General features: G+C 63.6%; 42 protein-coding genes, 4 tRNA genes, 6 rRNA genes and 4 pseudogenes (2 of these 56 cut by a window edge). 27 read left to right on the forward strand and 29 right to left on the reverse strand.

Going from position 1 to position 57,326, the window contains the following annotated elements:
• A protein-coding gene (locus WKW80_RS17590) for an LTA synthase family protein (protein WP_340364867.1) crosses the window boundary here: on the forward strand, positions 1-1,781 show its 3' portion. It extends 466 nt beyond the left edge of the window; only the last 1,781 of its 2,247 coding nucleotides appear in the window; its start codon lies beyond the left edge, outside the window; the stop codon is at positions 1,779-1,781.
• Between the two features lie 117 nt (positions 1,782-1,898).
• On the opposite strand, the gene WKW80_RS17595 is transcribed toward WKW80_RS17590, so the two are convergent.
• From WKW80_RS17595 to WKW80_RS17605, 3 genes are read right to left on the reverse strand one after another with little or no spacing between them, the layout of a single operon-like run.
• Entirely contained in the window at positions 1,899-3,053 is a 1,155-nt protein-coding gene (locus tag WKW80_RS17595) for a phospholipase A (protein WP_340364868.1), read from the reverse strand.
• On the reverse strand, positions 3,053-3,535 hold the full coding sequence (locus tag WKW80_RS17600) for a hypothetical protein (RefSeq protein WP_340364869.1): 483 nt from the start codon (positions 3,533-3,535) through the stop codon (positions 3,053-3,055). The genes WKW80_RS17595 and WKW80_RS17600 overlap by 1 nt, the downstream gene beginning before the upstream one ends.
• Entirely contained in the window at positions 3,532-5,607 is a 2,076-nt protein-coding gene (locus WKW80_RS17605) for an ATP-dependent helicase (RefSeq protein ID WP_340364870.1), read from the reverse strand. The genes WKW80_RS17600 and WKW80_RS17605 overlap by 4 nt, the downstream gene beginning before the upstream one ends.
• Before the next feature lie 135 nt (positions 5,608-5,742).
• Between WKW80_RS17605 and WKW80_RS17610 the strand changes: the two genes are divergently transcribed.
• Together WKW80_RS17610 and WKW80_RS17615 are read left to right on the forward strand one after the other, a co-directional pair.
• Entirely contained in the window at positions 5,743-5,964 is a 222-nt protein-coding gene (locus WKW80_RS17610; RefSeq protein WP_340364871.1) for a hypothetical protein, read from the forward strand.
• A gap of 42 nt (positions 5,965-6,006) precedes the next feature.
• On the forward strand, positions 6,007-6,981 hold the full coding sequence (locus tag WKW80_RS17615) for an AEC family transporter (RefSeq protein WP_340364872.1): 975 nt from the start codon (positions 6,007-6,009) through the stop codon (positions 6,979-6,981).
• Positions 6,982-6,999: 18 nt separating this feature from the next.
• On the opposite strand, the gene WKW80_RS17620 is transcribed toward WKW80_RS17615, so the two are convergent.
• Positions 7,000-7,719: a hypothetical protein gene (locus WKW80_RS17620; protein WP_340364873.1), complete on the reverse strand. Its 720-nt coding sequence runs from the start codon at positions 7,717-7,719 to the stop codon at positions 7,000-7,002.
• A gap of 199 nt (positions 7,720-7,918) precedes the next feature.
• Here WKW80_RS17620 and WKW80_RS17625 point away from each other — a divergent pair, with 199 nt between their 5' ends.
• Positions 7,919-8,122, forward strand: coding sequence for a hypothetical protein (locus WKW80_RS17625; RefSeq protein ID WP_340364874.1), 204 nt, complete (start codon positions 7,919-7,921; stop codon positions 8,120-8,122).
• Between the two features lie 271 nt (positions 8,123-8,393).
• On the opposite strand, the gene WKW80_RS17630 is transcribed toward WKW80_RS17625, so the two are convergent.
• The 6 genes from WKW80_RS17630 to WKW80_RS17655 form a co-directional block, all read right to left on the reverse strand.
• The gene (locus WKW80_RS17630) at positions 8,394-9,263 is read right to left on the reverse strand and encodes a hypothetical protein (protein ID WP_340364875.1); all 870 of its coding nucleotides are present in this window, start codon (positions 9,261-9,263) and stop codon (positions 8,394-8,396) included.
• A gap of 74 nt (positions 9,264-9,337) precedes the next feature.
• On the reverse strand, positions 9,338-11,527 hold the full coding sequence (gene priA / locus WKW80_RS17635; RefSeq protein ID WP_340364876.1) for a replication restart helicase PriA: 2,190 nt from the start codon (positions 11,525-11,527) through the stop codon (positions 9,338-9,340).
• Positions 11,528-11,904: 377 nt separating this feature from the next.
• Positions 11,905-13,011 carry a uroporphyrinogen decarboxylase gene (hemE, locus tag WKW80_RS17640; RefSeq protein WP_340364877.1) on the reverse strand — a complete coding sequence of 369 codons (1,107 nt, stop codon included), beginning with the start codon at positions 13,009-13,011 and terminating at the stop codon, positions 11,905-11,907.
• 88 nt (positions 13,012-13,099) lie between these two features.
• Positions 13,100-13,795 carry a redoxin domain-containing protein gene (locus WKW80_RS17645; RefSeq protein WP_340364878.1) on the reverse strand — a complete coding sequence of 232 codons (696 nt, stop codon included), beginning with the start codon at positions 13,793-13,795 and terminating at the stop codon, positions 13,100-13,102.
• Between the two features lie 124 nt (positions 13,796-13,919).
• Positions 13,920-16,157, reverse strand: a complete 2,238-nt coding sequence (locus WKW80_RS17650; RefSeq protein WP_340364879.1) for a protein-disulfide reductase DsbD family protein — start codon at positions 16,155-16,157, stop codon at positions 13,920-13,922.
• A 39-nt stretch (positions 16,158-16,196) separates the two neighbouring features.
• The gene (locus WKW80_RS17655; RefSeq protein ID WP_340364982.1) at positions 16,197-16,937 is read right to left on the reverse strand and encodes an alanyl-tRNA editing protein; all 741 of its coding nucleotides are present in this window, start codon (positions 16,935-16,937) and stop codon (positions 16,197-16,199) included.
• 125 nt (positions 16,938-17,062) lie between these two features.
• Between WKW80_RS17655 and WKW80_RS17660 the strand changes: the two genes are divergently transcribed.
• Positions 17,063-18,394 carry a PQQ-dependent sugar dehydrogenase gene (locus WKW80_RS17660; protein WP_340364880.1) on the forward strand — a complete coding sequence of 444 codons (1,332 nt, stop codon included), beginning with the start codon at positions 17,063-17,065 and terminating at the stop codon, positions 18,392-18,394.
• A gap of 30 nt (positions 18,395-18,424) precedes the next feature.
• Here the strand turns inward: WKW80_RS17660 and WKW80_RS17665 are convergent, their stop codons facing one another.
• The 3 genes and pseudogenes from WKW80_RS17665 to WKW80_RS17675 all read right to left on the reverse strand — a co-directional run.
• Entirely contained in the window at positions 18,425-18,826 is a 402-nt protein-coding gene (locus tag WKW80_RS17665; protein ID WP_340364983.1) for a c-type cytochrome, read from the reverse strand.
• A pseudogene (locus WKW80_RS17670) lies at positions 18,826-19,098 on the reverse strand (ferritin-like domain-containing protein); the annotation flags it as partial. The gene WKW80_RS17665 and the pseudogene WKW80_RS17670, both read right to left, overlap by 1 nt.
• Positions 19,099-19,111: 13 nt before the next feature.
• Positions 19,112-19,792: pseudogene (locus WKW80_RS17675) on the reverse strand (RNA polymerase sigma factor); the annotation flags it as partial.
• A 187-nt stretch (positions 19,793-19,979) separates the two neighbouring features.
• Between WKW80_RS17675 and WKW80_RS17680 the strand changes: the two are divergent.
• Positions 19,980-20,483, forward strand: coding sequence for an SET domain-containing protein (locus WKW80_RS17680; protein WP_340364881.1), 504 nt, complete (start codon positions 19,980-19,982; stop codon positions 20,481-20,483).
• Here WKW80_RS17680 and WKW80_RS17685 read toward each other — a convergent pair.
• Both WKW80_RS17685 and WKW80_RS17690 read right to left on the reverse strand, forming a co-directional pair.
• Positions 20,456-20,860: a VOC family protein gene (locus tag WKW80_RS17685; protein WP_340364882.1), complete on the reverse strand. Its 405-nt coding sequence runs from the start codon at positions 20,858-20,860 to the stop codon at positions 20,456-20,458. The two genes, WKW80_RS17680 and WKW80_RS17685, sit on opposite strands and share 28 nt — an antisense overlap.
• Positions 20,861-20,871: 11 nt before the next feature.
• Entirely contained in the window at positions 20,872-21,669 is a 798-nt protein-coding gene (locus WKW80_RS17690) for an SDR family oxidoreductase (protein ID WP_340364883.1), read from the reverse strand.
• Between the two features lie 84 nt (positions 21,670-21,753).
• Between WKW80_RS17690 and WKW80_RS17695 the strand changes: the two genes are divergently transcribed.
• The 7 genes from WKW80_RS17695 to WKW80_RS17725 all read left to right on the forward strand — a co-directional run bounded on the left by WKW80_RS17695 (position 21,754) and on the right by WKW80_RS17725 (position 26,654).
• Complete coding sequence (locus WKW80_RS17695; protein WP_340364884.1) at positions 21,754-22,581, forward strand: creatininase family protein; 828 nt, start codon at positions 21,754-21,756, stop codon at positions 22,579-22,581.
• A gap of 110 nt (positions 22,582-22,691) precedes the next feature.
• Positions 22,692-23,465, forward strand: coding sequence for a ProQ/FINO family protein (locus tag WKW80_RS17700; protein ID WP_340364885.1), 774 nt, complete (start codon positions 22,692-22,694; stop codon positions 23,463-23,465).
• 165 nt (positions 23,466-23,630) lie between these two features.
• Complete coding sequence (locus tag WKW80_RS17705; protein WP_340364886.1) at positions 23,631-23,882, forward strand: GlsB/YeaQ/YmgE family stress response membrane protein; 252 nt, start codon at positions 23,631-23,633, stop codon at positions 23,880-23,882.
• 9 nt (positions 23,883-23,891) lie between these two features.
• The gene (locus WKW80_RS17710) at positions 23,892-24,398 is read left to right on the forward strand and encodes a hypothetical protein (RefSeq protein ID WP_340364887.1); all 507 of its coding nucleotides are present in this window, start codon (positions 23,892-23,894) and stop codon (positions 24,396-24,398) included.
• Between the two features lie 22 nt (positions 24,399-24,420).
• A complete protein-coding gene (locus WKW80_RS17715) occupies positions 24,421-24,744 on the forward strand; it encodes a hypothetical protein (RefSeq protein ID WP_340364888.1) in 324 nt (107 codons plus the stop codon).
• 424 nt (positions 24,745-25,168) lie between these two features.
• Positions 25,169-26,332 (forward strand): ABC transporter substrate-binding protein, encoded by a 1,164-nt coding sequence (locus tag WKW80_RS17720; RefSeq protein ID WP_340364889.1) that lies wholly within the window; start codon positions 25,169-25,171, stop codon positions 26,330-26,332.
• A 28-nt stretch (positions 26,333-26,360) separates the two neighbouring features.
• The gene (locus WKW80_RS17725) at positions 26,361-26,654 is read left to right on the forward strand and encodes a DUF4124 domain-containing protein (protein ID WP_340364890.1); all 294 of its coding nucleotides are present in this window, start codon (positions 26,361-26,363) and stop codon (positions 26,652-26,654) included.
• A gap of 3 nt (positions 26,655-26,657) precedes the next feature.
• On the opposite strand, the gene WKW80_RS17730 is transcribed toward WKW80_RS17725, so the two are convergent.
• The 10 genes and pseudogenes from WKW80_RS17730 to WKW80_RS17775 all read right to left on the reverse strand — a co-directional run bounded on the left by WKW80_RS17730 (position 26,658) and on the right by WKW80_RS17775 (position 35,370).
• Entirely contained in the window at positions 26,658-28,040 is a 1,383-nt protein-coding gene (locus tag WKW80_RS17730; RefSeq protein ID WP_340364891.1) for an L-serine ammonia-lyase, read from the reverse strand.
• A 33-nt stretch (positions 28,041-28,073) separates the two neighbouring features.
• On the reverse strand, positions 28,074-28,748 hold the full coding sequence (locus tag WKW80_RS17735) for a histidine phosphatase family protein (protein ID WP_340364892.1): 675 nt from the start codon (positions 28,746-28,748) through the stop codon (positions 28,074-28,076).
• Positions 28,749-28,929: 181 nt separating this feature from the next.
• A pseudogene (locus WKW80_RS17740) lies at positions 28,930-29,561 on the reverse strand (LysE family translocator).
• A gap of 1 nt (position 29,562) precedes the next feature.
• Positions 29,563-30,255 carry a VOC family protein gene (locus WKW80_RS17745; protein WP_340364893.1) on the reverse strand — a complete coding sequence of 231 codons (693 nt, stop codon included), beginning with the start codon at positions 30,253-30,255 and terminating at the stop codon, positions 29,563-29,565.
• Between the two features lie 7 nt (positions 30,256-30,262).
• Positions 30,263-31,168: a PhzF family phenazine biosynthesis protein gene (locus tag WKW80_RS17750; protein ID WP_340364894.1), complete on the reverse strand. Its 906-nt coding sequence runs from the start codon at positions 31,166-31,168 to the stop codon at positions 30,263-30,265.
• Between the two features lie 7 nt (positions 31,169-31,175).
• Positions 31,176-31,823, reverse strand: coding sequence for a glutathione S-transferase N-terminal domain-containing protein (locus WKW80_RS17755; RefSeq protein WP_340364895.1), 648 nt, complete (start codon positions 31,821-31,823; stop codon positions 31,176-31,178).
• Positions 31,824-31,859: 36 nt separating this feature from the next.
• Positions 31,860-33,080: an aminotransferase-like domain-containing protein gene (locus tag WKW80_RS17760; RefSeq protein ID WP_340364896.1), complete on the reverse strand. Its 1,221-nt coding sequence runs from the start codon at positions 33,078-33,080 to the stop codon at positions 31,860-31,862.
• A 34-nt stretch (positions 33,081-33,114) separates the two neighbouring features.
• The gene (locus tag WKW80_RS17765) at positions 33,115-33,714 is read right to left on the reverse strand and encodes a LysE family translocator (RefSeq protein ID WP_340364897.1); all 600 of its coding nucleotides are present in this window, start codon (positions 33,712-33,714) and stop codon (positions 33,115-33,117) included.
• A gap of 124 nt (positions 33,715-33,838) precedes the next feature.
• Positions 33,839-34,774 carry a DMT family transporter gene (locus WKW80_RS17770; protein ID WP_340364898.1) on the reverse strand — a complete coding sequence of 312 codons (936 nt, stop codon included), beginning with the start codon at positions 34,772-34,774 and terminating at the stop codon, positions 33,839-33,841.
• On the reverse strand, positions 34,771-35,370 hold the full coding sequence (locus WKW80_RS17775) for a LysE family translocator (RefSeq protein WP_340364984.1): 600 nt from the start codon (positions 35,368-35,370) through the stop codon (positions 34,771-34,773). Before WKW80_RS17775 ends, WKW80_RS17770 begins: the two co-directional genes overlap by 4 nt.
• A 103-nt stretch (positions 35,371-35,473) precedes the next feature.
• Between WKW80_RS17775 and WKW80_RS17780 the strand changes: the two genes are divergently transcribed.
• On the forward strand, positions 35,474-36,877 hold the full coding sequence (locus WKW80_RS17780) for an aminotransferase-like domain-containing protein (RefSeq protein WP_340364899.1): 1,404 nt from the start codon (positions 35,474-35,476) through the stop codon (positions 36,875-36,877).
• A 91-nt stretch (positions 36,878-36,968) separates the two neighbouring features.
• On the opposite strand, the gene WKW80_RS17785 is transcribed toward WKW80_RS17780, so the two are convergent.
• Complete coding sequence (locus WKW80_RS17785) at positions 36,969-37,883, reverse strand: LysR family transcriptional regulator (RefSeq protein WP_340364900.1); 915 nt, start codon at positions 37,881-37,883, stop codon at positions 36,969-36,971.
• A 91-nt stretch (positions 37,884-37,974) separates the two neighbouring features.
• Here WKW80_RS17785 and WKW80_RS17790 point away from each other — a divergent pair, with 91 nt between their 5' ends.
• Genes WKW80_RS17790 through WKW80_RS17800 form a run of 3 tightly spaced genes read left to right on the forward strand, consistent with a single transcriptional unit; the run spans position 37,975 to position 40,716 of the window.
• Positions 37,975-39,354 carry an acyclic terpene utilization AtuA family protein gene (locus tag WKW80_RS17790; RefSeq protein ID WP_340364901.1) on the forward strand — a complete coding sequence of 460 codons (1,380 nt, stop codon included), beginning with the start codon at positions 37,975-37,977 and terminating at the stop codon, positions 39,352-39,354.
• Complete coding sequence (locus WKW80_RS17795; protein WP_340364902.1) at positions 39,351-39,707, forward strand: AtuA-related protein; 357 nt, start codon at positions 39,351-39,353, stop codon at positions 39,705-39,707. The genes WKW80_RS17790 and WKW80_RS17795 overlap by 4 nt, the downstream gene beginning before the upstream one ends.
• A 40-nt stretch (positions 39,708-39,747) precedes the next feature.
• Positions 39,748-40,716 (forward strand): Bug family tripartite tricarboxylate transporter substrate binding protein, encoded by a 969-nt coding sequence (locus WKW80_RS17800; protein ID WP_340364903.1) that lies wholly within the window; start codon positions 39,748-39,750, stop codon positions 40,714-40,716.
• Between the two features lie 15 nt (positions 40,717-40,731).
• Here WKW80_RS17800 and WKW80_RS17805 read toward each other — a convergent pair whose 3' ends face one another.
• Both WKW80_RS17805 and WKW80_RS17810 read right to left on the reverse strand, forming a co-directional pair.
• On the reverse strand, positions 40,732-42,459 hold the full coding sequence (locus WKW80_RS17805) for a phospholipase D family protein (protein ID WP_340364904.1): 1,728 nt from the start codon (positions 42,457-42,459) through the stop codon (positions 40,732-40,734).
• A 78-nt stretch (positions 42,460-42,537) separates the two neighbouring features.
• Positions 42,538-44,436 (reverse strand): ATP-binding cassette domain-containing protein, encoded by a 1,899-nt coding sequence (locus WKW80_RS17810; protein ID WP_340364905.1) that lies wholly within the window; start codon positions 44,434-44,436, stop codon positions 42,538-42,540.
• 713 nt (positions 44,437-45,149) lie between these two features.
• On the opposite strand from WKW80_RS17810, the gene WKW80_RS17815 reads away from it, so the two are divergent.
• From WKW80_RS17815 to rrf (WKW80_RS17860), 10 genes are all read left to right on the forward strand, one after another.
• Positions 45,150-46,684, forward strand: a 16S ribosomal RNA gene (locus WKW80_RS17815).
• 100 nt (positions 46,685-46,784) lie between these two features.
• Positions 46,785-46,861: transfer RNA gene (locus WKW80_RS17820), tRNA-Ile, on the forward strand.
• 13 nt (positions 46,862-46,874) lie between these two features.
• Positions 46,875-46,950 (forward strand) — tRNA-Ala (locus WKW80_RS17825).
• A 314-nt stretch (positions 46,951-47,264) separates the two neighbouring features.
• Positions 47,265-50,137: ribosomal RNA gene (locus WKW80_RS17830) — 23S ribosomal RNA — on the forward strand.
• Between the two features lie 146 nt (positions 50,138-50,283).
• Positions 50,284-50,396: ribosomal RNA gene (rrf, locus tag WKW80_RS17835) — 5S ribosomal RNA — on the forward strand.
• Positions 50,397-50,966: 570 nt separating this feature from the next.
• Positions 50,967-52,501, forward strand: a 16S ribosomal RNA gene (locus WKW80_RS17840).
• 100 nt (positions 52,502-52,601) lie between these two features.
• Positions 52,602-52,678, forward strand: a tRNA-Ile gene (locus WKW80_RS17845).
• A gap of 13 nt (positions 52,679-52,691) precedes the next feature.
• Positions 52,692-52,767, forward strand: a tRNA-Ala gene (locus WKW80_RS17850).
• A gap of 314 nt (positions 52,768-53,081) precedes the next feature.
• Positions 53,082-55,954, forward strand: a 23S ribosomal RNA gene (locus tag WKW80_RS17855).
• 146 nt (positions 55,955-56,100) lie between these two features.
• Positions 56,101-56,213, forward strand: a 5S ribosomal RNA gene (gene rrf / locus WKW80_RS17860).
• Together the 16S, 23S and 5S rRNA genes with 4 tRNA genes alongside form the textbook arrangement of a ribosomal RNA operon.
• A gap of 215 nt (positions 56,214-56,428) precedes the next feature.
• Here rrf (WKW80_RS17860) and WKW80_RS17865 read toward each other — a convergent pair.
• A pseudogene (locus WKW80_RS17865) lies at positions 56,429-57,326 on the reverse strand (IS3 family transposase) (it continues 669 nt past the right edge of the window).

Consider the following 57,326-nt stretch of genomic DNA (forward strand, 5'->3'; position numbering starts at 1 on the left):
TGTCGGTTGCGTGCATCGTGCTGGTCTTCGGCATCGTGATCCGCGCGACGCCGCGTGCGGCCCATGTGGCCATGGTGACGGTGCTGCAGGGCGTGGTGGTGCTGCTGTGCCTGCTGGTCGGCATCGACCTGGCCTACCAGTTCGGCACTGGGCAACCGGCGAGCACGCGGGTGCTGCTCTTTGCGCTGGAGAACGCGGAGGACATGGTGCCGATGGTGAAGTCCGAGGTCACCGGCTTCAGGCTGATGGGCCTGTTCGGCGGCGCCGTCCTCGCCTTGGTCTGGGCCTGGTACAAATACCCGGTCGTGCGTCGGCCCGAACGCATCGGACCAGGCAGCTATTCCGGCGGCGCCATCGCGATGCTGGGGTCACTGGCAATACTGCTGCCGGCGCCCCATCCGGGCTCCGCCGAAGTCACCCGCTTTTCCGAAGGGACGCTGGTGACGCTCGCCCGAACGGCCTTGCCGTCGGCGGCGCAGGACGGCGACGTGAACATCACCAGGGAGTTCAGGCGTGTCGGCCGGCCACCCTGGTTCAGCGCCGAGATGAAGCTCCAGGCCACCGACAAGACGCAACGCAGGAACGTCGTCATCGTGATGTTGGAGTCGATCCGCGCCAAGTCCAGCACGGTCAATGTGCCGACGCTGCCGACGATGCCGTTCCTCAAGAAGCTGGCCGAGGACGGGCTGATGGTGGAGGACATGAGCGCCGTTGCGCCGCGCACGGCCGCGGCATGGATTGCAATCCTGACGGGGCAGTACCCGCTGGCCAACCAGGACACCGCGCGCTGGGCCGTGCTGAACCAGAGGTTCCCGCACATCCGCTCCCTGCCCTCTGCGCTGCGCGAGGCGGGCTATGCCACGAGCTTCTTCACGCCGACGGAACTGGGCTTCCAGAGCGACCCGGAGGTCATCAAGTCGTTCAACTTCGAGTTCGTCCAGACCGAAGCCGAGTTGGCCAGGCCCGGCGAGGAATGGCCGACCTATTTCGGCATCGCGGACGAATCCATGCTGAAGCCCATCATGTCGTGGACCTCGACCCAGGTGCAGGCGAAGCGGCCGTTCTTCACGGCCGTCATGACGAACGTGGGCCACCACAGTTACCAGACGCCTTCAACCTGGAAGAAGATCCGCTTCGAAGGCGTGAGCGACCCCGTGCTGCAGTCCTACTACAACTGCCTGGCCTACATCGACAGCGTGCTGGAGCAGTTGGTGGAGGGCTACCGCCGGCTCGGCGTGCTCGACGACACGATCTTCGTGTTCGTGGGCGATCACGGCGTGATGTTCGACGAGCACAACGTCAAGCAGTCGTTCAACACGCTCTACGAAGAGGCGCTGCGCGTGCCTGCCGTGATCTATGCGCCTGGCCTGCCATTGCGCGGGATGCGGGTGAAGGGCGCGCGCCAGCAGATCGACATTCTTCCGACGATCACGGACCTGCTCGGCTACCGCATCGAGGGGGCGCAACTGCCGGGGCAATCGCTGCTCGGGCCGGTGGCCGCGGATCGCGAGCTATTCTTCACGAGCAGCATCGACTGGTCGGCACTGGCAATGCGCCGCGGCCCCCGCAAGTACATCCAGACGCTCGACGGACGGCAGCCAATCGAGATCTTCGATCTGGACCAGGACCCGGACGAACTGCGCCCGCTGGCGAACGTCGCCGAAGCCGAAATCGCGGGCGCGAAGGAGGACATGTTCGAATGGCGCGCACAGGCCGAGCTGTCGATGTTCGCGCGGCCCGACAGGGGCGCGGTGTCCACCGCGCCCTGGCTGCACAAGTAGGCCGCTGAACGCGACGGGAAGCCGGCACCGGGCGGGTGCGGTGCGCCTGGCATCACACCGGGGCCCACGTCGCGCCCCGTGCGGCGGCGTGGGTTGAATCCTCGAACGCGCACCCCGCTAGAAATCCACCAGGCTCAACCCCACGCTCAACACCGTCCGCTTGCGGTTGTAGTCCACGAGCGTGTCGCCATACCCATGGAACAGCTGCGTGTGAAAGCGCAGGTTGCTTTTCACCGGGTCGCCGATCACCTTGAACCATTCGAGCCGGATCGAGCCCTTGCCGTCGCTGCGCAAGTTGTTGCGCAGCGTGGCGGACACCGTGTTGTCGCGGTTGATTTGCCAAATGCCAGTGAGTTCGGCGCGGCCGATGTAATCCTCGATGTCGGGGTTGTCGTCGTTGGCCGCGCTCTCGTTGATGCGCTTCCAGATCCGGCCGGTCAGCTGGAAGCGGTCTTCCAGTTCGACGCCGGCCATCAGGTAGTAGCGGTTCCAGCTGCGCGACAGCGGCAGGCTCTGGCCGTTCGAGTTGTGCGCGAGGCCCAGCCCCGTGTAGCGCCAGCGCCAGCCGCCGGGCAGTGCCATGTCGGTGGGGTAGACATACATCATCTCCGGCTCATGGTCGGTGGTGCGGAACGGCCGGGAGATGGCGGCATTGAAGAGTTGCCAGGTCGACTGCTGCGAGTAGGCGAACCAGAGCGAGTCCTTCTTTTCCGGGTCGTTCCGGGTGAGCAGCCCTTCCGCCAGCTTGGTGCGCAGCGACAGCCCAATGCGCATCTCGTTGGACTGGTAGGCGATGGGCGTGCCGGTGTGGCCGGGGGACGGCGAGGTAGGCACCTTCGGCTTGCCGTCGGCCGCGGCAAAGGACACGTCGAGCGGACGGTAGCCGCGGAAGCTGAAGGTGCCGCAATCCGATCCCTTCTCGAGTTCCCAGAATCGCGACAGCGTCGAGTACTGGCGGTCGCGGCAGCCTTCTTCCGTGGCGACCGAGACGACCCGCGTGGCCGGGATGCCCGCGTCCACCGGCGGTGCCTGCGTGGTCTCCAGCACCGGCGGCGCGGGCGGCACCGCGGCGGCGGGCAAGGTCTGCTGCTGCGCCCAGCGGTCGAAGCACGCCAGGCGCGCCTCGTTGTTGGAAGCCAGCTTCTGGCATTGCTGCCAGGTGAGTTGCGATTCGGCCAGCGGGCTGGGCGGGCGCTCGGCCGGCTGCGCCAGGACCGAAGCGGCGCCCAGCGCCGCGAATAACGCGGGCAAGGCGAGGAGGGGTTTGATCATCAATTGTTCGTTGGCTTGGTGATGCCGCTCGCGGACGAGAGCTTGCGCAGCACGAAGTGCGCGCCACTCTCGTCGGAGGCTTTGCGCCATGTGCCTTCGAACACCTTGCCACAGGACGCGGACTGCACGCTGCCGGACCAGGTCGCGCTGATGGCATGGCCATCGTCCGACTGGTCGATGGTCAGCAGTCCTTCGTCATCGATGTCGCCCGCCAGTTGCGACGGGAGGCCGCCGCCTTCGCGCGCTACGGTGCCGCGCACGCCAGCGTATTCCGGGTGGCGCGCCATCTCGACGATGGCCACGCCGGGTTGGCCGTCGACGCGCAGTTCCCAGCGGCCGAACAGGGCTTCGAGCGGAAGCGATTGCGCGTCGGCCGGGCATGGATCGGCGCTGGCCGCCGGCGCAGCGCTGGGCTGCGCCCAGATGCCCGAGCTGCAAGCGAGCGCCACCGTCAGCAGCGCGGTCCATCGCAATGCCTTCATGGTGGAACGGCCGCCGCCGCGGCGGCCGTATCCGCTGCGCGCTTGGCGAATTCGGCGCGCAAGGCCTTGAGCTTCTCGCGCGGGTCTTCTTTCACTGTGGTCCTGTCGAGTGCCATCTCGGCGATGAAGCGGCTGGGGATCGCCTGCACCATCTCGCGGCCCTTCTTGCGCTTCTTGGTCCAACTCACGGCCAGGCTGCGCTGCGCGCGCGTGATGCCCACGTACATGAGGCGGCGTTCTTCCTGCAGGCGCGTCAGCGTGTCGTCGCTGATTTTTTCCTGCCGGCCGTCGTCGTCGTCGAGCTTGAACGGCAGCAGCCCCTCGGTCACGCCGATCAGCATCACGTGCGGCCATTCGAGGCCCTTGGACGCGTGCAGCGTGGACAGCGTGACCACGTTCTGGTCCTGCTGGCGCTCGCTGATGGTCGACAGCAGCGAGATGGTCTGCGCCACCTCGAGCAGGCTCTTGCGTTCGCTCACGACCGTCGCGCCGCTGGTGTCGTCGATAGTGCCGCCGGCGCGCTGCGTCATCCAGTCGACGAATTCCAGCACGTTGGTCCAGCGCGCGGCCGCGGCCTGCTCGCTGTCTTCGCCGTCGTAGAGATGCTTCTCGTAGTCGATCTCCTTCAGCCACGCCATCATGAACGCGTGCGCATCTTCCGCCCCGTAGGTCTGGCGCGCCTTGTACTCGAGCTCGTTGATGTAGCGCCCGAATTCGTGCAGCCCTTCGAGCGCGCGCTTGGACAGCACGCTCGGCAAGGATGAACTGAACAGCGCCTCGAACAGGCTGATCTTGTATTGCGTCGCGAACACGCCCAGGCTTTGCAGCGTCTGGTGGCCGATGCCGCGCTTGGGCGTGGTCACGGCGCGCAGGAAGGCCGGGTCGTCATCCTGGTTGACCCACAGACGGAACCAGCCGCACAGGTCCTTGATTTCCGCACGGTCGAAGAAACTCTGCCCGCCCGACACCTTGTACGGAATCTGGGCCTTGCGCAACGCCTGCTCGAACACGCGCGCCTGGTGATTGGCGCGGTAGAGGATCGCGAAGTCGCGAAACTCCTTGTGCGGCGAGTTCTCGCGCAGGCTCTGGATACGTGCCACCGCGCGCTCGGCCTCGTGCGCCTCGCTGTCGGCGTCGACCACCCGCACCGGCTCGCCTTCGCCGAGCTCGCTGAACAGCGTCTTCGGAAACAGTTTCGGATTGGGCCCGATCACGTTGTTGGCCGCGCGCAGGATGGCGCTGGTGCTGCGGTAGTTCTGCTCGAGCTTGATGACCTTGAGGTTCGGGAAGTCGACCGGCAGCTTCTTCAGGTTGTCGAGCGTCGCACCGCGCCAGCCGTAGATGGACTGGTCGTCGTCACCCACGGCGGTAAAGCGTCCGCGCTGGCCGACCAGGGCCTTCAGCACCTCGTACTGCGTGGCGTTGGTGTCCTGGTACTCGTCCACCAGCACGTGGCCCAACGCGGCCTGCCACTTGTCGCGAACCTCTTCGTGGTCGCGCAGCAGCTTCAGCGGCATGCCGATCAGGTCGTCGAAGTCCACGCTCTGATAGGCGACCAGGCGCTCCTCGTAGCGCGCCATGATCTTCGCGATGACGCGCTCGTTGTCGTCGGCGGCCTGCGCTTCGGCCTGCGCCGCGTTCAGGCCCATGCTCTTCCACTTGCTGATGGTCCATTGCCAGATGCGCGCGATGGCCGCATCGGTGGTGCCGCCGGCGTCCTTCAGGATCTTGGTGACGTCGTCGCTGTCGAGGATGCTGAATTGCGGCTTGAGGCCGAGCGCCTTGCCGTCCTCGCGCATCATGCGCACGCCCAGCGCGTGGAAGGTGCACACCACTACATGCTTCGCGTCGCGCCCGATCAACCCCTTGGCCCGCTCGCGCATTTCGGCGGCGGCCTTGTTGGTAAAGGTGATGGCGGCAATGCGTTTCGGCTCCATGCCGACCTGGATCAAGCGCGCGATCTTGTGCGTGATGACCCGCGTCTTGCCCGAGCCCGCACCCGCGAGCACGAGGCAGGGACCATTCAGGTAGTTGACGGCTTCCTGCTGGGCGAGGTTGAGACCGGAAGACATTCGGGGGGAGGGGGAAGCCAGACGGAAAGCGCGCAATGATACTGGCCCGGACTGCACGGGCCGGTTACATCTGGACGCTGGACGCTGGGCGCTGGGCGCTGACCGGGGCCTGGACTGGAGCTGGGGCATATTTAGTTGGCCAGCGTTTTCGCTGGAGCTTTAGCTGGGGCGCAGCAGCCGTTGTTGGAGCCGGAGCCGGAGCCCGAGCTGGAACTGGAGCAGGAGCAGGAGCAGGAGCAGGAGCAGGAGCAGGAGCAGGAGCAGGAGCAGGAGCAGGAGCAGGAGCCGAAGCCGAAGCCGAAGCCGAAGCCGAAGCCGAAGCCGAAGCCGAAGCCGAAGCCGGGCTGCGCCATCTGAACGCGGCCCATGTGCCGCCGGGCACCGGCGACAATCGCCGCCGTGTTCGACGTCTTCCTCGTCACTTTCCCCTTTTTCGCGCTGATCGCGGCTGGCTACGCGGCTGCTCGGCGCGGGGTGCTTCCACTGGAGGCCATTCCGGGGCTCAACATCTTCGTGCTGTATTTCGCGCTGCCGTGCATGCTGTATCGCTTCGGTGCGAGCACGCCGATCGCGGAACTGCTCGATGCGAGCGTCGCGCTGGCCTGGGGTTCATGTGCGTTGCTGGTGGTGGGCGCGGTCGTGATGGCGAGTCGCCGCCGCATCGGCTGGAACGATGCCGCTTTCGGCGCGCTGGTCGCGGCCTTTCCGAACACCGGCTTCATCGGCGTGCCCTTGCTGGGCGCGATCCTCGGCGCGTCGTCCGCGGGGCCGGTCATCATCGCGCTCATCTTCGACATGGTGGTCACGTCGTCACTGTGCATTGCCTTGTCGCGCCTGGACGGCACCAACGGCGCCGCTCGGGCCCTGCGCCAGGCGCTGCGCGGAATCCTCCTGAACCCGATGCCCTGGTCGATTCTGCTCGGCGCGCTGGCGTCGGCGTTGCGCTACCGGCCGCCGGGCCCGATCGACCGCACGGTGTCAATGCTGGCCGACGCCGCTTCGCCCGTGGCGCTGTTCACCATCGGCACGGTGCTGGCGCGCGGGGCGCTGCTGGCCCGAGGGCGGCGTCGCGCCGACGCGTTGCACGAGGTGCTGCCGGTGGTAGCGATCAAGCTGTTCGTGCACCCGCTGCTGATGATCGGCGTGGCACGGCTCGCCATGGCGGCCGGCTTGCCGCTCGGGAATTCAGCCATGGTCGCGCTGGTGCTCCTGGCCGCGTTGCCGAGCGCAAGCAATGTGTCGATGCTGGCGGAGCGATTCGGCGCCGACAACGGCCGCGTCGCACGCATCATCCTGTGGACCACGGTGGCGGCGTTCTTCACCTTCCCGGTGGTGGTCGGCTGGCTGCACCCGGCAGGCGCGGCGCCAAACTGAGCGGCGGCGGGCGCTTGCTTATTGCGTCAGCACGCCAAGCTTGTACGGGTCGGCATCCGACACCCGGTCGCAGCGCGACAGGTCGGTGCCCTGGTTGCCGTCGCAGTAGTAGGTGTTGTAGACCCGCCCGAAGAAGGTCGGCGTCGAGGTGAACAGCATGCCCTTGCCGGGGAGCCAGGCTTCCTTCGGCGCGGAGGCGGGGCCGGCGTCGGAGGCCGGGGCGTCGGCACTCGCACTGCTGGAGGCCGTCGAAACGGTGACCGCCTCGGCCGCGCCCGAGGCCGCGCTGGCAGTCGCAGGTGCCGCCGTGTGCCGCGCCTCATCGCCACGCCAGCCGCCGGCCAGCAATTCAGCGGGCGTCGGCCTGCGCGGCAGAGGGATCAGCAAGGCATTGACTTGCCCGCCGCGCCCGAAGCGGTGCTCCTTGCCGGCCAGGAAGGCATAGGCGCAGGCCGCCTGGCACTGGCCGCGCGCCTCGGTCAGCAGGCCCCGGTCGCGAATCACCTGCGCGTAGGCTTCTGCCACCTCGGCGCTGCCGCCGGTCGAGTTCTCGAACATCACCGTGCGCACGCGCGCATTGCTGGCGTGTCCGATGAAGGCCGGCAAGGCGCTGCCGTCAAGCATGCCCGACACGATCAGGCGACTGCCCTCGAGTTCGATCTCGGCCGCTGGAGCGGCAACGCCAACCGCCGCGAGAACCAAGGCCGGGACGATGTGTTTCGGCGATTTCAGGTGCATTTCCGACGAATTTTGAACCAATCAGACCCATCGATACTGACAGCTTGCTGAGCATCAGGCGGCAGTCAATCGATGTTTCAGAAAATTTCCTACACGCGTCGCCCCGACTTGCCGCGATAGTCCAACATCGTCCATTTGGCGAATGCCAAAGTATTCATGACGACTGTCAGAATGGCGTGAACGCACCTTGGAGAAAGATATGGCTACGCTCCTTCGCTGGTTTTTCTGCCTTGCCTGGGCCGCCGCCGCAGGCCTGCTCTGGCACGAAGGCATGCTGCGAGCGGGCTGGGCGTTGGCAATGGTCGTACCCGTCGTATTACTTTTGGCATGGCCATCATCGCGGCGCCGTCGTGGCGGCCTGCAATACGTGCAGATGGCCAAGGAACCGATCGCGGTTCAGTGAGTGAGACACCCTCGAAGCACCTGCGGCGCCTCCCCGTCAGGGGAGCGCACACGGCGACCCGGCAACGCCGGTTCCCCGCGGGTGAAATGAAACATCCCCGAAGCGCCTGCGGCGCCTCCCCCTTCAAGTCCCCTCAAGGGGGCGCACGCTGCGGCCCGGCAAAGCCGGTTCCGCGGGTGCCCATGAACAGACTGCGCCGTGCTCGTCCTGGCTTCATGCGTCGCGGGGTACGCTCCAGCGTGAGTGGAAAAACGACAGCAATAGCGGTTTTTCAGGAGCCGCCGCTCTTCATCCGCTGGTACTCGTTGCGCTTCATGGCCAGGTAGTCGGTTCGCTCGGTTTCGTGCAATTGGAGGGCATATCGCTCGGTGGCGTCGAACCAGGCACCCAGCCGCGCTTCGAGTTGCGCTGGTGCCGGCGCGTCGAGGAACGCGTCGATCGCAAGGTAGTAGCGCATCGTGTTGCGCTCCACGACACCCCGCACGCCGCCGATGTGCTTGGGCGCGCCCTTGTCGTCCTTGCCGGTAACGGTAAAGCCTTCCTTGTCGCTGCCGATCGTGCTGAGGTAGGCCTGCATGGCCAGGCGCGCGGCGGTGCCGTAGGCATACGAATAGGACAAGTGGATGAAGCTCTTGCCACTGTCGAGAGGCACGGCTTCGAGCACGATCTTGTAGTCCCGCGTCGACAGCGGACCCTCGGCCGCCGCCAGCCCCACATTCAAATAGTCGGCCGTCGCCACCACGGGTTGCCACACGAACTTGACGCGCTGCGCATCGGACAGCGGCTGGTCGAATTTGCGGCCCAGCGCGACCGACAGCGACGTGTCCGTCCCCGCTTTCGATGCAGCGCAATATTTGGTGTTCAGGTGCAGCATCAGCACGTCGCACCAACTCGGCGGCAGCTGCAACGACTGGCTCACCTCGGTGAACGGATGGTCGATCACGGCATAGATGTCGCCGGCGAGCCGGTTCGAGCTTTCCGACGACTCCAGCACCAGCGGCCGTTTGAACGGGTTGCTGGCGAGCTGTGCAGTGAGTGAATCATGTTTGCGCAGCAGCGACGCCGCATCCTGCGCGTGGGCGGCCCACGACATCACCGCAAGGCACAACAAGACGACCATCCGGCGGAATTGAGCAGGCATGGACTACATCATCGTCTTCTGCGCGCCCGGCGTCTGTAGGACAGGCATGGATCGCGCATCGGCCGCGGGCGTCCTCAGATCGCCTGAGGGTCCACGTCGATCAGCCAGCGGATCACGCCCTTGCCAACCGGCTCCCGGCGCAAGCCGTGCAGCAACGGCTGCCAGTCGGCGAGGAAGCGCTGCAGCGCGACCCTTGATCCGCTTTCGACCAGCATTTGCGCGCGCTCGACATCGGCCACGCGCTGTATCGAGAGCGGCACCGCGGGATAGCGCGCCACATGAGGGGCGTGGGGCAGCACGTCCGCGGCGGCGTTGGCTGCATTGAGGAAATCCTGTGCGACCTCCTGGAGGCGCGCATCGGCCCGTACCAGCGCCTGGAACGCGAAAGGCGGCATGCCGGCGGCACGGCGCTCGTCCAGTTGCTGCTTCGCAAAGGCAGGGTAGTCATGCTGCCTGAGCGCCTGGAAAAGCGGGTGCCGGCCGTGGTGCGTCTGGATCCACATCTCGGCCGTGCTGCCCTGCGCAGCAAGGTAGTTGGCGTCGCGTCCGGCGCGGCCTGCCGATTGCATCAACAGGCTGAACAGGCGCTCGGGCGCACGGAAGTCGCAGGAGAACAGTGCGCCGTCGGGGTTCACCGCCGCCACCAGCGTGACGCGGCGGAAGTCATGGCCCTTGGCAATCATTTGCGTGCCGACCAGCACATCCACTTCCCCGCTGTGCACCTCGGCCAACTTTCGTGCCAGCGCGCCTTGCTTGCGCGTGCTGTCGGCGTCGATGCGCGCGATGCGCACGGCGCTGCCATCGGGCCGTCGCACCGGCGCGAACAACTCGGCCAGATGCTCTTCCAGCCGCTCGGTGCCGCGGCCGACCGGTGCAATGTCGGGATTGCCGCAGGCCGGGCAGGCGCGCGGCACCCGCTCGGTGTAGCCGCAGTGGTGGCAGCGCAGCGTACGGTCGATCTTGTGGAACACGCGATAGGCGCTGCAGTGCGGGCATTCGCTCTTCCAGCCGCAATCGCCGCAGGCGAGGACCGGCGCGTAGCCGCGACGGTTCAGGAACACCATGCTCTGTTCGCCGCGTGCAATGCGTTGGCCGATGGCGTCGAGCAGCGCGGCCGACAGCACGGTTTTCGGCGGCTGCAGGTTCATGTCGACGCCGCGCACCGTGGGCAGCGCGCCGTCGCCGATACGGCCGGGCATCGCCAGCCGCACATAGCGGCCGCCGGTATCGTCGCCCTCGGCGGGGCGGCTGTGGTGCCAGCTTTCAAGCGACGGCGTGGCCGAACCCAGGATGACCTTGGCACCTTCGCGCTGGCCGCGCCACACGGCCAGGTCGCGCGCCGAATAGCGGGCGCCTTCCTGCTGCTTGTAGCTCGGGTCGTGTTCCTCGTCGACGACGATCAGCTTCAGCAAAGGCATCGAGGCGAACACCGCCATGCGCGTGCCGAGCACGATGCGCGCCTGTCCGCTGTGCGCCGCCAGCCAGCTTGCGAGGCGCTGGGGGTGGGTCATGCCGCTGTGCAGGGAGACCACGGCGCCGACGCCGAAGCGGGCCTCGAAGCGATCACGCACACGCGCCTCGAGTTGGGGCGTGAGGTTGATCTCGGGCACCATGACGAGCGCCTGCGCCTTGTCGTCGCGTGCCAGCAGGGCGGCCACTGCCCGCAGATAGACCTCGGTCTTGCCGCTGCCGGTGCTTCCGAAAAGCAGGAACGGACCGGTTTCGGCCTCGAAGCGCGCGAGCGCGGCGGATTGTTCGCCGCTGAGCGCGACCGCCTGGGCAGGGTCCGTCGCCGCTTCGTCCGGTGCAGGTACGGGCGTTGCGCGGCGTTTCAGCCGCCGTGCAAGCTGCTGGCTCGTGAGGTCGCGCAGCTGCGGCGGCAGCGCCGCCAGCGCGACTTCGCCGAGCGAGCGCTGGTAGTAGCGCGCTGCAAAGGCCACCAGGTCGCGCCAGCCGGAGTCCAGCGGCGGCAGAGCGTCGAGCACGCCGGCAACGGTCTTCAATTCGAGCGCGCTGTCATCGGCCGAACGCTCCGCGCAGGCCCAGACCACTCCCAGGACTTCGCGCCGCCCCAACGGTACCCGCACCAAAGCGCCGGGCGCCATCGGCACGGTGCTTGCGTAAGTCAAAAGGTCTCCCAGCGCACTGTGTGCTGGGGTCTGGACTGCAACTTCGAGGCGCCAACAAGGTTGCAAAGTGTTGCAACCATGCAAGCTTGGAGGAGGAGAAACCCCAGGGAGGGAATCTCTGGAGACTGTCGTCATGACGGTATGTCCAGCGCTGGGCGATTCTTAAAGAAGGTTGGAGCAAAACGAGTTAAGTCGTTGATTCTTCTGCGCTTTGCGCCGTGTCCAACGATTGTGTGGATAACTTTGTTGATATCCCCCCTCGACACTCTCCAAACCCACGTAAATCAAGGCTTTCACTGGAATGCCCGCAAAAAAAGCAAAACGCAATGTCTATACAAATCAACAACTTACGCGTGCTATCGCTTTGGTAGCAAGGTACTACACGGAGGCGACATTTCCGGGCCCCGCAAGACATCTTTTGTGCATAAGTCTCTCACCGTCGCCGAAAATGGCTTGACAAACGCAAATGTTCCGCACGAGTCATTTACATTGAGACACAAGAGCTGGTTGCGCTACCGTCTCGACGCACGCGATTGACCCTGAACCGCGGCCACCAGCGCCGCGACGTGGTCGGGCGGCGTGAACTGGCTGATGCCGTGGCCGAGATTGAAGATGTGTGTGGGCCCGGTGGTGGTGCGATCAGTGTGCGGCTTGCCGAAATCCTGCAGGACCTTTCTCACCGCTTCCTCGATTCGGGCTGGCGGCGCGAACAGCACGTTCGGGTCGATATTGCCCTGCAGCGCCTTCGCGCCGGCGCCGCCTTCGCCCACGATCGCGCGTGCGCGAGCCAGGTTCACGGTCCAGTCGAGGCCAAGCACTTCGCAATCGAGTCCGCGCATGGTGTCGAGCCACAGGCCACCGCCCTTGGTGAAGACGATGCGTGGTACCGGCTGGCCATCGGCACCGTCGCGCTTCAGTTGTGCGAGCACCCGGGCCGTGTAGGCGAGGCTGAATTCCTGGAATGCGCCGTCCGCCAGCACGCCGCCCCAACTGTCGAAAACCATCACGGCCTGCGCACCGGCGTCGATCTGCGCGTTGAGGTAGGCCGCCACCGCATCGGCGTTGACCGCGAGCAGCTTGTGCATGAGGTCGGGGCGGCTGTACATCAGTGTCTTGACCAGCCGGTAGTCGCTCGAGCCCGCGCCTTCGACCATGTAGCAGGCCAGCGTCCACGGGCTGCCGGAAAAGCCGATAAGGGGCACGCGGCCATCGAGTGCGCGGCGGATCGATGTGACGGCGTCGAACACGTACCTGAGCTTGTCCAGGTCTGGCGACGCGAGCGCCGCAATGGCGGCTTCGTCACGCACCGGACGTGCAAAGCGCGGGCCTTCGCCGGCTTCGAACGAGAGGCCGAGGCCCATCGCATCGGGCACCGTCAGGATGTCCGAGAAGAGGATCGCGGCGTCCAGCGGAAAGCGCTCCAGCGGCTGCAGCGTGACCTCGGTGGCGTAGTCGACATTGGTCGCCAGCCCCATGAAGCTGCCCGCCTTGGCGCGCGTAGCCAGGTATTCCGGAAGGTAGCGTCCGGCCTGGCGCATGAGCCAGACGGGGGTGTGGTCAGTGGCCTGACGCCAGCAGGCGCGCAGGAAGGTGTCGTTTTGCAGGGGGGCGAAAGGCATGGCCCCATTGTCGCTGCCGGGGCAAGGGTGCGAATTCAGGGCGCTTCGGTTCAGCCGGGACGACGCCGAGCGCGCGACACGAGGAAGCTCAGGTCTTGTACTTCACCGAGCACCCGTACGCCCGCGTCGCCGCAGCCGAAATCGGCTTTCCGCCATAGGCCTCGCCGAGCGCCTGGTTCACGTAGTTGGTCGCGCGCGAGATATCGTCCTGGCGCGACGACGCGATGCTGTCGATGCCGCCCGCATAGACGAGCACGCCGTTGGGGTCGATGATGAACAGGTGCGGCGTCGTGCGCGCGCCGTAGGCTTGGCCGATCACGCCGTCTTCGTCCATCAACACGGCGGTCGGGGCTGCGCCCTGGTTCTTCATCCAGCCATCGAGCGCGGCCGGTTTCAGGTAGTCGCTGGAGGCGCGCTCGGTGGAGTTGACGGCGAGCCAGACGGCGCCCTTGGCCGTCGCCGCCTTTTGCGTGGCCGGCATGTTGCCGCTGCCGTAATGCTTGCGAACGAACGGGCAGCCCGGGTTGGTCCATTCCAGCACCACGAACTTGCCGGCGAAATCCGAAAGCCGATGCTGTTTGCCGGTCGTGTCGACCGCGACGAAATCGGGGGCCAACTGGCCGACGGACGGGGCCGCGTGGGCGCCGGTGCCCATCAGGAACGTGGCGCCGAGCGCCACGGCTGCAGCCATGATGGCGCGGCGGGAAGCGCGGTCGAGGGCGGCGCGGGCTTGCCGGGCGGCGCGTACCGAGCGCGAGGAAATGGAGCTTGGAGGGGATGACATAGTCTGCAGGTCTCCCTATCAAAAATGAACACCGGCCGCAGCTTAGGACGTTTTTCTCATGTGAATGTGACAACCCGTAGCCGGTCGGGGTGATGGGCGAAGGTTGACGCCGCCGCCCAATCGGCTAGAGCGTCGCCAACGCCGCACGGACCTCGTCCTTGCCGAGGATTTCCGTCAGCACCAACGGGGGCTTGCCGGGCGCCTGAAGCACATACACAGGGACGCCATTGCGGCCCAGCGCGGCCAGCGCGGCGGTGATCGCCGGGTCGCGCCGCGTCCAGTCGGCGCGCAGCATCGCCACCTTGCGGGCGTCGAACTCCGCCAGCAAGCCGGCATCGGCAAGCGTGCTCTTGTTGTACTGGCAGGTGACACACCAGGCGGCCGTGAAATCGATGAACACCGGTTGCCCGCCGCCGTTCAATTCGTTGACGCGTTCACTCGACCACTTCTGCCAGCGGGCCGGCTCGCCTGACGCAGACGCGGCGGAAGCCAGCGTTGCCGGTTCGACGGGTTGCAGCACGTTGTGGCCGATCGCGCGTGTCAGCAGGGCGCTGATCGCGATCAAGAGCGTGAGGACGACAGTGCGCGTGCGACCTTTGAGCGTGACGGCCCACACCACGGCGGCGAGGCACACCAGCAGCGCGAGCAAGGCGCCGGCGCCGTCGATGCCGCTCTGCTGGCCGAGCACCCAGACCAGCCAGGCGACGGTCGCGAACATCGGGAAGGCGAGCAGGCGGCGCAGCGTCTGCATCCACGCGCCAGGCCTCGGCAGCAGCGTCGCGACCGCGGGCACGAAGGCGGCCAGCAAGTAAGGCAGCGCAAGGCCGAACCCCAGTGCCGCGAACAGCAGCAACGCTTGCGCGGCCGGCAACGCGATCGCCAGGCCGAGCGATGCGCCCATGAACGGTGCGCTGCAGGGCGATGCGATCACCACGGCGAGCACGCCCGAGAGAAAGTCGTTGGCCACCGGATGCTTCGCTTCGGCGGACCGGATGCGGGACGGCGCCATGGGGCCGAACTCGAACACGCCCGCGAGATTAAGTCCGATCACGGTGAACAGCGCGGCCAGCGCAGCCACCACCGCGGGCGACTGGAGCTGGAAGCCCCAGCCGAGTTGGGATCCGGCCGCGCGCAGGGCGAGCATCACCCCGCCCAGTGCCAGTACCGACACCAGGACGCCGGCTGTGTACGCGAGTCCGGCGGCGCGATGCGCACTGCGGTCGCCGGCCTGGCGGGCGAAGCCCAGCACCTTGATGGCCAGCACCGGGAATACGCAGGGCATGAGGTTCAGCAACAAGCCGCCGAGCAGCGCGCCAGCCAGCGCGATCCAGAAGTTGGCCGAAGCCGGCGCGACCGGCGCCACCGGGGCGGCCGGCGTTGCGGCGACGGCACCGGGCCCATTCGCGGTGTTGGCGTTCAAGGCGGCCTGCAGGGCCGGAGACACCTGGGCGCGCGATGCCTTGGCCGGCCAGGTGCCTGCCACGGGTGCCTCCGCGCGCCACGCGACCGGCTGGCCGGCCTGCCGGTCTGCCTCGGCCAGCGCCACGACCACGGGCATGTCGGCCGGGCTGGCGCTGCGCTGTTCGGCCAGAGGTACCGTCGCGGTCCAGGCGTCGCCTTGCCAGGCTTGCGTCCAATCCTTGCCGGACACGGCGGCGGTATGGATCACGTCCGTCGTCTCGGGGAAGAACTCCAGCGTCTTGCCGTGCGCCGCACGGGGCAGGCCTTCGATCCGGATCCTCAACGTGTTGCCGTCTACTTCAATGGTGCCGGGCTTGTCGAGCGCCACTGGCTCGGCTGCCTGCGCGGCATCGAACTCGGCCTTGTGCAGTGCGGTCGATCCCTGCACCGGCAGCGAGAGCGCGAACTCGCCCTCTTCGGGAATGCATTCCTTGCGGCAGACCAGCCAGGACGCTTTGAGCTTGATGTCGGCGCTGGCCACGCCGGTCAACGATGTCGGCGGCTTGAAATCCGGTGCGACGGCGACCGGCACCGGCAGCACCACGGTGCCTTCATAGCCATAGTTGGCCAGCGTGCCGACTGGAATCTTCTTCGGCACCGGCCAGGCGATGTCGCCTGCGGCCAGGCCGGCCGGCAACGTGAACGCCATCTCGGTCGGCAGCCCGGAATCGCCGGCGTTCTTCCAATAAGTGTGCCATTCGGGCTGGTGCGTGATCAGCAGCCCCACTCGGACCGCGGCGCCGGGCGCTACGCCCTGCGGCGCCAGCGCGACCAGTTCGGCGCGCACATGCGGGGTGGTGACCACGGAACTGACCTTGGGTGCCAGTTGGGCGGCGGCCGGCTGGGCGGCCACGAAAGACGCTGTCAGGAGCGCTGTGAGGGAGAGGCGGGAAAGGATCATGCGATCAATGGGAGCCGGGCGGGGCAGGCAAGTTCCTGTTCAGGCCCAGCCGAGCACCACGCGGCGGCTGTTGGCGCTTTTTTTCTCGATCCTGGTGACGACGACCGCGCCGATCTCGGCGGTGTTCGCAACGTGGGTGCCACCGCAAGGCTGGAAGTCGATCTGCTCGGCGCCGCCGATGCGGATGGTGCGCACCAGGCCGGTGCCGCGCGGCGGCTGCACGCTCATGCTCTTGACCAGCGCCGGGTTGGCGTCGAGCTCTTCATCGGTGATGGCGCCGACCACCAGCGGATGCGCCGCGCCAACCAGTCGGGCGAGACCGGCGGTCAGCGCATCCTTGTCGAGCGGGTCGGTCATGTGGAAGTCGAGGCGCGCATATTCGGGCGTGATCGAGCAGCCGTTCACCGGTTGCGTCACGAGGTGGCACAGCAGGTGCGTTGCCGTGTGGAAGCGCATGAGCTTGTGGCGGCGCGTCCAGTCGATGCGGGCGGTGAGCGCGTCGCCGGGCGTCAGTGCGGCGAGAAGGTCGGCCTGGCTGGGCTCGGGCACGTGGGCGATTTCGTCGGTCGGCTTGCCGTCGGCGTCCTTCGCCTTGCGCGTGTCCGCGATGGCAAGCGTGCGGCCATCGGCCAGGACAAGGGCGCCGCTGTCGCCGGCCTGCCCGCCACCGAGCGGATAGAACACGGTACGGTCCAGCACGATGCCGGATTCATCGATGCGCAGGATGCGCGCTTCGCACTCGCGCAGGTAGGCATCGGTGCGGAACAGGTCGTCGGTCATGCGCTCGATGGTAGCGGCGCTGCCGTATCGGGGTGTGACCACGCCGGAATGCGCCTGCGGCCGACAGCTTCATCGGGCTGGCGCACCCATAGTCGATCGGTCCACTGCTTTCCAGGAGACATTGCATGGTCCGAACCCGCTGCACCTTGCTCATTGCGGCATTGCTGCTGGCCGGCTGCGGCGAAACCGCCAGGCTTCCCTTCGAGGCTGGCGTCGGCTACAAGCCCGAATTGCCGCCGCCGAACAAGACGCTGTTTCCTACCGTCAACGTGGCCGCGGCCACCGGCTGGACCGACACCCAGGGTCCGGTCGCGGCGCAGCCCGGCTTCAAGGTCTCCGCGCTGGCGCGCAACCTCGACCATCCGCGCTGGGTCTACACGTTGCCCAACGGCGACGTACTCGTGGCCGAGAGCAACAAGCCGCCCAAGCCCGAAGGCGTGCGCGACGGCGGCAATGGCATCATGGCCCGCGTCAGGGACCAGGCGCAGGCCGTGCTGATGAAGCGCGCGGGCGCCGAGGTGCCGAGCGCCAATCGCATCACCTTGCTGCGCGATGCCGACGGCGATGGCGTCGCGGAAGTGCGCACGGTGTTCCTGCAGGGCCTGACATCGCCCTTCGGCATCACCCTGGTCGGCCATGAGTTGTTCATCGCCAATGCCGATGCGCTGGTGAAGGTGCCCTATGCCGATGGCCAGACAACCGCGAGCGCCGCACCGGTGAAGGTGACCGACCTGCCGGCCGGGATCAACCATCACTGGACCAAGAATGTCGTGGCCAATGCCGATGGCAGCAAGTTGTACGTGAGCGTCGGCTCCAACAGCAACATCGGCGAAAACGGCCTGCCGGCCGAAGAGGGCCGCGCCGCGATCTGGGAAGTCGACACGAAGACAGGCGAGAAGCGCCTGTTCGCCGGCGGCCTGCGCAACCCGACCGCCATGGCGCTGGAGCCCGAGACCCAAGCGTTGTGGACCGTGGTCAACGAACGCGACGAGATCGGCAGCGACCTGGTGCCCGACTACCTCACCTCAGTGAAGCAGGGCGCCTTCTACGGCTGGCCGTGGAGCTACTGGGGCGGCAACGTCGACGAGCGGGTCCAGCCGCAGCAGCCCGATTTGGTGGCGAAGGCTATCGCGCCGGACTTCGCGTTGGGCACCCACGTCGCGCCGCTCGGCGTGGCGTTCTCCGACAGGCGCATGCCGCCCGAATTCGCCAATGGCGCTTTCGTCGGCGAGCACGGCTCGTGGAATCGCAGGCCGAAGTCGGGCTACAAGGTGGTGTTCGTGCCCTTCATCGGCGGGCGGCCGAGCGGCGCGCCGAAGGATTTCCTGACCGGATTTCTCGACGGGGATGAAAAGGCGCAGGGCCGGCCGGTCGGCGTTGCGCTCGACAAGTCGGGCGCGCTGCTGGTGGCCGACGATGTGGGCAACGCGGTGTGGCGCGTGTCCAAGGGGAAGTAGCAGCCGCGCCCGTCGCGGGGCGCGTGCCGGTCATTTTTTCGGCTGGACGGGGGCCGCGGCGCATTCGGTCGTCATGCCTGCCTGCTTCAGGTAGGCAATCAGGTCGGCCCGGTCGGCCGGGTCGGGCACGCCGTCATAGGTCATTGCCGTGCCGGGGATCACGGCGAGCGGCTTGGCCAGGAAACGGTCGAGTGTCCTGTCGTTCCAGGTGATGCCCGACGCCTTCATGGCTGGCGAGTACGGGAAGCCCGGTACGCTGCCGGCGAGGCGGCCGAACAGTCCGCAGTGGTGTGGCCCGACGCGATCGACGGCCAGCGCGTGGCACGCCACGCAGCGCGCATAGACCTGTTCGCCGTGCACCGAATCGGGTGCGCCTGCGCGCACCGCTGCCGCCAGCGCCAGGAGGGCGCCGGCCGCCACCGCCGCCTTGATCACGACATGAACGCCGCAGGCACCGGTGCCTCGCCGAGGGCTTGCCGCAGCACTGCCCAGTGCATCGCCTCGTCGCCGAGGATGCTGGCCGCGGCTTTCGACAGGTCCCGGTTGGCGAATAGGGGCACTGCGCCGAGATACGCGCTCACCGCGCCCTGTTCGAGCTTGGCCGCGAACCGCAGAACGTCCGCCTGCGACTTCAACTGGTTGGCCGGAAAGTCGTAGTTCGCTTTGGCCGCGACCGGCTTGCCGCCGAGTGCGCGGACTCGCCTTCTCATCCGCGAGTCTTGCCAGCACGCCGGCAACGATGCGGTCGCAGCGCGCGCCGTCGAACGCGAATGCATCGCCGAGTGCCACATCGACGTCACGCGACAGACCTTCGCGCAATAGGCTGCGTGCGCGGAAGAAGCGCGTGCGCACCGTGGGTTCTGCCAGGTTCAGCGCGATCGCGACTTCGCCGAAGCTCATCTCTTCCACCGCGCGCAGCATGAAGACGGTGCGGTACGCATCGGGCAGGCGGTCGATGCGCGTCTCGATCAGGCGGCGCATCTCCTCGCGCATGGCGAGTTGTTCGGGGCGCTCGTCGATGTTGTCTTCCATCCACGGCTCCTCGTCTTGCCCGCCGGTTTCGAAGGTCGCATCCAGCGGGATCACCTGTGCGGCGCTGCGGCGCAGGCGGCTCAGCGCCTCGTTGATCACTATGCGCACCAGCCAGGTGGAAAGGCGCGCGTCTTCACGGAAACTTGCGAGTGCCCGCCAGGCTTTGAGGTACGCGTCCTGCAATGCATCTTCCGTGTCGGCATCGCTCTTGAGGATGCTGCGTGCGGTGCGAAACAGCAGCTGGTTGTGGCGCCGCATGATCGCTTCGAAGGCATGGCCGTCGCCCTGGGCGGCGCGTTGCGCGAGGTCGGCGTCGGTGGCCTGGTCTGCCGGGAGCTGCGGCGCTGTGCGTTGTTCGTGGTGCATGTTGGTGTTCTTTCACACGTTGGACGTTGGCGCATTGCAGGGCGTTTCAACTTTCGTCGACAGGACGAAAAGCGGGAGCGCTTGCGCGGCATGCCGAGGCGGGCCAAAGGGTAGGGCGACTCGGTCCGACAAGATGGCAGGCGAGGCCATTTGTGCGCGAAACTTGCGTGTTCCGCGAACCATGCCCATGTCCAAGTACGCCCCTTCCGCCACTCCCTGCATCCGTGTCTCACCCAGCGGGGTGCATGGCCTCGGTGCTTTCGCGACCCGGTCCTTGCCGGCCTTTGCGCTGCTCGGTCTCTACGAGGGTCGGCGCTACACGCCCGCGCAAGTGGCGGCGAAGCAATGGAACGACCAACTTACCTACCTGTTCACTCTCTCCAACGAGGAGACCATCGACGGTGCCAAGGGCGGCAACGCCACGCGGCACCTGAACCACTCGTGTGAACCGAACTGCGAGGCGGTGGAGGAATACGACGACGCGGGCAAGCTGGTCCTCAAGTTCCAGACGTTGCGAGCGGTCGAGGCGGGCGATGAGTTGTTCATCGACTATTGCCTGACCGCCGACGATGGCTCGGGCCCGGAAGACTATCCATGCCGATGCGGCGCAACAAATTGCCGCGGCACGATGCTGGCGCCTGTCGAGGCACCGGAAGAAGCCGATCAGGAGCCTTCGGCCTCCGGCGCGTGACACGCCACGCAGAACTTGTTGCCGTCCGGATCGCGGAAGTACGCACCGTAATAGTTCGCGTGATAGCGCGGACGCAGGCCGGGCGGCCCCTCGCAGGTGCCTCCGTGGTCAAGCGCTGCCCTGTGCGCGGCGCGCACGGTGAGGCGGTCCGGTGCCGCAAAGGCCACCATCTGCCCGTTGCCCGGGTCGTGCGGCCGGCCGTCGTAGGGCTTGCAGATCACGAAGAAGGGGCGCGCGTTGCCGGCGCTGTGCCAGCCGGCCCAGGGCTTGTCGCGCTCGCAGAAGCGCAACGCCACGCCGAGGCTGTCCATGACGGCGCTGTGGAAGGCCAGCGCGCGATCGAAATCGCCCACGCTGACGAAGACGTGCGAGAACACCTTCGGGATCCTCAGATCATGGGCGTCATTGCGCCATCCATCGCGAGGATCGCGCCCGTGATGTAGCTGGCTCTCGGCGAAGCAAGGAACACGACCGCGTTCGCGATTTCCTCGGGCGTGGCGATGCGGCCCAGCGGGAGCTGCGCGGTGGCGCGCTTCAGTGCCTCGTCGGTGCCGATACCCTGCAGCCTGGCATCGGCCCGCAGGCCTTCCTGCAGCCGCGCGGTCAGCGTGAGCCCGGGGTTCACGGCATTCACCCGCACGCCCTTGGCCGCATAGGCCGCGGCCATGCCTGCGCTCACCAGCATCAATGCTGCATTCGCCGCGCCACCGGCCATGTGAATCGGGCTCGCGACCTTGCCGCCCGCGCCGATCACGTTGACGATCGCGCCGCCGCCGCGCTGGCCCATGCGCTTGATGGCGGGGTCGAGCATGTGGATGTAGGTGAAGTACTTGGCGTCCATGGCGTCGTGCCAGGCGGCAGCGTCCAGGTCATCCGGCGCGGTGCGTTTGGCGGCGCCGGCCGAGTTGACCAGCACGTCGACCGGGCCGAAGTTCAACTCGGCCGCATCGAGTGCCGCAACGGCGCTCGCCGCCTGTCGCAGGTCGGCCGCATGCAATGCGACGTGGCCGCCGGCGTCGGTGAATTGCCCGACCAGTTCGCGCTCGCCGCGCTGCAGGTTGGCCAGTTCGCGCGACACCAGGCTTACGCGCGCGCCTTCGCGCAGGAAGCCCAGCGCACAGGCCAGCCCGATGCCCTTGCTGCCGCCGGTGACGAGAACGTGTCGGTCGGTGAGTTGGAGGTCCATAAGCGTATTCAATCACCGCTCCGAGTTCGCCGCACGAAAGATTCACCGGGCGCCCGCGCCCGAAGCGCTGGGTAAGATCGTTGCATGAAGGACGCCACCGCACCCCACCGTTTCTGGGCCGAGTTGACGACACGCGACTTCGCGTCGCTCGATCCCACTCGCACGGTGGCGGTGTTGCCGCTCGGGGCGACGGAGCAGCACGGGCCGCATCTGCCCCTGGGTGTCGATACCTGCCTGGTCGACGGCATCGTCGATGCCGCGCTGCCCTTCCTGCCGGCCGATCTCCCCGTCCTGTTCCTGCCGACGCAGGCGATCGGGCTGAGCCCGGAGCACGCGCGCTTCGCCGGCACGCTCACGCTGTCCGCCGAGACGCTGATTCGCCTGTGGAAGGACATCGGCGCGGGCGTCGCACGCGCCGGAATCCGAAAGCTGGTGCTGTTCAATGCCCACGGCGGGCATGTCGGCGCGATGGACATCGTGGCGCGCGAACTGCGTGAGGCACACGACCTCATCGTCTACAGCGTGAGCTGGTTCAACTTGCCGCTGGGCGAAGCCAACGACCAGTTCAGCGCGCAGGAGCATCGCTTCGGCGTGCACGCGGGCGAGATCGAAACCTCGATGATGCTGGCGCTGCGGGCCCCGCTGGTGCGCTCCGACGCCATGCAAGACTTCAAGTCCACGTCGCAGCAGCGCGCCGCCGAGTACGCCATCCTCGGCAACGGCAGGAGCGCCAAGCTCGGCTGGGCGATGCAGGACTACAACCCGCAGGGCGCAGCCGGCAATGCGGCCGCAGCCACTGCGGACAAGGGGCGCAAGGTGGTCGAAGCGGCGGCGCAGCAATTGGCATTGCTGCTTGCCGAAGTGGCCGCGTTGCCGCTGTCTGCATTGGCCGACGGACCGGCTGCGGGTTAGCCAGGGTTGGCGGCGCCTGCCACTGCCTGGCATCGCTTGCCACCCTCGTCGTTCCCGATATCGGCCTGCTCGGCGCGCCGCCCATCACGACCGGCGACAATCGGGGCCGCATGACGACCGATACCGCCCCCGCACCCCAAGCGCCCCGCGCGCCCAAGAAACGCAAGCCGCGCCCGCAAGACCGCGCGCAGAACGCGCAAGGCCCCAAATCGCAGCCGCAAGGAAAGCAGCCGCAGCCGCAGCCGCAAGGAAAGCAGCCGCAGCCGCAAGGCAGACAAGCGCCGGCGCCTCAAGGCCAGCAGCGCACAGCGCGCAAGCCGCATCCCACCCTCGAGATCCTGTTCGGGCTGTACCCGGACTTCTTCGGCGCGCGCTTCCTGCCGCTACAGCGCGGCGTCTTCCAGGCACTGCTCGAAAAGCACCCGGATGTGCTGAAGAAGGACGAGCTCAAGGTGGCGCTCGCACTGCACACCCGTTCGACGAAGTACCTCGAACGCGTTGCGGCCGGCGACAAGCGCCATGGCCTCGACGGCCAGCCGGTGGAAGACGTGGCGCCCGAGCACGTGCACCACGCCATCCTCGAGGTGTTCAAGCGCCGCCAGGCACGCACCGGCGACGACCTGCGCCCGCAAACCCGCAAGCGGATCGTCGAGGCTTTCGAGAAGTCGGGCCTTTCGCGCGAGGACTACCTGGCCCTGGTGCGGAGCCAGGATCCGGCCGTCAATGAACTCACCGACGAGGCCTTTGCCGAACTTTCCGCGCAGACCGCCAGACGCGAGGCATTGCAGCGCGCCTTTGCCGCGAGCGGCAAGACAGTTGCGGAATTTGCCGAAATGTACGGACTCGACCCGCGCGAAGTCGGCCGCATGCTGCCGAAGTCGTAGGTTTCAAGTTCCGCCGGCCGCGTGTGCGATGCGGGAGGGCCGCTTGTTGCAACCGGGCCCGTCTGAGCGACCGGGTCCGCAAGTCAGCTGCGATCGCTATCATGGTCCGCCCGGCCCTGCCGGTGATCGCACCTGTCGCATCTATCCTCAACCGAAGGGAATACCATGCTGAGCTTGATCTGGACCATTCTGATTGGTTTCGTTGCAGGCCTGATCGCACGAGCGCTCAAGCCCGGCGATGACTCCGGTGGTTTCATCTTCACCACCATCATCGGTATCGCCGGTGCGCTGATCGCTACCTACATTGGCCAGGCCATGGGCTGGTACACGGCGGGGCAAGGGGCGGGTTTCATTGCCTCAGTCGTTGGCGCCATCGTGCTGCTGTTCGTCTGGGGCCTCATCAAGCGCAAGAGCTAGGAGGCGAACATGGGACTTCTGGACATCCTTCAGCAAGTGGTCGCTGGCGCAGGTGGCGGCGGCAACCCCGAAGCGCATTTCGACCAGGTCACGCAGCACGCAACGCCAGACCAACTCGGCGCCGGCCTCGCGGCGGCGATGCGTTCCGACCAGACGCCGCCGTTCGGCAACATGGTCGGCCAGATCTTCGGCAACTCGTCGCCGACGCAGCAGGCCGGCGTGCTGAATCAGATTCTTGCCACGCTCGGCCCGGCCGCGGCGTCGGCGATTGCCGGCGGCGCGCTCGGACGCATGCTGGCGCCGGGACAGACCCAGCTCACGCCTGACCAGGCTTCGCAACTTTCGCCTGCGCAGGTCACTGAAATCGCGGCCCATGCCGAGCAGGCGCGGCCGGGGGTGGTCGACCAGGTGAGCCAGTTCTACGCCCAGCATTCGGGCCTCATCAAGCTGCTTGGCAGCGCGGCGTTGATGGTCACGCTGGCGAAGATGAAAGAACACGCCACCGACAAGGGCTGAGCGCCGCGGCGCAGCTTGACTTGTGGGCCGGCCCCGCTACCACGTCTATGCCGTCGAGCTGGACGACCAAGTCTGGAACAGTGCGCGCTTCCGGCGCGCCAACCCGGATTACCAGCTCGGCAAGCCCTTTGTCTATGTCGGCATGACGGGGCTCGACCCCGATATCCGCTTCGACAAGCACAAGGCCGGCATCCAGGCGAACGTATTTGTGCGCGACCACGGACTTCGCCTGCTGCCTGCGCTGTATGAACGCTACAACCCGATGAAGCGCGACGATGCAGCACTGATGGAAGTGGAGCTCGGCATCCGGCTTCGATCCCTGGGCTACGGCGTGTGGCAGGCTTGAAGCGGGCTTCCAGTCCGTGCGCACGGCCGAGCTTCCTGCCGTCCTGATTTTTCCTCCGTCACGACACTCGCCCGCCACTGCCTGATTCCGGCCCTTCGACGTACGCGCTGCATTCGAAGACGTCCGGGCGTTCCCGACTTCAATTTGAACCCCCGGCCGATTCGCTGATCCGCTGATCCGCCTGATCCGCCTGATCCGTGATCCGCGATCCGCGATCCGCGACCCGTGACCCGTGACCCGCGACCCGCGACCCGCGACCCGCGACCCGCGACCCGCGACCCGCGACCCGCGATCCGCGATCCGGACGCCCGAAGCGTGCTGAACTGCACGGTTGCCACAATTGATTTTTTCCGGCACTCCTCGTTGCTTACTGGCCGAAAGGCCTATGATGACTTTTGTAAATATTTGTTGCAAAGGTCGCAAAATGTCGTTCCAAGCTTCCCGCAGACGATTCAACCAGGCCGTGGGCGCCTGGGCGCTGCTGGGGCTGGCGGGCCCGTTGCAAGCGCAAATCGCCGTGAAGCGCGGCGCGCCCGCCGGCAAACTGGTCGTCGGGCAATCCATCCCGATGACGGGCGCCGCCAGCGAAATCGGTATGGCCTTTGCCGGGGGCGCCAAGCTCTTCGTGAGCGGCTACAACGACCGCGTGGGCCCCGGCGGCGTCACGCTCGAACTACGGCAGTTGGACGATGGCTACAGCGCAGACAAGGCCCGAGCCAACGCCAACCGGTTGCTTGCCGAGGGAGCGGAAGTGCTCTTCGGCTTTGTCGGCACCGCCAGCGCGGAGGCAGGCGCGTCGGTCGCCCAGCAGCAGGGCGCCCCTTTCTTCGCACCGTTTGCGGCCGCTGATGCCCTGCGCGACAAGGCGCACGCCAATGTCTTCCACGTCCGACCGAGCTTGGCCGACGAGGCTTACGCGATGCTGCGGCAGTGCGACACGCTGGGGCAGAAACGCATCGCCGTGGTGGTCGACGACGACGCCATGGGCCGTGCCGCGCTGCAAGCGGTGCAGGACGCGGCGACCGAACTCAAGCTGCCGCCGCCGGTCGCCGTGGCCAGGGTCGCACCGGGCGGCGACCAGGTTTCGGAGGCTGTTGCCACCGTGATGAAGGCACATCCGCAAGCAGTCGTGCAGGCATCGTTGTCCCAGACCACCGCCGCCTTCGTGCGCGAGATGCGCAAGGCCGGCTACGGCAGCGCGCTGCTGACCTTCTCGGTCGTCGGCATCGACCCGCTCTACACCGAACTCGGCAAGGAAATTCGCGGCGTGATCATTTCGCAAGTGGTGCCGTCGCCGCGGGGCAACAGCCGCACGCCGGTGGTCAAGGAATATCTCGCCGCGCTGGCCGATTCCGACCAAACCGCATCGTACGAAGGCCTCGAAGGATTCATTGCCGCCAAGTCGCTGGCCGAGGCCGTGCACCGCGCCGGCCCCGCGCCCGCGCGAGCCAGCCTGCTGAAGGCCATGGCGGGCATGAACGACTACGACGTGGGCGGGTTTCGCGTCAATCTGAGACCGCCGCTGCGCGACGCGACCCGTGCGGTCGATCTCGTCTACATCACGGCCGAAGGCCGCGTCTTGCGTTGAAAACACACTCTCGATGAGGGCTCAGGTCATGAAGCTGTATTCCGCCTCTCTGGTGGCCGTGATGGCCGCGCTCGCCGCCGCTCCCGCGATGGCCCTGGTGCATCGCTGCACCGATGCCGATGGCAAGGTGTCCTTTTCGGACACCGTCTGCAATGGCGCGCGGGCCGAGAAATCGTTTGGTGCGGTCCCTTCCGCGCGCGGCTGGAAGGAAGAAAGCTACCGGCCGGCCGCCTCGGGCACCCGGCAGGAGGTGACCCCGGTCTCGACACAGGCGAGCCCGCCCGCGGCCCGCGTCCGGGCCATCAAGACCGCTCCGCAGTAGGTCTCAACACTCCACGACGTTCACCGCGAGGCCACCGAGCGAGGTCTCCTTGTAGGTGGACTTCATGTCCTCGCCGGTCTGCTTCATGGTCTGGATCACCGCGTCCAGCGACACGTAGTGGCTGCCGTCGCCGCGCAGCGCCATCCGCGCCGCGTTGATGGCCTTGACTGCGCCCATCGCGTTGCGTTCGACGCAGGGGATCTGCACCATTCCACCCACCGGATCGCAGGTCAGGCCGAGGTTGTGCTCCATGCCGATCTCGGCCGCGTTCTCGACCTGCGCGGGCGTGCCGCCAAGCACCGCGGCCAGTGCGCCGGCCGCCATCGAACAGGCCACGCCGACTTCGCCCTGACAGCCGACCTCGGCACCCGAGATGGACGCGTTGGCCTTGTAGAGCATGCCGATCGCGGCAGCGGTGAGCAGGAAGTCGACGATGCCGTCGTCGCTGGCCGTGGGCACGAAGCGCGTGTAGTAATGCATCACCGCCGGGACCACGCCGGCCGCGCCATTGGTCGGCGCCGTGACCACCCGGCCGCCGGCCGCGTTCTCCTCGTTCACCGCCATTGCATATGCGTTGACCCAATCCATCGCGGCCAGCGGATCGGCAGCGCCCTGTTGCGCGGTGAGTTCGCGCTGCAGGTCCGGTGCGCGGCGACGCATGCGCAGCGGACCGGGCAGCGGCGATGCCGCAATCGGGTTGTCGATGCCGAAACCACGTTGCACGCATTGCTGCATCACGGTCCAGATCCGCAGCAGCCCGGCGCGCACATCGGCCTCGGGGCGCCAGGCGCATTCGTTGGCCATCATGAGTTTCGCGATCGAGAGCTCGCTGGCACCGGCCTGCGCCATGAGTTCGCTGCCGGTGCCGAAGGGCCAGGGCCAGTGGAGCGCGACTTCGGGCACGGCATCCGGATGCGCGCCGCCCTCCACCACGAAGCCGCCGCCAACGGAGAAATAGCAGCGCTGCGCCAGGGTAGAGCCGTCCGCCGCAGACGCCGTGAAGCGCATCGCATTCGGATGCTCGGGCATTGTTTCGTTGCCGAGGAACGGGATATCGCGCACGCGGTCGAATGCGATCGCGTGACGGCCCAGCAGCAAGAGCTGGCCGGACCGGCGCAATGCCAGCAGGCGAGGCTGCACGCTGGCCGGGTCGACGCTGTCGGGCGTGTCGCCGAACAGGCCGAGGATCACGCCCTGGTCTGTCGCGTGGCCTGCGCCGGTGGCGCCGAGCGAGCCGAACAACTCGCAGCGCACGTGCGCCGTGCCGGCCAGCAACCCGTCGCGCTCCAGGCCGCTCGCGAACTGCTGCGCGGCCCGCATCGGGCCGACGGTATGAGAGCTCGACGGGCCGATCCCGATCTTGAAGATGTCGAAGGCGGAGAGCATCGGCCGATCATGCGCCGATTCATGCCGTTCACCTCAGGAGTATGTGATCCAGTTTTCGTACGCGGGGCCGTCGAGGTGCGGCAGCGTGTTGTAGGTCACGAGCATATGGCGTTTGGGCGTGAACGCGAACTCGGTGATCGAGGTGTTGCGGATGCGCAGGTTGAGCTCGATCGTGGTCTCGGCGCTGGTTCCCAGCACGTGGCCGACGGCCGTCGAGATCGGCCCGCCGCTTGACACCACCAGCACCTTCGCGCCGTGGTGCTTGTCGCGTACATGGTCCAGCGCGGTGGTCACGCCGGCGAGGAAGTCGACGTAGTTCGGCATGCCGAGCGGCTCGGTTCGGCCTTGCATCCATGCGCTCAGGCCATCACGCAGCAGGCGGAAGTGCTTGCGGTACAACTCGGGCGTATCGGCCTTCGGCAACGCTTCGGGGTGGACGGTCGCGACGATGGCCTCGCTGTCGTACTCGTTCAGGCCGGGCCAGGGCAGCACGTCCTGGTCAGTCAGGCCCAGCCCCTTGGCAATGCCCTCCCAGGTTTGCCGATGGCGCTTCAGCGTCCCCGTGATGACGGCGTCGAATTGGAGGCCGCGTTCGCGCCAGTATTCGCCGAGCCGCACCGACTGCCTGTGCCCCAACTCACTGAGGTTGTCGTAGTCGGCAGCGCCGAAAGAAGCTTGTCCATGGCGCACGAGGTAAAGGGTTCCCATGGGTACGATTCTGGCAAAGGCCAGCCCGGGCGCTTGTCCCGGCTGCGACGGGTCGCCGGGGCGGCTTTGGCTTCCGATGAAAAAGGCGCCTGCGGGAGGGGCCGCGAAGTCCGGCAGATTCTTGGCCGGGAGGTTCCAGGGAGGTCGACGAAACCGGCTCCGTCAGGCGGCGCGAGTGAAGTTATCTGCGCTGCGTGGTTGCGACGCGCAACGCCAGCGCGGCCAGCACGCTGCCCATCACATAGCGCTGCGCGCGCAGCCAGCCGGAGCTTTGCGACAGCACCGCGGTAATGGCCGCGGCGAAGACGATCATCAGGCTGTTGACCAGGCCGCTGCCGAGGATTTGCACCGCGCCGAGCTGTGCGCTCTGCCAGAGTACCGGGCCGCGCTCCGGATGAATGAACTGCGGAAAGAATGACAGATAGAACATCGCCACTTTCGGATTCAGCAGGTTGGTAACGAAGCCCATGCGAAACAGCTTGCCCGGAGCATCGGCTGGCAGGGAACGCGGCTCGAACGGCGCCGAGCCCCGGGCTTGACGGCCTGCCAGGCCAGCCAGAGCAGGTAGGCAGCACCGGCGTATCGAATCGCATCGAAAGCCAGCGGCACCGCCAGCAACACCGCCGTGAGTCCGAGCGCTGCGGCCACCAGGTGCACCAGAAACGCCAGCAGCACGCCGCCCAGCGAAATCAGCCCTGCACGCCGCCCCTGCACCAGCGTGCGCGAGACGCAATAGATCATGTTCGGCCCCGGCGTGAGTGCGAGCAGCAGCGAGGCCAGTGCGAACCAGGCGAGTTCGTGGAGGGCGAGCATGTCAGTGTCCTTTCGATTCGAGCGTGACGACGCCGCGCGGCGTGTTCAAAGTGGCGATGAGGTTGGGCGGGCCCTGCTTCAGGTCCATCGCGTCGAAGCCGATGGCATCGAGTGCGCTGCGCAGGCTGTCGACGCGTGGGTGGACGGCGGCGAGCCCGATGAGTTCAAGGCCCGACGCCGGCATCGTGTCGACCGGATGCACCGATCCCCATTGAATCAGCGTCGGCAACGCGCCATAGAACAGGCGCTGGCCATCGTCTCGCACGCTGATGCGCCAATCGAGCCTGCCGGCGGCCGTCTCGCGGGAGGCTTCGATCAAGTGTCCGCGATCGATGTGCGGGGCCATGCGCTCCAGCGCGTGCACCGCCGAGGCGGCATTCGACACCCGCGCGACGAGGTGAACCAGCTGCGGGCCGCTTCGCGCCAGCGCAAGCTGCAGCATGGCGTCGTCGAGATCGAACCAGCGCCTCAGCTTGCCCGCGCGCGTCGGGCGCCGGTCCGGATCGATCGCGATGATCTCGAGGTAGGCCAACGGAAATCCCAACGACGCAACGTTGAGCAGCAGGTTGTGCGTGCCCATCAGCGGATGCTTGCCGCCCGCGCCCGGCAGGACGCCCAGCGTTGCCTCGCACCACTGCCTGCCCTCGTCGAGGGTGCGCGCGGCGATGACGAGGTGGTCGAGCAGCGCGTTCATGAATCGACTAGAGCGAAACGGAACCTTCGATGCACACCACCGAATCGCCACCGATCCAGATCCGGCCTTCGGCATCGCGCGCCACGCTCAATCGCCCGTCGCGGCCGAGGCACTGGCCCTGGCCGACGCGGTAACGCTCGGGCATTCGCCCCTCGGCGATAAGCCACTGGGCCAGGCCCGCGTTGAAGCTGCCGGTGACCGGGTCTTCCTCGATGCCGGCAGGCGCCGCGAATGCGCGGACCTCGAGGTCGACCGTGCCTTGCGCGCTGCCGCCGAAGGCCCTGGCTTCGCGGTTCGATCGCGCAATCAGCGATGACGAAGCTGGCGGCTGCGAAATGGCCGCGACGCCCACCTTCGCGCCCAGTTCCTTCAGCGCGCGATGGTCCGGCGTGAGCGCCAGGACGGTGTCGACATCGTCCAGCAGCAGGCCGAGCCAGTTCGGCCCGTTGTCCAGTTGTTGCGCGGCCAGGATCTGCGGCGCCTTCAGGCCCATCGCTTGCGCGACCTTGGCCAGCATCGACGGACTCGGCGCGCTGCGTTTCAACGGCGGCGCGGCAAAGGCCAGGCGCTCGCCGTCGCGGCGGATCGTTACCAGTCCCGACGCGCACTCCTGAATGATGAATTCCGGCGATTTCGGCTGGCCGCCGGCCTTGAGCCAGGCGTGGCAGGTGCCGAGCGTCGGATGGCCGGCAAACGGCAGCTCGCCGCCGGGCGTGAAGATGCGGATGCGGTAGTCGGCCGTGGGCTCGGTCGGTGGCAGCAGGAAGGTGGTCTCCGACAGGTTGGTCCATTGCGCAAAGCGCTGGAGTTCCGAATCGTCGAGCTCGCTGCCGTCGAGCACCACGGCCACCGGGTTGCCGCGGTACGGCACGGCCGTGAAGACGTCGACTTGCTGGAAGGGGCGGGTTTTCATGCGGGCCTCACTCCAGTGCCAGGTCGAGCACGCCGCGCGCGCCGGAGCGCGCCTTCAATTCCCCGAACCAGCGCTCGACGTTCGGCCAGGCCGGCCGTGTGTATTCGCTCGGGGGCAGGCCGAACCAGCGGTGCGCTTCGCAGCCCAGCGGAATGTCGGCCATGGTGAATCTCTCGCCGAGCATGAAGCGCCGCGAGGCCAGGTGCGCATCGATGATCGCGAACAGCCGCTCGGTGGCGTGGACCGATGGCGCGATCACGTCCAGGTTGCGGTCGGCCGGCGCCGTGCGCACCCATTGCACGAAGGCCGGCGCGCTGGCGCGGTTGACCGTGGTCTGCTGCCAGTCCATCCAGCGCTCGGCATCGAAGCGTTCGGGGAGCGGCTCCGGGTACAGATTGCCGGGCGAATACTTGGCGCACAGGTAACGCACGATCACGTTCGACTCCCACAGCTTCACGTGCAGGGCGTCGTCGCCATCGCCGTCGTCGATGGCCGGCACCAGCGCATTCGGATTGAGCGTGCGGTACTCGGGCGTCTGCACCACGCCGTACTTGCCGCCGGCTTCGGTGCGCTGGAAGTCCAGCCCCAGCTCCTGCGCGCACCAGACCACCTTGCGCACGTTGATCGAAGTGATGCGGCCCCAGATGTTGAGCATGCTGTCGTTTCTTTCGGGTTCGAACGCCGCGGCGCGTCAGGTGGGGGCGAGCGCGGGTTCGCCGCGCTGCTCGGCAAGCACTTCGCGCACCGTTGCGGCCAGCGCGGCAATGGCCGTGTCGATCTCGTCGACATTCGCCGTCACGAACGACAGCCGCATGGTGCGCGAGTCGCCCGGGCCGGCGTAGAACGGCGCACCCGGCACGAAGGCCACGTTACGCTCGACCGCGCGCGGCAGCAACTTCACCGTGTCGATGCCCTCTGGCATGCGCGCCCACAGGAACATGCCGCCCACAGGCACCTTGAATTGCACGTCCAGCCCCTTCATCTCGCGACGCAATGCAGCGACCATTGCGTCGCGCTGGCGCTTGTAGAGCGCGCGGATCGTCGGCACGTGGAGGGCAAGGAAGTTGTCCTTCATCACTGCCGACACCATGCGCTGCGTGAAGATCGGCGTGTGAAGGTCGACCGCCTGCTTGGCCTGCAGCAGCTTGGGATAGACCGCCTTCGGCGCGACCATGAAGCCGAGCCGCAAGCCCGGCGCCAGCACCTTCGAGAACGAGCCGAGGTAGATCACGCCGTCGGGATTGCGCGCGGCCAGCGGCAGCGGCGGGGCTTCGTCGAACCAGAGTTCGCCGTAGGGGTTGTCTTCGACGATCGGCAGGCCAGCTTTCGCGGCCGCTTCGGCCACGGCCTGGCGGCGCGCCTCGGTCATGGTGCGGCCGGTCGGGTTCTGGAAGTTGGGCAACAGGTAGACGAAGCGCGCGGCGTCCCCCGCCGTGCCGCGTGCCTTGGCCACGAGGTCGTCCACGATCACGCCCTCGTCATCGCTCGCCACGCTCTCCGGCACCGGTTCCATCGGCGCAAAGGCCTGCAGCGCGCCGAGATAGGTCGGCGTCTCGACCAGCACGCGGCTGCCCGGGTCGAGGAGTACCTTGGCCACCAGGTCCAGTCCCTGCTGCGAGCCGGTGGTGATCAACACCTGCGCCGGATCGACATTCCACGGAAGCATGTCCGCCACCGCCTGGCGCAGCGGGCCGTAGCCTTCGCTGGCGGCGTATTGCAGCGCGGCCTGGCCATCGTTGTGCAGCACGTCGGCGCAGGCATCGGCGAAGGCCTGGATCGGGAAGGTCTTGGGCGAGGGCAGGCCGCCGGCCAGGCTGATGATGCCGGGGCGCTCGGTGACCTTGAGGATCTCGCGCAGCACGGAGGGGTTCATCTTCTCGGCGCGGGTGGCCAGTTTCCAGGTGGTGGTCATGTCGTTCTCTCCGTTCGGTGTAGATAGGCAGGAATCAGTGTGTGAGCAAAGGATAGAGCGATGCGACCAGCGCCAGCGCCGCGGCGCCGTTGAACAGTCGCAGGTAAAGCGGATCGCGCAGCAAGTTGCGCATGCGGCTGCCAAACGCGGCCCAGGCGCCGACGCAAGGTACGTTGATCACGGTGAACAGCGCGGCGATCAACGCAACCTGCGCACCCGATCGCTCGGCTGGCAGGAAGTTGCTGATCGCGCTTACCGCCATCACCCAAGCCTTCGGATTTACCCATTGGAACGCAGCCGCGGAAAAAAATCTCATCGGTTGAACCACTTCGTCAGTTCGGTCTGCCATCGGCCCCGAGCGCGCCAGCTTCCACGCCAGCCACAGCAGGTAGGCCGCGCCGGCCCAGCGCATGGCTTCGAACAAGGAGGGATAGCGCTCGAACACCGCGTGGAGCCCGAATCCGGTGGCGGCCACCATCACGCCGAAGCCGAGGCTGATGCCCAGCAAGTGCGGCACCGACCGGCGCAGCCCGAAATTGACGCCCGACGCCAGGATCATCGTGTTGTTCGGTCCCGGCGTGATCGACGTGACGCAGGCGAAGAGGGTGAAGGCAAGGAGCAGTTCGACGGTCATCGGGCTATCTCCGTTCTGCGCATTGCGGCGCGAGCGCCTTCGGCTGGTCGGGCGGTGTTCATTGGACAACCTTCGTGCTTCGCACCGCGGTGCGCGCTTGCTTGGGGGCGGACCGCTCCGGCGCTCACAAGGACGCTCCAGCCGTGGCGGGACGTGCAATCGCACGGGGTTGGGATAGCTTCTTGCCGATGACCACCGTTCCCACCACGGCCGCTGCAAAGGCCAGCGTCACGAGATCGAGCGGTTCGCCCAGCAGGGGAACCGCGGCAAGGATCGAGAGAAAGGGCTGCAGCAATTGCGTCTGGCTCACCCGCAGCGCGCCGCCGAGCGCCAGCCCCCGATACCAGGCAAAGAATCCCACCCACATCGAGAACACGCCGACATAGACGAAGCCCGCCCAGGACGATGTCGCCACCGGTTGTTGCGGCCATAGCGCCAGCGTCGCGGGCAAGCTGACCGGCAGCGCCATCACGCAGACCCAGCAGATCACGCGCTCCGCCCCCAGCGACGGCGTGACCTGTGCCCCATAGACATAACCCAGGGACGCCGCGATGACCGCGCCGACCAGCAGCAAGTCTGCCCATTCGAACCCGAAACCATTGCCATGCTGGCTCGCGCGCAGCATTGAAAACGCCACCACGAGCAAGCTTCCCATGATTGCGCACACCCAGAACCCAAAGCGCGCACGCTGATGCAGCACCCACGCGGCGATGGCTGCGGTCGCCAGCGGCAACAGCGCCGTGATCACGGCCGCGTGACTCGCGGTGACCACGCGCAGTGCGTAGCCGAGCAGCAGCGGAAAGCCGAGGCAATTGCCGAGCGTCGCCATCCCCAGCGGCTTCCATTGATGGCGTTGCGGCACTGGCGACCGGGTCGCCAGCAGGAAGACCAGCGACAAGACCCCCGCCAACGCCGCGCGGCCGACGGTCACGAACAGGGGAGAGAGTTGCGGCGCGGCAGCGGTGCCCGTGGCCAACCGCGTCATCGGCAGCGTCACCGCGAAGAACGACACGCCCAGCACGCCGAGCCACATCCCCAGGGTTTCGTCCTTGATTTTCATGTTTCGAACATCCAGAAAGCCGTCAACACCAGCACCGCCGCCATCGCGCGGTTGAACCACAGCAGGCGGGTGCCATGTGCCAGCCACTGCCGCAGCAGCGCGCCGACCAGGGCATAGGCGAAATTGCTGGCGAAGGCATACATCAGCATGACCGGCGCCACGATCGCAAAACGATGCAGCGCATCGGGCCGCCCGGCAATCCATCCGGCCACCAGCGTGAGCGCCAGCAGCCAGGCCTTGATGTTCAGGAATTGCAGCATCACGCCTTGGCCGAAGCCGACGTCGAGCAGCGCGCCTTCGGCTTTGCGCAGCGTGCCGCTGTTGCTCATCTTGAAGGCCAGCCACAGCAAGTAGGCAATGCCCAGTCCCTTGATGGCGAGTCGGAGCATTGGAGCGGCCGTGACCATCGCACCGATGCCGGCAGCGCACAGCGCAAGCAACAGCGTCCAGCCGACTGGCACTGCCACGATGAAGCGCATCGCGCGCGCTAGTCCGCCATTGGCCGCGAGGGCGGTGGAGAGGGTGGTGTTCGGCCCAGGCGAAAAACTCATCGCCGTGGCCAACACCAGCAGCGCTGTGAATTCTTGCCAGTTCATGGCACAGACTCTAAACTGTTGACCATTACAGTACCGATACAGATGGTCGGACATGAGTCGGGTCTGTATTGGTTCGTCCATGGACACAGATCAGAAACCGCGCATGCTGACCAGAACTTCCACGCAGTCGCTGACCGAGCAACTGGCCGGCCGCTTTGCCGAACGCATCCGCACGCGCCTGCTGGCGCCCGGCGCACGGTTGCCGTCGGTGCGTGAATGCGCGCGGCAACAGGGCGTGAGCCCGCACACGGTCGTTGCAGCCTACGACCAGTTGCTTGCGCAAGGCCTGGTCGAAGCGCGACGCCAGCGCGGTTTCTATGTGCGCGATTCGGCGGCAGCGCAGGAGAGCCGCGCGCCGCGTGCGGTCGTCGCCGACGCCGGCGCGCCGCCGCTGCCGGCCGATGCCAGTTCGCTGATCCGCGGCATGTTCCACCGGCAGAGCGACAAGCCGCAACCCGCCATGGGCGTGTTTCCGCCAGATTGGATGGAGTCGACCTTCATGCCGACCTCGCTGCGCCGCCTGACCAGTACACGTGCACTGCAAGACTTGTCGCTGCAATACGGCGAACCGCTCGGCGACACGGCACTGCGCCGCAGCCTGTCGCAGAAGCTGGTGAGCATCAACGTGCCGGCCGCGCCCGACCAGATCATCACGACGATCGGCGCCACGCATGCGCTGGACATCGTGAGTCGCACATTGCTGCGCGCCGGCGACCCGGTGATGGTCGAGGAGCCGGGCTGGGCCATCGAGTTCGCGCGGCTCGAATCCCTGGGCATGCGCATCCTCCCCGTGCCGCGTCGCGCTGACGGCCCCGACCTGGACGTCATGGCGAAGTACTGCGAGGCGCACGCACCGAAACTGTTCGTGAGCGTGAGCGTGCTGCACAACCCGACGGGCTACAGCCTTTCGCCAGGCAGCGCGCACCGGGTCCTGCAACTGGCGAACAAGCACGACTTCCACATCGTCGAGGACGACACGTACAGCCACCTGGCACCCGAGCACGCGACACGGCTGTGCGCGCTCGACGGCTTGCAGCGCACGATCTACGTGAGCGGCTTCGCCAAGATCCTCGCGCCGAACTGGCGCATCGGATTCCTGGCGGCGCCGCCCGGGTTGCTGGGAGGCCTGCTCGAAACCAAGCTGCTCGCAACTTTGACCACACCCGCGCTGTTCGAGCGCGCATTGGCCTGGTGCATCGACCAGGGACAACTGCGCCGCCACGCCGACCGCATTCGTGCGCGCCTCGACGGCGCGCGCGCCCGCACGGTGAAGCTTGCGCTCTCGCATGGCTGCACTTTCGTTTCCGAACCGGCGGGACTGTTCGGCTGGGTCGACACGGGTGTGGACACGGATGCGCTCACGCAGCGCATGCTGGACGAGGGCTACCTGCTGGCGCCTGGCTCGCTGTTCCATGCGCGGCGGCCGCCAAGCACGTTGATGCGGATCAACTTTGCGACGGCGCAAGACGCGGAATTCTGGAAGGTGTTTGCGCGCGTGCGGGGCTGACCTGGGTCGCGTGCCTCGTGGCAAAGCAGCGTCCGGCGCGCGGTACGGACCACCCGACCTTGCTGCGCCGACCCCTTCGGCGCCCTTGCATTCACTCGAACCGCAACGACCCCATCCGCTCCACGATCAGGTCATGCAGCGTCTGCGCGGCCACCGACAGGCTGCCCTCGCGCCGCTGCACCAGATAGATCGTCCGCGTCAGCCCCGGCACCGGCAATGGCCGCGTTGTCAAAGTCTCGCGCTTGAAATGAAACAACGTCAATGCCGGCACCACGCTGATGCCAACGCCCGCCTCGACCAGCCCCATCACGGTTGCCAGATGCTCCACTTCGAATACCGCATTGAGCCGCAGCGGGTGCAGCGCGGCGTCGAGTGACTGCCGCACGCTGCTGTTGCGCGCCATCTGGATGAAGGGCCAGGGTGCCAGTTGCCTTGCCGTGAGCTTGGGCACCTTGGCGAGGGGATGATCTTTGGGGCACACCAGGTGAAAGCCGTCGCTGCACAGCTTGCGCCCCCGCAAGTCGCTCGCCGACGCGGCATCCGCGCCGGTGGCGGCAAGTGCGAAGTCCGCCTGTCGACTCCGCACCTGTGCAATGCACGCGTCCGACAACGCATCGTGCAGTTCCACCGCGATGCCGGGCCACGTCTTCATGAACTCGGCGAGGATGCCCGGCAGCCAACCGGCCGCAAGCGACGGCAGCGCGGCCACGCTCACGCGACCCTTGCGTCGCTCCACGTGGTCGGCCAGATCGCTGATTGCCCCTTGCATGTCGTCGAGCAGGCGCCGCGCCGATGCCTCGAACAAGCGGCCTTCGGGTGTCAGTTGCACGCTGCGCGTATCGCGGTCGAACAGTCGGGCATCGAGCGTGTCTTCCAGCGTGCGTATCAATGCGCTGAACGCGGGCTGCGACAGGTGGCATGTCTGCGCCGCGCGCGTGAAATTGCGTTGCTCGGCCAGTGCGGCGAACGCGCGCAGCTGTCGGGTCGAAAGATCGGGGGCGGCCATCGATTTGATATTTGGATGAATCGATCTGAATTTTCGATTTTACGGATGGCGAGTGTCCATCTAAATTCGACCTCATGCGAGACACCACAGCATGACCTCTCCCTCCACTCCCCCCTTGTTGATCGGCTGTGCAGCCGGCTTCTCCGGCGACCGGACCGACGCGGCCGGCCCGGTGGTCGACACGCTGATCGCGCGGCTCGCGGCAGGCCCCGCCGGACAGCGCGCGTTCCTCGTCTTCGAGACCCTGGCCGAGCGCACTCTCGCGCTCGCGCAGCTGCGTCGTCGTACCGATCCGGATTCCGGCTACGAGCCCTTGCTTGACGCGATGCTGCGTCCGGTGCTCGCGCGTTGCCTGGCGAGCGGCATCCGTATCGTCAGCAACTTCGGCGCCGCCAACCCGCGCGCCGCGGCCATGCATATCGCGCGGATGGCACGTGAACTCGGAGCGCCCGGGCCGCGAATTGCCGTGGTCGAGGGCGATGACCTCTCGGCCCTCGAACAACGTGCCTTGCTGCGCGAGCAACTCGGCGACCGGATCGACGGGCTGCGCATCGTCAGCGCCAACGCCTACATCGGCGCAGAGCCGATCGCCGCGGCGCTCGATGCGGGCGCGCAGATCGTGGTGTGCGGCCGTGTGGCCGACCCGTCGCTGACTGTCGGCCCCGCGATGTCACACTTCGGCTGGCGCGCAGACGCTTGGGACAAGCTGGGTCGCGCCACGATGGCTGGCCACTTGCTCGAATGCGGCGCGCAGGTCTGCGGCGGCTACTTTGCAGATCCCGGTTTCAAGGACGTGCCGGGCCTGGAAAACGTGGGCTTCCCCATCGCAGAGATCGACGCCGATGGGCGCTGCACCATCGGCAAGTCCGAAGGCACGGGCGGACTGGTGAGCGAGGCGAGCGTCAAGGAGCAACTGCTCTACGAAGTGCACGACCCGCAGGCCTATCTGACGCCGGATGTCATCGCCGACATCGGCGAGGCCGAAGTTCGCGCCATCGGCGTCGATCGAGTCGCGCTTTCCGGTGTGCGCGGCCATTCGCGGCCGTCGCACTACAAGGTCAACGTCTGCCATGAAGGCGGATGGCTGGCAGAAGGCGAGATCTCCTACGCCGGCCCGCGTGCCGAAGCGCGCGCGCGATTGGCCGCGGACGTGCTGCGCAGCCGCCTGTGCGGCTTGTCATTACGCGTCGACCTGATCGGCGCCATCAGCATCCTGGCCGACGACACTGGCCGCGCCCTGGCCGCCACGCCCGACAGCGGTGCGCGCGACGTGCGCCTGCGCGTGGCAGCCACGCACGGCGATCGCGCGGAGGCCGAGCGGCTCGGCCGCGAAGTCATGTCCCTTTACACCTGCGGCCCCGCCGGCGGCGGCGGCGTGCGTACCACGCTCACCGCGCGGCTCAACACGATCTCGTGCCTGGTGCCGCGTGAGTCGGTGCCGGTGCGCTTCGAAATGGTGGAGTCATCATGAAGACAGTGCCTCTCTTCAGGGCTGCGCACGGCCGCACCGGCGACAAGGGCGACCGCTCCAACATCAGCGTGATCGCCTGGCACGCCGACCTGTTCCCCCTGCTGCTCGAACAGGTCACGCCCGAGGCCGTCGCCGCGCAATTCCGCCATCGCGCGCCCAGCCGGGTCCAGCGCTTCGTCGTTCCAAGCCTGCATGCGATGAACTTCGTGCTCGATGCCGTGCTCGATGGCGGCGTCAACGATGCGCTGAACCTCGACGCGCATGGCAAGTCGCTGTCATTCCTCTTGCTCGACCTGCCGATCCACGTGCCCGCTGAGCTGCAACACCTGCTGGCTGGCCCGGCCGAAGCCTGATTTCCCGATCCCAATTTTCAAACCATCCGGAGACGACACCATGACCCGCTTCCACGCCATTGCCTTCGCCGCCGCTGCCATCGCGCTGGCGCCGGCCCTGGCCCAGGCCGACGGCTTCCCTGACAAGAACATCACCTTCGTCGTGCCCTTCGCGGCCGGCACCGCCACGGACCAGATCGCGCGCGCCATCGGCAATGGCGTTGCGGCGGAGACGAAGCAGGCCGTGATCATTGACAACAAGGCTGGCGCGAACGGTTTCATCGCCGCCCAGAACGTGGCCAAGGCCACGCCGGACGGCTACACGGTGCTCATCACCACCAACACCACGCACGCGGCCAACGAGCACCTGTTCAAGAAGCTGCCCTACGACCCGGTCAAGGACTTCGCGCCAATCACCGCCCTCGGCAAAGGCGGCCAGGTCATGGTCGTGAATCCTTCGTTCCCCGCAAAGACCGTGGCCGAATTCATCGCACTCGCGAAGAAGGAGCCTGGCAAGTACAGCTTCGGCAGCGGCAGTTCCTCGAGCCGCATGGCCGGCGAACTGCTGCAGCAGATGGCCGGCATCAAGCTGCTGCACGTTCCCTACAAGAGCAACACGCTCGCTGTCACCGACCTGCTCGGCGGTCAGATCAACATGATGATCACCGACACCGCGACTGGCTTGCCACAGGTCAAGGCCGGCAAGCTCCGCGCGCTCGGCGTGTCGAGCAACAAGCGTTCGCCGCTCGCACCCGACGTACCGACGATCGCCGAAGCCGGCGTGAAGGGCTATGAGATGGGCTACTGGTTCGCCGCGTATGCGCCCGCGAAAACACCGGCGGCCGTGGTCAAGCGCCTGAACGAACTGCTCGTCAGGGCCGCGCGCACCGAAGCGGCGAAGACCGCGTTCTATGAGCCGACCGGCACCGAGGTTTTCACCAGTTCGCCTGAGGAGATGGCGAAATTCCAGGCCGGCGAATCGCAGAAGTGGGGAAGCATCGTGAAGGCGGCCGGCATCGAAGCGGAATAGGCGCGGAGAGACACCTCAGAGCATGCTGTCCGGCGCCAGCGGCCCGAGTAGCTTGAGCATGAGCTTCAAACCCGCGCTCGCATCGGGTTCGGTCGTGGTGTCCTTCAAACCGCTGCCTTGAGGCGCGCGCCAGGTGAGTCGCCCGTCGACGAGCTCCAGGTGCCACGCGCCCTCGCGCATCGTCTTCTCGATCACTTCCGTGGCACGGCCCGACAGGCCGGCGCTTGCGATCAGCAGCGCGACTTCGGTGTTCTGCTTCTGCGAGCGCAGGTCCAGGTTCATGGATCCAACCACCAGCAGCCGTCCGTCCATCACCAGCACCTTCGAGTGCAGCATCGAGCGCGACTCGCCCGTCACCGCCCCGCCGGACGAGCCGAAGGCGCTCGCGACGCCCGCCTGTTCGCTGCGCATCTCATACAAGTCGACACCCAATTTCAGCAGCGCTTCGCGGTGGCGCGCGTAGCCTACATGCGCCACCGGCGCGTCGTTCGAAGCCAGTGAATTGGTCAACACGCGCACACGGATGCCCCGTGCTTGCAAGGCGGCAAAGGCCTGCGTGATCTCCGTACCCGGCACAAAGTAGGGCGAGATGATCAACAGGTCTTTCTGCGCTTGCCCTACGAGCTGGAGCAGGCCTTCGACCAGCGTTTCGCTGCCTGCGGTGGCATTGGCGGCGCCCTGGATCGCCGACTGCCGCCCTCCGGCGCCGGCGCCCACGTGCCGATCGCCGGCGGGTCGTGTCACTACCAGCCCCGGTGAATTACCACGCACCCGGCCTCTCCCGTCCGTTGCAGGCGCCGCCGCCTCCTCCTTGTTGGCGGCAATCTTGCCGGGCTTGTCCACCAGCACCATGGCAGGTGCCCAGACGAACTCCGCGCTCTGCAGATTCATCGCCTTTTCGTCCCACACAACGGCGCGCCGGGCATCGGCCGGCTGGGCATCGTACGGCGACTTGGCCGCATCTTCGGCGCGGGCCTTGTCGCGAATCGCATCGAGTTCTTCGCGCTTCACCAGCGACTGCACCGGATAGGCGCGTTCATTGTTCCAGTAGCGATCGAAGCTGCGCGACAGGTCCTGCACGATCGGCCCCGCCGCGAGAACGTCCAGATCGACGAAATTGCCGCTTTCTCCCACGCCGAAGTACGCGTCGCCCAGGTTGCGTCCACCCGTGACGCCCAGCACGTTGTCGGCGAGGAACAGCTTGTTGTGCATGCGCTGCTGGATGCGCGAGGCGTCGTCGATCGAATTGAGAAGGCGCCCCAGCGTGGACCCGCGAGCCCCTTCCAGCGGATTGAAAAGGCGCACCTCGATGTTCTTGTCGTAGGCCATCTGCAGCACCAATGCATCGCGCCCGGTGCTGTGCAAGTCATCGATCAATATGCGCACGCGAACGCCTCGTGCCGCGGCTTCGCGAACGCCCTTCATCAAGCGGCGCGTGCTCGCATCGGCATGGATCGCGTAGTACTGGAGGTCGAGCGTCTTCTGCGCACCCTCCACCAGCGCAAGCCGGCTCCCATACGCGGCCTGCGGTCCGTCGAGCAACACGAAGCCGGAGCCGAAGCGTGCGCCGGCCGTGTCATGGCGCTGCGCAACGAGGGCTGCGAATGCCGTGCCCGAGGTCGAAGCCTGCGCATTCGACACCGGCCGGTCCACCTGTGTCGGAAGCTGCTCTGCGCAGCCACCAGTCGACAGCAGGCAAAGAGTCGCAATGAACGCAAGGGCCCAGCGTGTCGGACAGAACATGGCGCGGCAGTCAGAGTTGCAACTGCAGCTTGTATAGCGCGGCGCGCCACGCCACCGCGTCAGACAGATGCGCTCGCCTCAGCGGGCCGCGGCGCTCAATTCTTCCCAGCGCTCCAGCGCTGCCATCAGTTCGTCGTCGATGTGGGCATGCCGTTCGCCGAGTTCGATGGCGCGCGAGGCTTCCGTCGAATAGATCGCGCCGCCGTCTTTCTCCAACAGTTCGGCGATCTGCTTCTGTTCGTCTTCGAGTTCTGCGATCTGACCCGGAAGCGCTTCGAGTTCGCGTTGTTCCTTGTAGCTGAGCTTCTTGCGAGGCGCGGTTGCTGCCGCGGCAGCGGGCGCCGGCGCGGCGGCCGGAGCGGGGGCGGGCGCCGGCGCGGCGGCCGCACGCTGCAAGCCGATTTCTCTCGCCCGCTTCGACTGGATCAACCAATCCTGCACGCCGCCTTCGTACTCGCGCCAGCGGCCGTCGCCTTCGAAGGCGATGGTGCTGGTCACCACGTTGTCCAGGAAGGTACGGTCGTGGCTGACCAGGAACACGGTGCCGTCATAGTTCTGCAGCAGGTCTTCGAGCAACTCCAGCGTATCGATGTCGAGGTCGTTGGTAGGCTCATCGAGCACCAGGACGTTGGCCGGCCGCGCAAACAACCGCGCCAGCAAAAGGCGGTTTCGCTCGCCCCCGCTCAGCGATCGCACCGGCGAATTGGCGCGCGCGGGCGAAAACAGGAAGTCGCTCAGGTAACTCTTCACATGCTTGCGCTGCTTGCCGATCTCGATCCATTCGCTGCCCGGGCTTATGAAGTCTTCCAGCGTCGCGTCGAGGTCGAGTTTTTCGCGCATCTGGTCGAAATACGCGATGTCGAGGTTGGTGCCGCGCCTCACCTTGCCGCTGTCGGGTTCCAGGTCGCCCAGGATCAGTTTCAACAGCGTCGTCTTGCCCGCGCCATTGGGCCCCAGCAAGCCGACCTTGTCGCCGCGCAGGATGGTGTTGCTGAAATTTCGGACCACCGTCTTGGTGCCGAACGACTTCGACGCATCGGTCAGTTCGGCCACGATCTTCCCGCTGGACTGCCCCGAAGCGACGTCCATGTTGACGCTCCCCTGCACGTTGCGGCGGGCCGCATGGCTCGCTCGCAACTCCTGCAGGCGGGTGATGCGACTTTGGCTGCGCGTGCGCCGCGCCTCCACGCCTTTGCGGATCCAGACCTCTTCCTGGGCCAGCAGTTTGTCGGCCTTGGCATTGATCACTGCTTCCTGTGCCAGTTGCTCTTCCTTCTGCACCAGGTATTGCTCGAAGTTGCCCGGATAGGAGCTTAGCTTGCCGCGATCGAGCTCGATGATGCGGGTGGCCACGCGGTTCAGGAAGCTGCGGTCGTGGGTGATGGTTACCACGCTGCCCTTGAAGTCGATCAACAACTGCTCCAGCCATTCGATCGAGTCGAGGTCCAGGTGGTTGGTCGGTTCGTCGAGCAACAACACGTCGGGTGCGCTCACCAGCGCCTGGGCGAGCGCGACGCGCTTGCGCGTGCCGCCCGAGAGGGAGCCAACGCGCGCCTCGGGGTCCAGATGCAGCCGATGCAGTGTCTCTTCGACCCGTTGTTCCCAGTTCCAGGCATCGTAAGCCTCGATCTCCGATTGGAGCGCGTCCAGGTCGGCGCCCTCCACGGCATTCAAATACATGTCTCGCGAGGCAATCACATGCGCCAGTCCTTCGCTTGCCGCGGCAAAGACGGTTGCCTCCAAATCCAGCGCTGGCTCCTGCGCAACATAGGCGACCCGCAAGTTCTGCTGTAGTTGAAGAGTGCCGTCGTCAGCCTTCTCCAGGCCGCCAAGGATTTTCAGCATGGAGGACTTCCCCGTGCCATTGCGGCCGATCAAGCCAATACGCTCCGATTCAAGAAGGGAGAAGTCCGCATGATCAAGCAGCGGAACGTGACCGAACGCGAGTTGGGCGTCGAGAAGTGTGATGAGTGCCATGTGGCTGCGATTATCCGATCCGACACATGCCGCAGCTTGCGGCGGAGCCAGCTTCCACAGTGGAACGCCTTTGCATCTAACTAGCAGGCATCTAACTAGCAGGCATCTAGTTAAGTAAGTAAGTTGGCGTGGGGGAAGGGAGTGCCCACGGGGGCGAAGCCTGGAGAAGCCAGCTCCGCCGATAATTCTTGGCCTTCAACGGCAGGGCTTGCGGACCTCGACAAATGGCATATACTCGTGGGCTCGGCAGGAAACGCAAGGCGCGAATCCAGCAGACAAGCCCCCAAAGGCGAGTTTGTAAAAGCCGATAAAAAAGTCCCTCGGACTTGACCAAGTTGATAAAACTGGGTCATAATCGAAGGCTTCGCTGAAACAGCTTCAGCGTCTGGTTGGAGCCGCGATGCGGTTGTGGCGGGATGCGAAGGAAGTTGAGGAAAGCGAAAAAAGTTTGACCGGCTTTTAAAAATCGTGTTAGACTAGCAGGCTTCGCTGATCGCAGCGAACGAAGTGAAAAGACGAAAGGCAGCGATGCTTGGAGTCTGGATCCTTAAAAATTTACAGCCGATAAGCGTGGGCGTTTGAAGGCAACTTGCCAAGTTCTTCGGAACAAAGTCGCAAGACTTTAAACGCTCATGAGAATAGAAGTGAAGTTCACTTCAATTTCTTTTTTTATGAGTTTTGCCTCATCGCGAGATGGGGTGCAAATCAAGATCGAACTATAGAGTTTGATCCTGGCTCAGATTGAACGCTGGCGGCATGCCTTACACATGCAAGTCGAACGGCAGCGCGGGAGCAATCCTGGCGGCGAGTGGCGAACGGGTGAGTAATACATCGGAACGTGCCCAATCGTGGGGGATAACGCAGCGAAAGCTGTGCTAATACCGCATACGATCTACGGATGAAAGCAGGGGACCGCAAGGCCTTGCGCGAATGGAGCGGCCGATGGCAGATTAGGTAGTTGGTGGGGTAAAGGCTCACCAAGCCAACGATCTGTAGCTGGTCTGAGAGGACGACCAGCCACACTGGGACTGAGACACGGCCCAGACTCCTACGGGAGGCAGCAGTGGGGAATTTTGGACAATGGGCGCAAGCCTGATCCAGCCATGCCGCGTGCAGGATGAAGGCCTTCGGGTTGTAAACTGCTTTTGTACGGAACGAAAAGGCTCTTTTTAATAAAGAGGGCTCATGACGGTACCGTAAGAATAAGCACCGGCTAACTACGTGCCAGCAGCCGCGGTAATACGTAGGGTGCAAGCGTTAATCGGAATTACTGGGCGTAAAGCGTGCGCAGGCGGTTATGTAAGACAGTTGTGAAATCCCCGGGCTCAACCTGGGAACTGCATCTGTGACTGCATAGCTAGAGTACGGTAGAGGGGGATGGAATTCCGCGTGTAGCAGTGAAATGCGTAGATATGCGGAGGAACACCGATGGCGAAGGCAATCCCCTGGACCTGTACTGACGCTCATGCACGAAAGCGTGGGGAGCAAACAGGATTAGATACCCTGGTAGTCCACGCCCTAAACGATGTCAACTGGTTGTTGGGTCTTCACTGACTCAGTAACGAAGCTAACGCGTGAAGTTGACCGCCTGGGGAGTACGGCCGCAAGGTTGAAACTCAAAGGAATTGACGGGGACCCGCACAAGCGGTGGATGATGTGGTTTAATTCGATGCAACGCGAAAAACCTTACCCACCTTTGACATGTACGGAATTTGCCAGAGATGGCTTAGTGCTCGAAAGAGAACCGTAACACAGGTGCTGCATGGCTGTCGTCAGCTCGTGTCGTGAGATGTTGGGTTAAGTCCCGCAACGAGCGCAACCCTTGTCATTAGTTGCTACATTCAGTTGGGCACTCTAATGAGACTGCCGGTGACAAACCGGAGGAAGGTGGGGATGACGTCAAGTCCTCATGGCCCTTATAGGTGGGGCTACACACGTCATACAATGGCTGGTACAAAGGGTTGCCAACCCGCGAGGGGGAGCTAATCCCATAAAACCAGTCGTAGTCCGGATCGCAGTCTGCAACTCGACTGCGTGAAGTCGGAATCGCTAGTAATCGTGGATCAGAATGTCACGGTGAATACGTTCCCGGGTCTTGTACACACCGCCCGTCACACCATGGGAGCGGGTTCTGCCAGAAGTAGTTAGCCTAACCGCAAGGAGGGCGATTACCACGGCAGGGTTCGTGACTGGGGTGAAGTCGTAACAAGGTAGCCGTATCGGAAGGTGCGGCTGGATCACCTCCTTTCTGGAAACAGCAAGTTCATTTAAACGCCCACACTTATCGGTTGTTGGAAGGTTGTCGCCCAGCGACTGAGCGCCAGGCTTGGTCCAAAGCGTTCCGGCTTGGGTCTGTAGCTCAGTTGGTTAGAGCACCGTCTTGATAAGGCGGGGGTCGTTGGTTCGAATCCAACCAGACCCACCATCCATCTAATCCTGGGGGATTAGCTCAGCTGGGAGAGCACCTGCTTTGCAAGCAGGGGGTCGTCGGTTCGATCCCGTCATCCTCCACCAATTTCGATACTTGTTGTTCATTCAACACCAAAGCAGCTTTGCAAGAGGCTGTTTTGTTGTTGATCAGGATCTCTTGATCAATCGGCTGTTCTTTAAAAATTCATAGAGTCGAATCAGCGTTGCTGGTGGAAACTGCACATTCGTAAAGGTTTGGTGCAGACCGTGCCATCAGCAACATAGAATTTTTGATTGCGTCAAAAGAAACTTCAATTTCGAATCAAATCGAATTGAATGTGCGGCATAACGCGCCAGGTGAAAGACCTGGCAATTCCTTGAAACGATTTTGATTCTCGCAAGAGAGGTCAAAGTTATAGGGTCAAGTGAATAAGAGCACGTGGTGGATGCCTTGGCGATGATAGGCGACGAAGGACGTGATAGCCTGCGATAAGCTTCGGGGAGCTGGCAAATTAGCTTTGATCCGGAGATTTCCGAATGGGGAAACCCACCGAAAGGTATCGCATGATGAATACATAGTCATGCGAGGCGAACCGGGTGAACTGAAACATCTCAGTAGCTCGAGGAAAAGACATCAACCGAGATTCCGAAAGTAGTGGCGAGCGAAATCGGAAGAGCCTGTTAGTGATAGCACAAGACATAACGGAACGCTTTGGAAAGAGCGGCCATAGCGGGTGATAGCCCCGTACGTGAAATGACCTGTGTGGTACTGAGCTAACGACAAGTAGGGCGGGACACGAGAAATCCTGTCTGAATATGGGGGGACCATCCTCCAAGGCTAAATACTCATCATCGACCGATAGTGAACTAGTACCGTGAGGGAAAGGCGAAAAGAACCCCGGGAGGGGAGTGAAATAGATCCTGAAACCGCGTGCTTACAAAAAGTAGGAGCCTCGTAAGGGGTGACTGCGTACCTTTTGTATAATGGGTCAGCGACTTACATTCAGTGGCAAGGTTAACCGAATAGGGAAGCCGTAGAGAAATCGAGTCCGAATAGGGCGATCAGTCGCTGGGTGTAGACCCGAAACCAAGTGATCTATCCATGGCCAGGATGAAGGTGCCGTAACAGGTACTGGAGGTCCGAACCGACTAGTGTTGCAAAACTAGCGGATGAGCTGTGGATAGGGGTGAAAGGCTAAACAAACTTGGAAATAGCTGGTTCTCTCCGAAAACTATTTAGGTAGTGCCTCAAGTATTACCTTCGGGGGTAGAGCACTGTTTTGGCTAGGGGGTCATGGCGACTTACCAAACCAAGGCAAACTCCGAATACCGAAGAGTACAGCTTGGGAGACAGAGCACCGGGTGCTAACGTCCGGACTCAAGAGGGAAACAACCCAGACCGCCAGCTAAGGTCCCTAAAATTGGCTAAGTGGGAAACGAAGTGGGAAGGCTAAAACAGTCAGGATGTTGGCTTAGAAGCAGCCATCATTTAAAGAAAGCGTAATAGCTCACTGATCGAGTCGTCCTGCGCGGAAGATGTAACGGGGCTAAGCCAGTTACCGAAGCTGCGGATTTGCAATTTATTGCAAGTGGTAGGAGAGCGTTCTGTAAGCCTGTGAAGGTGCGTTGTAAAGCGTGCTGGAGGTATCAGAAGTGCGAATGCTGACATGAGTAGCGTTAAAGGGGGTGAAAAGCCCCCTCGCCGTAAGCGCAAGGTTTTCTACGCAACGTTCATCGGCGTAGAGTGAGTCGGCCCCTAAGGCGAGGCAGAGATGCGTAGCTGATGGGAAACAGGTCAATATTCCTGTACCGATGTGTAGTGCGATGTGGGGACGGATCTTAATAGGTCATCCGGGTGTTGGATATCCCGGTTTAGTTGGAAGTAGGCGTGCATTAGGCAAATCCGGTGCACATATACCGAGGCCAACGATCGAGCGAACTTGTTCGCGAAGTGACTGAACGAGGTTCCAGGAAAAGCCACTAAGCTTCAGCTACACACGACCGTACCGCAAACCGACACTGGTGCGCGAGATGAGTATTCTAAGGCGCTTGAGAGAACTCAGGAGAAGGAACTCGGCAAATTGACACCGTAACTTCGGAAGAAGGTGTGCCCTATTAGTGTGAAGTGAACAACGGAGCATGAATGGGTTGCAAAAAATCGGTGGCTGCGACTGTTTATTAAAAACACAGCACTCTGCAAACACGAAAGTGGACGTATAGGGTGTGACGCCTGCCCGGTGCTGGAAGATTAAATGATGGGGTGCAAGCTCTTGATTGAAGTCCCAGTAAACGGCGGCCGTAACTATAACGGTCCTAAGGTAGCGAAATTCCTTGTCGGGTAAGTTCCGACCTGCACGAATGGCGTAACGATGGCCACACTGTCTCCTCCTGAGACTCAGCGAAGTTGAAATGTTTGTGATGATGCAATCTCCCCGCGGAAAGACGGAAAGACCCCATGAACCTTTACTGTAGCTTTGTATTGGACTTTGAACAGATCTGTGTAGGATAGGTGGGAGGCTTTGAAGCAGGGTCGCTAGATCTTGTGGAGCCAACGTTGAAATACCACCCTGGTGTGTTTGAGGTTCTAACCTAGGTCCATTATCTGGATCGGGGACAGTGCATGGTAGGCAGTTTGACTGGGGCGGTCTCCTCCCAAAGCGTAACGGAGGAGTTCGAAGGTACGCTAGTTACGGTCGGACATCGTGACGATAGTGCAATGGCATAAGCGTGCTTAACTGCGAGACTGACAAGTCGAGCAGATGCGAAAGCAGGACATAGTGATCCGGTGGTTCTGTATGGAAGGGCCATCGCTCAACGGATAAAAGGTACTCTGGGGATAACAGGCTGATACCGCCCAAGAGTTCATATCGACGGCGGTGTTTGGCACCTCGATGTCGGCTCATCTCATCCTGGGGCTGTAGCCGGTCCCAAGGGTATGGCTGTTCGCCATTTAAAGAGGTACGTGAGCTGGGTTTAAAACGTCGTGAGACAGTTTGGTCCCTATCTTCCGTGGGCGCTGCAGATTTGAGGAAGCCTGCTCCTAGTACGAGAGGACCGGAGTGGACACACCTCTGGTGTATCGGTTGTCACGCCAGTGGCATTGCCGAGTAGCTAAGTGTGGAAGAGATAACCGCTGAAAGCATCTAAGCGGGAAACTCGTTTCAAGATGAGATCTGCCGGGGCCTTGAGCCCCCTGAAGAGTCGTTCAAGACCAGGACGTTGATAGGTCAGGTGTGGAAGCGCAGTAATGCGTTAAGCTAACTGATACTAATTGCTCGTGCGGCTTGACCCTATAACTTTGATTCAGTCGAATCAAGGTGTTATGCCAAGTTGACGCATTCAAAATATATTCAAAGCTGCGCAAGACATTTGCGCGCTGATTCCAAACTCTATGAATTCGTCTGGCTGATCACGTGATCAACCAGGCAACAAGTTATGCCTGATGACCATAGCGAGTTGGTCCCACTCCTTCCCATCCCGAACAGGACAGTGAAACGACTCAGCGCCGATGATAGTGCGGGTTCCCGTGTGAAAGTAGGTCATCGTCAGGCTCTTACAGCCCAGAAAGCCCAACCTCAGTGAGGTTGGGCTTTCCTTTTTATGTAAGCACCTCAAAAGTGCAAAAGTGTGAACGTATGGACGAAGCAGCTCTTCTGAAGCGCTGTGAGTCAAAAGCTTCGCGCATCCGGCCCCCTGGGGGCAAGGATGCAAGAAAATAAAAAAGTCCCTCGGACTTGACCAAGTTGATAAAACTGGGTCATAATCGAAGGCTTCGCTGAAACAGCTTCAGCGTCTGGTTGGAGCCGCGATGCGGTTGTGGCGGGATGCGAAGGAAGTTGAGGAAAGCGAAAAAAGTTTGACCGGCTTTTAAAAATCGTGTTAGACTAGCAGGCTTCGCTGATCGCAGCGAACGAAGTGAAAAGACGAAAGGCAGCGATGCTTGGAGTCTGGATCCTTAAAAATTTACAGCCGATAAGCGTGGGCGTTTGAAGGCAACTTGCCAAGTTCTTCGGAACAAAGTCGCAAGACTTTAAACGCTCATGAGAATAGAAGTGAAGTTCACTTCAATTTCTTTTTTTATGAGTTTTGCCTCATCGCGAGATGGGGTGCAAATCAAGATCGAACTATAGAGTTTGATCCTGGCTCAGATTGAACGCTGGCGGCATGCCTTACACATGCAAGTCGAACGGCAGCGCGGGAGCAATCCTGGCGGCGAGTGGCGAACGGGTGAGTAATACATCGGAACGTGCCCAATCGTGGGGGATAACGCAGCGAAAGCTGTGCTAATACCGCATACGATCTACGGATGAAAGCAGGGGACCGCAAGGCCTTGCGCGAATGGAGCGGCCGATGGCAGATTAGGTAGTTGGTGGGGTAAAGGCTCACCAAGCCAACGATCTGTAGCTGGTCTGAGAGGACGACCAGCCACACTGGGACTGAGACACGGCCCAGACTCCTACGGGAGGCAGCAGTGGGGAATTTTGGACAATGGGCGCAAGCCTGATCCAGCCATGCCGCGTGCAGGATGAAGGCCTTCGGGTTGTAAACTGCTTTTGTACGGAACGAAAAGGCTCTTTTTAATAAAGAGGGCTCATGACGGTACCGTAAGAATAAGCACCGGCTAACTACGTGCCAGCAGCCGCGGTAATACGTAGGGTGCAAGCGTTAATCGGAATTACTGGGCGTAAAGCGTGCGCAGGCGGTTATGTAAGACAGTTGTGAAATCCCCGGGCTCAACCTGGGAACTGCATCTGTGACTGCATAGCTAGAGTACGGTAGAGGGGGATGGAATTCCGCGTGTAGCAGTGAAATGCGTAGATATGCGGAGGAACACCGATGGCGAAGGCAATCCCCTGGACCTGTACTGACGCTCATGCACGAAAGCGTGGGGAGCAAACAGGATTAGATACCCTGGTAGTCCACGCCCTAAACGATGTCAACTGGTTGTTGGGTCTTCACTGACTCAGTAACGAAGCTAACGCGTGAAGTTGACCGCCTGGGGAGTACGGCCGCAAGGTTGAAACTCAAAGGAATTGACGGGGACCCGCACAAGCGGTGGATGATGTGGTTTAATTCGATGCAACGCGAAAAACCTTACCCACCTTTGACATGTACGGAATTTGCCAGAGATGGCTTAGTGCTCGAAAGAGAACCGTAACACAGGTGCTGCATGGCTGTCGTCAGCTCGTGTCGTGAGATGTTGGGTTAAGTCCCGCAACGAGCGCAACCCTTGTCATTAGTTGCTACATTCAGTTGGGCACTCTAATGAGACTGCCGGTGACAAACCGGAGGAAGGTGGGGATGACGTCAAGTCCTCATGGCCCTTATAGGTGGGGCTACACACGTCATACAATGGCTGGTACAAAGGGTTGCCAACCCGCGAGGGGGAGCTAATCCCATAAAACCAGTCGTAGTCCGGATCGCAGTCTGCAACTCGACTGCGTGAAGTCGGAATCGCTAGTAATCGTGGATCAGAATGTCACGGTGAATACGTTCCCGGGTCTTGTACACACCGCCCGTCACACCATGGGAGCGGGTTCTGCCAGAAGTAGTTAGCCTAACCGCAAGGAGGGCGATTACCACGGCAGGGTTCGTGACTGGGGTGAAGTCGTAACAAGGTAGCCGTATCGGAAGGTGCGGCTGGATCACCTCCTTTCTGGAAACAGCAAGTTCATTTAAACGCCCACACTTATCGGTTGTTGGAAGGTTGTCGCCCAGCGACTGAGCGCCAGGCTTGGTCCAAAGCGTTCCGGCTTGGGTCTGTAGCTCAGTTGGTTAGAGCACCGTCTTGATAAGGCGGGGGTCGTTGGTTCGAATCCAACCAGACCCACCATCCATCTAATCCTGGGGGATTAGCTCAGCTGGGAGAGCACCTGCTTTGCAAGCAGGGGGTCGTCGGTTCGATCCCGTCATCCTCCACCAATTTCGATACTTGTTGTTCATTCAACACCAAAGCAGCTTTGCAAGAGGCTGTTTTGTTGTTGATCAGGATCTCTTGATCAATCGGCTGTTCTTTAAAAATTCATAGAGTCGAATCAGCGTTGCTGGTGGAAACTGCACATTCGTAAAGGTTTGGTGCAGACCGTGCCATCAGCAACATAGAATTTTTGATTGCGTCAAAAGAAACTTCAATTTCGAATCAAATCGAATTGAATGTGCGGCATAACGCGCCAGGTGAAAGACCTGGCAATTCCTTGAAACGATTTTGATTCTCGCAAGAGAGGTCAAAGTTATAGGGTCAAGTGAATAAGAGCACGTGGTGGATGCCTTGGCGATGATAGGCGACGAAGGACGTGATAGCCTGCGATAAGCTTCGGGGAGCTGGCAAATTAGCTTTGATCCGGAGATTTCCGAATGGGGAAACCCACCGAAAGGTATCGCATGATGAATACATAGTCATGCGAGGCGAACCGGGTGAACTGAAACATCTCAGTAGCTCGAGGAAAAGACATCAACCGAGATTCCGAAAGTAGTGGCGAGCGAAATCGGAAGAGCCTGTTAGTGATAGCACAAGACATAACGGAACGCTTTGGAAAGAGCGGCCATAGCGGGTGATAGCCCCGTACGTGAAATGACCTGTGTGGTACTGAGCTAACGACAAGTAGGGCGGGACACGAGAAATCCTGTCTGAATATGGGGGGACCATCCTCCAAGGCTAAATACTCATCATCGACCGATAGTGAACTAGTACCGTGAGGGAAAGGCGAAAAGAACCCCGGGAGGGGAGTGAAATAGATCCTGAAACCGCGTGCTTACAAAAAGTAGGAGCCTCGTAAGGGGTGACTGCGTACCTTTTGTATAATGGGTCAGCGACTTACATTCAGTGGCAAGGTTAACCGAATAGGGAAGCCGTAGAGAAATCGAGTCCGAATAGGGCGATCAGTCGCTGGGTGTAGACCCGAAACCAAGTGATCTATCCATGGCCAGGATGAAGGTGCCGTAACAGGTACTGGAGGTCCGAACCGACTAGTGTTGCAAAACTAGCGGATGAGCTGTGGATAGGGGTGAAAGGCTAAACAAACTTGGAAATAGCTGGTTCTCTCCGAAAACTATTTAGGTAGTGCCTCAAGTATTACCTTCGGGGGTAGAGCACTGTTTTGGCTAGGGGGTCATGGCGACTTACCAAACCAAGGCAAACTCCGAATACCGAAGAGTACAGCTTGGGAGACAGAGCACCGGGTGCTAACGTCCGGACTCAAGAGGGAAACAACCCAGACCGCCAGCTAAGGTCCCTAAAATTGGCTAAGTGGGAAACGAAGTGGGAAGGCTAAAACAGTCAGGATGTTGGCTTAGAAGCAGCCATCATTTAAAGAAAGCGTAATAGCTCACTGATCGAGTCGTCCTGCGCGGAAGATGTAACGGGGCTAAGCCAGTTACCGAAGCTGCGGATTTGCAATTTATTGCAAGTGGTAGGAGAGCGTTCTGTAAGCCTGTGAAGGTGCGTTGTAAAGCGTGCTGGAGGTATCAGAAGTGCGAATGCTGACATGAGTAGCGTTAAAGGGGGTGAAAAGCCCCCTCGCCGTAAGCGCAAGGTTTTCTACGCAACGTTCATCGGCGTAGAGTGAGTCGGCCCCTAAGGCGAGGCAGAGATGCGTAGCTGATGGGAAACAGGTCAATATTCCTGTACCGATGTGTAGTGCGATGTGGGGACGGATCTTAATAGGTCATCCGGGTGTTGGATATCCCGGTTTAGTTGGAAGTAGGCGTGCATTAGGCAAATCCGGTGCACATATACCGAGGCCAACGATCGAGCGAACTTGTTCGCGAAGTGACTGAACGAGGTTCCAGGAAAAGCCACTAAGCTTCAGCTACACACGACCGTACCGCAAACCGACACTGGTGCGCGAGATGAGTATTCTAAGGCGCTTGAGAGAACTCAGGAGAAGGAACTCGGCAAATTGACACCGTAACTTCGGAAGAAGGTGTGCCCTATTAGTGTGAAGTGAACAACGGAGCATGAATGGGTTGCAAAAAATCGGTGGCTGCGACTGTTTATTAAAAACACAGCACTCTGCAAACACGAAAGTGGACGTATAGGGTGTGACGCCTGCCCGGTGCTGGAAGATTAAATGATGGGGTGCAAGCTCTTGATTGAAGTCCCAGTAAACGGCGGCCGTAACTATAACGGTCCTAAGGTAGCGAAATTCCTTGTCGGGTAAGTTCCGACCTGCACGAATGGCGTAACGATGGCCACACTGTCTCCTCCTGAGACTCAGCGAAGTTGAAATGTTTGTGATGATGCAATCTCCCCGCGGAAAGACGGAAAGACCCCATGAACCTTTACTGTAGCTTTGTATTGGACTTTGAACAGATCTGTGTAGGATAGGTGGGAGGCTTTGAAGCAGGGTCGCTAGATCTTGTGGAGCCAACGTTGAAATACCACCCTGGTGTGTTTGAGGTTCTAACCTAGGTCCATTATCTGGATCGGGGACAGTGCATGGTAGGCAGTTTGACTGGGGCGGTCTCCTCCCAAAGCGTAACGGAGGAGTTCGAAGGTACGCTAGTTACGGTCGGACATCGTGACGATAGTGCAATGGCATAAGCGTGCTTAACTGCGAGACTGACAAGTCGAGCAGATGCGAAAGCAGGACATAGTGATCCGGTGGTTCTGTATGGAAGGGCCATCGCTCAACGGATAAAAGGTACTCTGGGGATAACAGGCTGATACCGCCCAAGAGTTCATATCGACGGCGGTGTTTGGCACCTCGATGTCGGCTCATCTCATCCTGGGGCTGTAGCCGGTCCCAAGGGTATGGCTGTTCGCCATTTAAAGAGGTACGTGAGCTGGGTTTAAAACGTCGTGAGACAGTTTGGTCCCTATCTTCCGTGGGCGCTGCAGATTTGAGGAAGCCTGCTCCTAGTACGAGAGGACCGGAGTGGACACACCTCTGGTGTATCGGTTGTCACGCCAGTGGCATTGCCGAGTAGCTAAGTGTGGAAGAGATAACCGCTGAAAGCATCTAAGCGGGAAACTCGTTTCAAGATGAGATCTGCCGGGGCCTTGAGCCCCCTGAAGAGTCGTTCAAGACCAGGACGTTGATAGGTCAGGTGTGGAAGCGCAGTAATGCGTTAAGCTAACTGATACTAATTGCTCGTGCGGCTTGACCCTATAACTTTGATTCAGTCGAATCAAGGTGTTATGCCAAGTTGACGCATTCAAAATATATTCAAAGCTGCGCAAGACATTTGCGCGCTGATTCCAAACTCTATGAATTCGTCTGGCTGATCACGTGATCAACCAGGCAACAAGTTATGCCTGATGACCATAGCGAGTTGGTCCCACTCCTTCCCATCCCGAACAGGACAGTGAAACGACTCAGCGCCGATGATAGTGCGGGTTCCCGTGTGAAAGTAGGTCATCGTCAGGCTCTTACAGCCCAGAAAGCCCAACCTCAGTGAGGTTGGGCTTTTTGCTTTGTGCGTCCGACTTTTCCAGGTTGAGCAATTAAGCAATTAAGTATTTGGTTGCCAATACGGGTTGAATTGGGGTGGACGCCGGGGCGCTTGAGGCTGCTGGACAATCATGGTCCCCGGTCGCGCCCCTGGTCGCCTGCGGCGCGCGTCAAGGTAGTTGTCGCCTCGTTCATGCAGCCAACGGCTGTAAATCAACAGACTGCGAATGCGTCTTGACGACGGAGTCACGTTCAGGATTCAGGGTCACCGCACCGATGGGGGGCCAGTTCCGCTTGACACCTGACCAGCGGCGGGGGTTGCGCTCACGAGCCTCGAGGTACAGCCCGTGGCGAGCGGCGAGGATCGCCGCGTCGTCACCCGCGTGACGCTGCGCCGGGGCTGACGTAGCGGATGCCGCTGTGGCGGTGCTCGTGGTTGTACCAGCGCACGAAATGCGCGGCCCAGTCCCGAGCTTCGGCGAGGTCGGTGAAGCCCTTGTGCGGGAACTCGGGCCGGTACTTCGCGGTGCGGAACAGGGCCTCGACGTAGGCGTTGTCGTCGCTCACGCGCGGGCGCGAGTACGACGGTTTGACGCCCAGCCAGTGCAGCATCGCCAGCACCGTCGTGGCTTTCAGCGTCGAGCCGTTATCGCCACGCAGCACCGGCTTGGCTGTCATCGCGTGGATGCCCTCGGCCAGCGCCGTGCGCTTGACCAGATGCGCGGCGTGGTCGGCGTCGTCGCTGTCGTGGACCTCGAAGCCCACGATCTTGCGGCTGTACACGTCCAGGCAGATACAGGTAGAACCAGCGCCCGATCACCGCCGCAGGCAGGAACGTCATGTCCCAGCACCACAGCTGCCGCGGCGCGGTGGCCACATGCGTGGTCGGCGGGCGACTCTTGCGCGGTGCCCTGGCACGGCCACGATGACGCGTCTGCCCGTGCTGGCGCAGCACCCGTTGGAAGCTCGACTCGCTGGCCACGTACACGCCCGCGTCAGCCAGCACGGGCACGATGCGCGCCGGGGGCATGTCGGCGAAGCGCGGCTCGTTGGCTACGTGCAGGATCTGCTCGCGCTCGGCAGGCGTCA

The sequence above is a fragment of the Variovorax humicola genome (assembly GCF_037889915.1).
In the GTDB taxonomy this organism is placed as follows: domain Bacteria; phylum Pseudomonadota; class Gammaproteobacteria; order Burkholderiales; family Burkholderiaceae_C; genus Variovorax; species Variovorax humicola.

What these genes read in the sequence shown, in the direction of transcription:
- WKW80_RS17645 (WP_340364878.1), bottom strand. Translation starts at nt 13,795, where the DNA reads ATGTCATCCCCTCCAAGCTCCATTTCCTCGCGCTCGGTACGCGCCGCC.
- WKW80_RS17785 (WP_340364900.1), bottom strand. Translation starts at nt 37,883, where the DNA reads ATGGCCGCCCCCGATCTTTCGACCCGACAGCTGCGCGCGTTCGCCGCA.
- WKW80_RS17705 (WP_340364886.1), top strand. Translation starts at nt 23,631, where the DNA reads ATGCTGAGCTTGATCTGGACCATTCTGATTGGTTTCGTTGCAGGCCTG.
- WKW80_RS17655 (WP_340364982.1), bottom strand. Translation starts at nt 16,937, where the DNA reads ATGACCGACGACCTGTTCCGCACCGATGCCTACCTGCGCGAGTGCGAA.
- priA (WP_340364876.1), bottom strand. Translation starts at nt 11,527, where the DNA reads ATGACGACAGTCTCCAGAGATTCCCTCCCTGGGGTTTCTCCTCCTCCA.
- WKW80_RS17745 (WP_340364893.1), bottom strand. Translation starts at nt 30,255, where the DNA reads ATGAACGCGCTGCTCGACCACCTCGTCATCGCCGCGCGCACCCTCGAC.
- WKW80_RS17750 (WP_340364894.1), bottom strand. Translation starts at nt 31,168, where the DNA reads ATGAAAACCCGCCCCTTCCAGCAAGTCGACGTCTTCACGGCCGTGCCG.
- WKW80_RS17725 (WP_340364890.1), top strand. Translation starts at nt 26,361, where the DNA reads ATGAAGCTGTATTCCGCCTCTCTGGTGGCCGTGATGGCCGCGCTCGCC.
- WKW80_RS17760 (WP_340364896.1), bottom strand. Translation starts at nt 33,080, where the DNA reads ATGACCACCACCTGGAAACTGGCCACCCGCGCCGAGAAGATGAACCCC.
- WKW80_RS17770 (WP_340364898.1), bottom strand. Translation starts at nt 34,774, where the DNA reads ATGAAAATCAAGGACGAAACCCTGGGGATGTGGCTCGGCGTGCTGGGC.
- WKW80_RS17720 (WP_340364889.1), top strand. Translation starts at nt 25,169, where the DNA reads ATGTCGTTCCAAGCTTCCCGCAGACGATTCAACCAGGCCGTGGGCGCC.
- WKW80_RS17710 (WP_340364887.1), top strand. Translation starts at nt 23,892, where the DNA reads ATGGGACTTCTGGACATCCTTCAGCAAGTGGTCGCTGGCGCAGGTGGC.
- WKW80_RS17810 (WP_340364905.1), bottom strand. Translation starts at nt 44,436, where the DNA reads ATGGCACTCATCACACTTCTCGACGCCCAACTCGCGTTCGGTCACGTT.
- WKW80_RS17735 (WP_340364892.1), bottom strand. Translation starts at nt 28,748, where the DNA reads ATGGGAACCCTTTACCTCGTGCGCCATGGACAAGCTTCTTTCGGCGCT.
- WKW80_RS17620 (WP_340364873.1), bottom strand. Translation starts at nt 7,719, where the DNA reads ATGCACCTGAAATCGCCGAAACACATCGTCCCGGCCTTGGTTCTCGCG.
- WKW80_RS17680 (WP_340364881.1), top strand. Translation starts at nt 19,980, where the DNA reads ATGTCCAAGTACGCCCCTTCCGCCACTCCCTGCATCCGTGTCTCACCC.
- WKW80_RS17730 (WP_340364891.1), bottom strand. Translation starts at nt 28,040, where the DNA reads ATGCTCTCCGCCTTCGACATCTTCAAGATCGGGATCGGCCCGTCGAGC.
- WKW80_RS17650 (WP_340364879.1), bottom strand. Translation starts at nt 16,157, where the DNA reads ATGATCCTTTCCCGCCTCTCCCTCACAGCGCTCCTGACAGCGTCTTTC.
- WKW80_RS17695 (WP_340364884.1), top strand. Translation starts at nt 21,754, where the DNA reads ATGAAGGACGCCACCGCACCCCACCGTTTCTGGGCCGAGTTGACGACA.
- WKW80_RS17790 (WP_340364901.1), top strand. Translation starts at nt 37,975, where the DNA reads ATGACCTCTCCCTCCACTCCCCCCTTGTTGATCGGCTGTGCAGCCGGC.
- WKW80_RS17690 (WP_340364883.1), bottom strand. Translation starts at nt 21,669, where the DNA reads ATGGACCTCCAACTCACCGACCGACACGTTCTCGTCACCGGCGGCAGC.
- WKW80_RS17625 (WP_340364874.1), top strand. Translation starts at nt 7,919, where the DNA reads ATGGCTACGCTCCTTCGCTGGTTTTTCTGCCTTGCCTGGGCCGCCGCC.
- WKW80_RS17780 (WP_340364899.1), top strand. Translation starts at nt 35,474, where the DNA reads ATGCTGACCAGAACTTCCACGCAGTCGCTGACCGAGCAACTGGCCGGC.
- WKW80_RS17700 (WP_340364885.1), top strand. Translation starts at nt 22,692, where the DNA reads ATGACGACCGATACCGCCCCCGCACCCCAAGCGCCCCGCGCGCCCAAG.
- WKW80_RS17755 (WP_340364895.1), bottom strand. Translation starts at nt 31,823, where the DNA reads ATGCTCAACATCTGGGGCCGCATCACTTCGATCAACGTGCGCAAGGTG.
- WKW80_RS17805 (WP_340364904.1), bottom strand. Translation starts at nt 42,459, where the DNA reads ATGTTCTGTCCGACACGCTGGGCCCTTGCGTTCATTGCGACTCTTTGC.
- hemE (WP_340364877.1), bottom strand. Translation starts at nt 13,011, where the DNA reads ATGCCTTTCGCCCCCCTGCAAAACGACACCTTCCTGCGCGCCTGCTGG.
- WKW80_RS17605 (WP_340364870.1), bottom strand. Translation starts at nt 5,607, where the DNA reads ATGTCTTCCGGTCTCAACCTCGCCCAGCAGGAAGCCGTCAACTACCTG.
- WKW80_RS17595 (WP_340364868.1), bottom strand. Translation starts at nt 3,053, where the DNA reads ATGATCAAACCCCTCCTCGCCTTGCCCGCGTTATTCGCGGCGCTGGGC.
- WKW80_RS17800 (WP_340364903.1), top strand. Translation starts at nt 39,748, where the DNA reads ATGACCCGCTTCCACGCCATTGCCTTCGCCGCCGCTGCCATCGCGCTG.
- WKW80_RS17630 (WP_340364875.1), bottom strand. Translation starts at nt 9,263, where the DNA reads ATGCCTGCTCAATTCCGCCGGATGGTCGTCTTGTTGTGCCTTGCGGTG.
- WKW80_RS17775 (WP_340364984.1), bottom strand. Translation starts at nt 35,370, where the DNA reads ATGAACTGGCAAGAATTCACAGCGCTGCTGGTGTTGGCCACGGCGATG.
- WKW80_RS17660 (WP_340364880.1), top strand. Translation starts at nt 17,063, where the DNA reads ATGGTCCGAACCCGCTGCACCTTGCTCATTGCGGCATTGCTGCTGGCC.
- WKW80_RS17765 (WP_340364897.1), bottom strand. Translation starts at nt 33,714, where the DNA reads ATGACCGTCGAACTGCTCCTTGCCTTCACCCTCTTCGCCTGCGTCACG.
- WKW80_RS17600 (WP_340364869.1), bottom strand. Translation starts at nt 3,535, where the DNA reads ATGAAGGCATTGCGATGGACCGCGCTGCTGACGGTGGCGCTCGCTTGC.
- WKW80_RS17795 (WP_340364902.1), top strand. Translation starts at nt 39,351, where the DNA reads ATGAAGACAGTGCCTCTCTTCAGGGCTGCGCACGGCCGCACCGGCGAC.